This is a genomic window from Streptomyces sp. NPDC057743, from assembly GCF_042798755.1.
GTDB lineage: Bacteria > Actinomycetota > Actinomycetes > Streptomycetales > Streptomycetaceae > Streptomyces.
In genome coordinates this window covers 228,827-284,287 of sequence record NZ_JBHVJX010000007.1, presented here as the reverse complement: position 1 = coordinate 284,287, position 55,461 = coordinate 228,827, and the positions used below count along the sequence as shown (strand labels likewise).

The window sequence follows — 55,461 nt, the reverse complement described above, 5'->3', positions numbered from 1 at the left end:
GGCCGCCGACCCCGGGGCCGGTGCCCGCCGCGCCCGTTCGCCGCGCGAGACGCGAAAGAAGGCAGACCATGGCCCCATCGACGGCCGGTGCCATCACCTTGACCATCAACGGCGAGAAGCACACGCTGCCCGTCGACAACCGCACCACCCTGCTCGACGCACTGCGCGAGCGGCTCGACCTGACCGGCACCAAGAAGGGCTGCGACCAGGGGCAGTGCGGCGCCTGCACGGTGCTGCTCGACGGCCGCCGGGTGGTCTCCTGCCTCCAGCTCGCGGTGGCCGCCGAGGGGCGGGAGATCACCACCGTCGAGGGCCTGGCGGACGGGGACCAACTGCACCCGGTGCAGCAGGCGTTCCTCGATCTCGACGGCTTCCAGTGCGGCTACTGCACGCCGGGGCAGATCTGTTCCGCGGTGGCCGCGATCGAGGAGCACGCCGCGGGCTGGCCCAGCGCGGCCACCGCCGACGTCCGACCCGAGGCCGGCCCGGTGCCGCTGACGGCCGAGGAGATCCGGGAGCGGATGAGCGGCAACCTGTGCCGCTGCGGGGCGTATGTCTCGATCGTCCGGGCGGTGGCCCGGGCGGCGCAGGACCCGGCCCGCACGACGGGCGCGGTGGCGACGGACGTGGAGGGCGCGGCATGAGGGAGTTCGACTACCGACGGGCGTTCGACGTCGCGGGCGCGCTGGCGCTGCTCGGCGCCGAACCGGAGGCCCGCTACCTCGGCGGGGGCACCAACCTCGTCGATCTGATGAAGAGCGGGGTGGAGCGGCCCGCACTCCTGGTCGACGTGCGGGAGTTGCCGCTCGACGGGATCGCGGTCACCGACGACGGCGGACTGCGGATCGGCGCGACCGTCACCAACAGCGACCTGGCAGCCCACCCCGAAGTGCGGCGCCGCTACCCGGCGTTGGCCCAGGCGGTCCTGGCCGGCGCCTCCGGGCAGCTGCGCAACATGGCCACGGTGGGCGGCAACCTCCTCCAGCGCACCCGCTGCGGCTACTTCACCGACGTGACCAAGCCCTGCAACAAGCGGGCGCCCGGCAGCGGTTGCCCGGCCGTCGCCGGCGAGCACCGCAACCACGCCATCCTGGGGGCCACCTCCCACTGCGTGGCCGTCCACCCCTCGGACATGGGCGTGGCACTGGCCGCCTTCGACGCCGTGGTGCACTACGAAACGGCCGAGGGGCGTGGCGAGTTGGCGCTGGCGGACCTGTATCTCCCGGTGGCGGATGCCCCGCATCGGGAGACCGCGCTGCCGCCCGGGGCGCTGATCACCGCCGTCGCCCTGCCACCGGCACCGGTGGCCGCCGCCTCGCGGTACCGCAAGGTGCGCGAGCGGGCGTCGTTCGCCTTCGCCATCGGCTCGGTGGCCGCCGCCCTCGACGTCCACGACGGCACCGTCCGCGACGTCCGGCTGGCGTTCGGGGCGGTCGCGTCCCGACCGTGGCGGGCCCACGCGGCGGAGCGGGCGCTGCTCGGCGGGCCGGCGACCGCCGAGGCGTTCGCCGCCGCGGCCGACGCCGAACTGGCCGCCGCCGAGCCGCTGTCCGACAACGGATACAAGGTGACGCTGATCCGGAATCTCGTCGTAGCCGTGCTGACCGAGCTGGCCGAGGAGAGCCGGCGGACCGAGGAGGCCACCCGATGACCGTCACGACCACCACGAGCACCGCGGCGCGCGCGTCCGTCGGCACGTCGCACACCCGCGTGGAGGGCCGCGACAAGGTCACCGGCGCGGCCCGCTACGCCGGCGAGGTCCCCCTCGCCGGGCTCGCGCACGGCTGGCTGGTGGTGTCCACCATCGCCCGCGGCCGGATCCGCGCCCTCGACACCGCCGCCGTGCTGGCGATGCCCGGCGTACTGACCGTCCTCCACCACGGCAACGCCCAGCCCCTGGAGTCGGGTTACGTCGCCCCGATGGGCACGCCCGACCCGGCGCTCCAGGTCTTCCAGCACGACCGGGTGCCCTACGCCGGCTGGCCGGTCGCGCTGGTCGTCGCCGAGACCTCCGAACAGGCCCGGGAGGCCGCCGAGTCGCTGGTCGTCGAGTACGACGAGGAGCCGCACGACGTGACGTTCGCCGTCGGGCACCCGGCGACGTACGAGCCGGAGGGCAACGCGCGGTTCGCCACCGCGGCGACCAAGGGCGACCTGGCGAACGAGTTCGCCGCGTCCGCCGTCGTGTTGGACGCGGAGTACAGCACTCCGGAGGAACACCACCACCCGATGGAGCCGCACGCCGCGACCGCCTACTGGGAGAACGGGCGGCTGGAGGTCATCGACTCCAACCAGGGCAGCATGCATGTCGCCAAGGAGTTGGCGCTGCTGTTCTCGCTCGACCCGGCCGCGGTGCGGGTGCGTTCCGAGCACGTCGGCGGCGCCTTCGGGGCGAAGGGGTGCCGCCCGCACCAGGTGGCGGCGGCACTGGCCGCGACGGTCCTGCACCGCCCGGTCCGGGTCGTATTGACGCGACGTCAGATGTTCTCGCTGGTCGGCTACCGCAGCCCCACCGCGCAACGGGTCCGGCTCGGCGCCGATGCCGACGGGCGGCTGCGCGCCCTGCACCACGAGGGGTTGAACCAGACCTCCACGGTGCACGAGTTCGTCGAGCGGAGCGCGGACGTGGCCCGCGCGATGTACGACGCCGACGCGCACCACACCGTCAGCCGGGTGGTCCGGCTCGATGTGCCGACCCCGACCTGGATGCGGGCGCCCGGCGAGGCGCCCGGTTCGTTCGCGCTGGAGTGCGCGCTGGACGAGCTCGCCGAGAAGTGCGGTGTCGACCCGATCGCGCTGCGCGCCCGCAACGAGCCGGAGGTGGGCCCGATTTCCGGGCTGCCCTTCAGCAGCCGCCGGCTCCTGGCCTGCTTCGACGAGGGCGCCCGCCGGTTCGGCTGGGCGGAGCGCGACCCGCGTCCCGGGGTGCGTCGGGACGGTCGTTGGCTGCTCGGGACGGGCACCGCGGCCGCCTCGTTCCCCACCCTGGCCGGCCCGTCCACGGCGGCGGTGACGGCGGAGGCGGACGGCACCTTCACCGTGCGGATCACCGCGGCGGACATCGGCACCGGGGCGCGCACCGCGCTGACCCTGATCGCCGCGGACGCGCTGGAGGTGGCGCCGGAGCGGGTGGCGGTCCGGATCGGCGACAGCGACTTCGGTCCGGCGATGCTCGCCGGTGGCTCGGCCGGCACCCGTTCCTGGTCCTGGGCGGTCGAGCTCGCCGCCCGCGACCTGCGCGCCCAACTGGCCCTGGGCGGCAGCATTCCGCCGCAGGGGATCACGGTGCGCTCGGACACCACCGAGGCCCTGGGCGCGCTGCCGCCCCGTGAACGGCACGCGTTCGGCGCGCAGTTCGCCGAGGTCGCGGTGGACGTCGCCACCGGTGAGGTGCGGGTCCGACGGATGCTGGGCGTCTTCGCGGCCGGCCGGATCGTCAACCCGCTGACCGCGCGCAGCCAGTTGGTCGGCGGCATGATCTGGGGACTGTCCATGGCCCTGCACGAGGAGGCGTCCCGGGACGCGGCCTTCGGCAGCCACGTCGGCGCCGACCTGGCCGGCTACCACGTGGCGGCCAACGCCGACGTCCCGCTCGTCGAGGCGGACTGGGTGGACGACCCGGACGAGCAGGACCCGGTCGGCATCAAGGGCATCGGCGAGGTCGGCATCGTGGGCGCCGCGGCGGCGGTCGCCAACGCGGTCTGGCACGCGACCGGCGCCCGCCACCGGCACCTGCCGATCCGCCCGGACCGGGTACTGACGGCCGCCGCCCCACGCGGCTGATCCGACAACGGGCGCCACCCCTGCATGGGGTGGCGCCCGTTCTTCGACCTCCGCGACCGACCGCCCCCGGGATGGCGGTCAAGTCACCGTGGAACGCGTCGAGTTACCGCATCCGTTCAGCGCACGTGGACGGTCTTCACGTCGGTGTGGATGTCGGCGTACGGGTGGCCGCCGTGCGGCCCGTCGACGCCGTAGAGCACGCCGCGGAACTGAAGGTCGCCGCGCTTGTGGGCCTTGACCTTCACATCGACCTTGGCCTCGGCGCCGTCGATCTCCACGATCTTCCCGCACTTGACGGTCTTCCAGGCACCGTGGGCGCCCGCGCGCTGCTGGGCGCAGAACTGGCCGTACCGGAGCGCATCGCTGTCGCCCTGGCCCGTGACGTGCACGGCGCCGCCCACCTTGACGGTGCCGGGCGAGACGTTGAGCGTGGCGCTGCCCTTGGCGAACGCCGGGGTGACGGCCAGTACGACCGCGGCCGCACCCATGGCGCCGACGGCGGCGATGCGGCCGCCCCGGCGTCCGAGGGTCCCCCGCGCGACTCGTTCCTTCATCGTTTCCTCCCCTGTGTCGGAGGGGGCCTCCTGCCCCCTCCACCCCACAAGAGGGAGATTCGGCGCAAGGCGTTCCCTCCGAACACACCGCCCACAAAGGGAAGTTCCGGAAGGCCACCCTCCACCCTGTGGGGAGAACCCCACCCGCCTACGGAGGCCAGCAGCATGGCCCGTAGGGCGCGGCGCTTCCTACCGTGATTCCATGTCCACGCCCACGACGAGCGCCCCCAAGGGCCGCCCGCCCCGCCTTCCCCGCCGCGCCGCCGCCGCACTCCTCACCGCCGCCGTCCTCACGGGACTGGTGCCCACCCAGGCAACGGCCAGCGCCCCCACCCGACTCCAGCGGGACGCCGACGCCCTGCGCGCCACCGGCGTCACCGGCGTCTCCGTCCGCCTGGAGACGCCGCACGAGACCCGTACCGCCCGCAGCGGCACCGAAGACCTCCGCACCAAACGCCCCGTCCCGCAGAACGGATACGTCCGGATCGGCAGCAACACCAAGACGTTTGTGGCCACCGTGGTGCTCCAACTGGTCGGCGAGGGGCGGCTGTCGCTCGACGACACGGTGGATCGCTGGCTGCCGGGCCTGGTGCGCGGCCACGGCAACGACGGGCGCCGGATCACCGTGCGCCAACTGCTCCAGCACACCAGCGGACTGCCGGACTACATCGGCGAGGTCGCCCCGCACCCCAGCGCCGCCGAGTACCACCGCAACCGCCACACCCCGTACACCTCCGCGCAGCGCGTCGCCCTCGCCCTGCGCCACCCACCGTCCTTCAAGCCGGGCACCCGCTGGCAGTACTCCAACATCAACTACGTCCTCGCCGGCATGCTGATCCACGCGGTCACCGGCCACCCCTGGGAACACGAGGTACGCACCCGCATCCTCCGCCCCCTCCACCTGACCCACACCTACGCCCCGGGCGACGACCCCACCCTCCCCCGCCCACACGCCACCGACTACCAGCAGTTCACGCCCAACGGCCCGCTGATCGACACCACCCTCGCCTACCTCCCCTTCGACGGGGACGCCGACGGCTCGCTGATCAGCACCCCGGCGGACACCACCGCGTTCTACCGTGCGCTGCTCGGCGGCCGCCTGCTCGCCCCCGCCCAACTCGCCGAGATGCGCCGGACGGTGGCGGTGCCCGCCGACCCCGGCACCCCGCAGGGCGGCCGCTACGGACTCGGCCTGTCCTGGACCCCGTTGACCTGCGGCGGCGGCTACTGGGGCCACAGCGGCGACGGCTACGGGTACATGGTCTGGCCCGCCACCACCGCCGACGGCCGCAGCACCGTCACCGTCTCCCTGCACAGCCGCCCCGGCGACCCGGACACCGCGGCCCGCCAGATCCGCGCCACCACCGACCTCATCGACCATGCGCTGTGCGGTGTGCCACGGTCTGCGGACGGCGGACGGCGCGGCTGATTTCCGCGACGATCCGGGTATCTGTGCCGGTGCCCCCGCGCGCGGGGCCCGGGGCGTCGTGGAAGGGAGCGGTTGTGGCGGAGCGGACGACCTGTTGTGTGGTGGGCGGCGGGCCCGCCGGGATGGTGCTGGCACTGCTCCTGGCCCGGGCGGGGGTGGCGGTGACGGTCCTGGAAAAACACGGCGACTTCCTGCGCGACTTCCGCGGGGACACCGTGCACCCCTCCACCCTGGCGCTCCTGGACGAGCTGGGGCTGAGCGAACGGTTCGCCCGGCTGCCGCAACGCCGGGTGACCACCGTCCAACTGCCGCTCGGCCCGGACGGCTCGCTGACGACGGTCGGCAACATCGCCGCGCTGCCCGGCCCTTTCAACTACGTCGCCATGGTGCCGCAGTGGGACCTGCTCGACCTGCTGGTGGACGAGGCCCGGCGCGAGCCGTCGTTCGCCCTCCGGATGAGCACGGAGGCGACGTCGTTCCTGACGGAGCGCGGCCGGGTGGTGGGGGTGCGCTACCGCACCGCCGACGGCCGCACCGGCGACCTGCGGGCGACGCTGACGGTGGCCTGCGACGGCCGCGGCTCGCTCGCCCGCGCGCTGCCGGAGCTCGGGCTGCGCGCGTTCAACTGCCCGATGGATGCCTGGTGGTTCCGGCTGCCGCGGCGCGACGGCGATCCGCACGGCCTGGTGGGCGGCGCCGGCGACCGGCTGCTGGCCGCCCTGATCGACCGCGGGGACTACTGGCAGTGCGCGGCCCTGATCCCCAAGGGGACGGACGCCACCCGCCGCGCCGCCGGCCTGGAATCGTTCACCGCGAACTACGCCACCGCCGCCCCCTGGCTCGGGGACCGGGTGCGCGCGCTCGACTCCTGGGACGAGGTGAAGCTGCTGGACGTGCGGCTGGACCGGCTGCGGCGCTGGCACCGCCCGGGTCTGCTGTGCATCGGTGACGCGGCGCACGCGATGTCGCCGGTCTTCGGGATCGGCATCAACCTCGCGGTGGAGGACGCGGTGGCCGCCGCCCGGCACCTCGTCGGCCCACTGCGGGCTGGCACGGTGGGCCTGCGGGACGTCCGCGCCGTCCAGCGCCGCCGCTGGCCGACCGCGGCGCTGACGCAGGCGTTGCAGCGGTTCGCGCACTCCCGGATCATCGCGCCGGTGCTGGCGGGCCGGCCGCCGTTCAACGACCCCCGGCGGGCACAGCGGGTGGCCGAGCGGCTCACCACCTCGCGCTGGCTGAACCGGGTGCCGGCGTACTTCCTCGCCTACGGCGCGGTGCGCGAGCGCCCACCGGTCGAGTCGGTGAGATGAGCGGCGGCCCGGCACCTTCTGTGCCGGGCCGCCGCCTTCCTCAGCGCCTCACTCCGCCCTCACTCCGTCACCTCCGCCAACCGGAACGGGCCGGCGGAGCCCGGGGAGTACATCACCGGCAGGCTACGGCCCAACGGGACGATGACTATCGGCTCCTCCCGGTATTCGCGCAGGAAGTGTTCCAGCGGCTCCCACATCATGCTCCGGTATCCGGCCTCGGTCCGCTGGCGCTCGAAGGACAGGGTCAGCGCGGATTCCTCCACGGTGACGCTGATCGCGTCCACCTCCAGCCATTCCCCACCGATCCACGCTTCGAGTCGTACGTAAGACATGACGCCAAGGGTGCCCGGTCACGCACCGTATTGGCAATCAGCGACCTGTCGGGCCGGCCGGAAAAACCGCGCTAAAAGGCGGGCCCCGGAGGGGATCACACCCTCCGGGGCCTTCTTGGAGCTTTCCGGTTCCGGCGGTGCGCCCCTCCGTCCACCTGTGCGCGGGGGTCGCCGCTCGGCGCACGACCAGGGCATCGAGCGCCGTTCCCGCGCCCCGTATCCCGGCCGTCCGATACCGTCTACGCCTTACCCGTGCGGCCGTTGAGTTCCCACCCGGTAGTCCTCGGCGACCGTCTGGGGCTTGGCCTTCGCGTCCGGCGGAGCCGCGGCGGATTCCGAGGCGACCTGAGTCTTGGAATTCCGCCGCATTTCCTGAAGGCCCTTTTGAATTCCGTCCCGCAGCCATTTGCCGAGGGGGCGTTCCACGAGCCGGTGCACGGCATAGGAAAGCAGCAGCATGAAGACGACGATGCTGGGCAGCAGGACGAGCGCGGGCACCCGGTGGCGCAGCTGATCGATGAGAGTGAATCCGATGTACATGTGCAGCAGATACAGCGGATAGGTCAGCGATCCGGCGGTCACCAGCCAACGCCAGCGCACCTTGTTGAATACCCCGAGGGCGATGGCCGCCATGATGGCGAAGGCCAGGATCACGCCGACCCGCGCCGGCCAGCCGTGCGCCATGCTTGCCTTGGCTCCGACGTTCATGATCAGGCGGCCGCGGACGTAGTGCTGGGCCAGCAGGAATTCGACCGCGACAATCGCCCAGAGCAGCAGGGTCGGCTTGAAGCGGTGCATCAGGTAAAAGGCGATGCCGGCGATGAAGTACGGCGAGTACGGCGCGATCGCCCAGACCGACAGGAAGTTGCTGTCGGCCTTGAGCGCCACGACGCCGGCCACCGTCCACAGCCCGCAGAAGAGCACGCACCGGCGGTAGGTGACGCCGCGGTACACGACGAGGGCGAAGAGCAGGTAGAACTTCAGCTCCACGAAGAGCGACCAGTAGACGTCGTCCACGTCCGAAACACCCACGCCCTGCTGGAGCATGGTGAGGTTGGTCAGCACCGTTTCGAGGTTGTCCGCGCTCCGCACGTGCGGCCAGATCATCAGCACCGCCGCGGTGAGCAACACCCCGACCCAGTACGCGGGGTAGAGCCGGGAGACCCGGGATTTCACGAAGTCGCCGAGCGACCGCCCCCAGGTGCTCATGCAGATGACGAATCCGCTGATGAGGAAGAAGACTTCGACGCCGAGCCAGCCGAATTGGGAGAGGTGGTAGACGGTCGGTGAGAAGGTATGCGGATCCTTGCCCCAACCATCACGGAGGGTGATGTAGTGGTAGGCCAGCACCATCAGTGCCGCCACCAGGCGCAGCCCATCGAGGACATAGAGTCTGGATTGCCCCTGCCCCTTCCCTGGTACGGCCAGAGTTCCAGGTGCAGCGAAGGCCATCCTGCGGTTCCTCACAGTTCGTAGGGCAACGTTCCCCCTATCCCATCTCATAGGTGGGACACGGGAGGCAACTTCGTTTGAAATGATCGCAAAAATTTGATCCGCATCGCGCCAACACCGTTGCGTTAATCACGTTTCGGTGGATGCCCGCATGTCGTCGAACATTACGGGTCAATACGGATACCGGCACCGTCGATCGGATCTTCCCCGAGCCGCCGGAACTCCGACCGGAACTTCCGCTTCCGACGCCGCCCACCACCCCCGACGACACCGTCTCACTGCTCTTCAGCCTTCGGCTACCTTCCCGTTGCCCCGTATTCCTATGCTGCGCCATAAGGGTCCGGGGCATATTCCCCGAAGACCGCGGAAATCGACCGCGCGCCATCGGGCATTTCCGGACCGGTCCCAAACCCGCTCTTCCGCCGCTCCCGCCTCGCCTCCGAAGCGCCGTCGAACGCCACCGCGCGCCCTCACTCCTCGTGCACACCCCTCCGGCCCAGCACCGCCCGCGTCGCCCGCCGCGGGCGAGTAGGACGGAGTCGACGGCTCGCGCGGAGGAATGGTGCGGAATGCAGATCGTGGTCGACCTCAACAGGTGCCAGGGGTACGCGCAGTGCGTGTTCCTGGCGCCTCGGGTGTTCGAGCTGCACGGCGAGGAGGCGCTGCTCTACCACCCGGCGCCCGACGCCGAGCAGCGGGAGCGGGTGCGCCGCGCGGCGGCCGCCTGCCCGGTCCAGGCCATCCTCGTCGGCGAACAGGCCGGCGCCGAGGCCGACAAGGGGGCCGGGGCCGATGTCCGGTGAGCTCACAGAAGGCCGGATCGTCATCGTCGGCGCGTCCCTGGCCGGACTGCGGGCGGCCGAGGTGCTGCGGGCGGAGGGCTTCGCGGGCGAGCTGACCCTGATCGGGGACGAGCCGCACCCGCCCTACGACCGGCCACCGCTGTCGAAACAGGTGCTGCTGGGAAAGGTGCCGGCGGACTCGGTCGGGCTGCCGGCCCGCCACCCGGTGAACGCCCACTGGAAGCTGGGAGTCCGCGCCAGCGGCCTGGACCCGGACACCAAGGACGTGCTGCTGGCCGACGGCGAACGGGTCCCCTACGACCGGCTGTTGATCACCACCGGCACCCGGGCCCGGCCCTGGCCACACCCCGAAGAGGCCCGCCTGGACGGGGTGTTGACGGTCCGGACCATCGGCGACGCGGGCCGCCTCGCCGAGCGCCTGGACGCCGGCCCGCGTCGCGTGCTGGTCATCGGCGCCGGGTTCACCGGCTCGGAGATCGCCTCCGCCTGCCGGGAGCGCGGCCTGGAGGTGACGGTCGCCGAGCGCGGTCCGGCGCCGCTGGTCGGCGCGCTCGGCGGGACGCTGGGCGCGTTCGCCGCCCGGTTGCAGCGGGCGCACGGCGTCGATCTGCGCTGCGGAGTGACCGTCACCTCGCTCACCGGCAGCAACGGGAGGCTGACCGGCGCCGAACTCTCCGACGGCAGCCGGATCGAGGCCGACGTCGCGGTGGTCGCGCTGGGCGCCGTCCGCAACACCGAGTGGCTGGCGGACACCGGACTGGCCGCCGGTCCGCGCGGCGTGGCCTGCGACGCCGGGTGCCGGGCCTTCACCATGTACGGCATCGTCACCGACGACGTCTTCGTGGCCGGGGACGTGGCCCGTTTTCCGCACCCGCTCTTCGAGTACCAGATGTTGGCGCTGGAGCACTGGGGCAACGCGGTGGCACAGGCGGAGGTGGCCGCCCACAACATGGTCGCCCCCGGACCCCAGCGGCGCCCCCACCTGACCGTGCCGGCCTTCTGGTCCAGCCAGTTCGGCCTGAACATCAAGTCCGTCGGCGTGCCCACCTTCTCCGACCAGGTGACCGTCGCCCAGGGCTCGGTCGAGGACGGCCGACTGGTCGTGGCGTACGGGTACCGCGGCCGGATCACCGCCGCGGTCAGCGTCAACCGGTCCAAGTGGCTGGAGCACTACCAGCACCTGATCGAGACCGCGGCGCCGTTCCCCCCGGAGCCGGGCGCCGCCGACCGCCCCAAGTCCCCGATGGTCGTGCCCTCCGACGTCCCGGACCCCAAGGTGCTCTCGCACGGCCCGACCGTCGCCCTCACCGGCCATCTGCCGGACCGCCGCCTGGCCGTGGTGCGCCCGGCCGGCTGAACTACGGCCGACCGCCCCGCCACCCCTGCCCGCCCCGTCACGAGGAGAGCCCCGCGCATGTCCACGGAGACCCTGCTGGAGCGGATCAACGCCTATGCGAGCCGCCCCAACCCCTATCCGCTCTACGCCGAACTCCGCGAGCACGGCGTGGCACGGCAGAACGACGGCAGCTACCTGGTCGGCACCTACCACGAGATCGCCGCGCTGCTGCACGATCCCCGCATCAGCTCCGACGTGCGCCACCGCACCGACCCAAAGGAGGCGTTGGCCAGGTCGGGCGACCTGCCGCCGTCCTTCATCGGCGTCGACGACCCCGAGCACGACCGGCTGCGCCGGTTGACGATGCGCCCCTTCGGCCCGCCGCACTCGCCGGGCCGGGTGGACGCGCTGCACGCCGACATCGTCGCGATCGCCCGGGAGTTGGTCGAGGGCCTGCGCGACCGGGACCGGATCGACATCGTCGACGACGTCGCCTATCCCCTGCCGGTCACCGTCATCTGCCGGCTGCTGGGCGTCCCCCAGGAGGACATGCCCGAGATCCGCGGCTGGACCAACACCGTCATCGCCTCTCTGGACCGCTCCCCCGACGAGGACCCCGCGGAGAAGCGGAGCGCCGGCGTGGAGGCGCGGATGGCGATGGCGCAGTACCTGGGCGCGCTGGCCGAGCGGCGACGGGCCGACCCGACCGACGACATGATCTCGGCCCTGGTGCACGACGACGGTCCCCAAGGGCGGCTGACCCAGGCCGAGTTGATGACGACGCTGCCGCTGCTGACGATCGCCGGGCACGAGACGACCGTCAACCTCATCACCAACGGGATGCTCACGCTGCTGCGCCAGCCGGAGCAGCTGGCCCGGCTGCGCCGGGAGCCGCAGCTGATGCCGTCGGCGGTGGAGGAGCTGCTGCGCTACGAGCCACCGGTCCACATGCTGCCGCAGCGCACCCCGTTGACCGACATCGACGTGACGGGGGTGACCATCCCCAAGGGCGCACCGCTGTATCTGATGTTGGCCTCCGGCAACCGGGACCCGCTGCGCTTCGAGGACCCGGAGCGCTTCGTTCCGGACCGCCGGGACAACCAGCACTTCGGCTTCGGCAGCGGGGTCCACAGCTGCTTCGGCGCGCCGCTGGCCCGGGTGGAGACCCAGGTCGCGCTGGCCGCGCTGCTGCACCACCTGGTCGAGCCGCGCCTGGTCGAGGACCCGCCGCCCTACCGGCACAGCCCGATCCTGCGCGGGCCCCGGCACCTGCTGGTCACGCAGGGTGCCGGGGCGGCCGCGGGGGCTTGAGCGCCGGTCAGGATCCGGTGGCGGCGGGCTCCTCGGAGGGCTTGCCGCCGGCCGGCTTCTCTTCGAGCGTGAGCGTCAACTGGCCGTCGCTGACGTCGGCGAGGACGGTGTCACCGGGGTTGAGGGTGCCGTCCAGGAGCATGTTGGAGAGCCGGTTGTCGAGTTCGTTCTGGAGGGTGCGGCGCAGCGGGCGGGCCCCGTATTCGGGCTGGTAACCGCGGTTGGCCAGCCATTCCTTGGCGGACTCGGTGACGCCCAGACCGACCTGTTGGGCGTGCAGCCGGCGCCGGCTGCGCTCCAGCAGCAGGTCGACGATCTTGATGAGGTCGTCGCGGGTCAGCGCGTGGAAGACGATCACCTCGTCGATGCGGTTGAGGAACTCCGGCCGGAAGTGCGCCTGGAGGTCCTTCATCAGGTCGTCGCGGATCTCGTCGACGGATCCGTGGTGGGCCAGAATCCGTTGCGAGGCGATGTTGCTGGTCATGATGATGACGGTGTTGCGGAAGTCGATGGTGCGGCCCTGGGCGTCGGTGAGCCGCCCGTCGTCGAGGACCTGGAGCAGCAGGTTGAAGACGTCCGGGTGGGCCTTCTCGACCTCGTCGAAGAGGACGACGCTGTAGGGCTTGCGGCGGACGGCCTCGGTGAGTTGCCCGGCCTCCTCGTAGCCGACGTATCCGGGCGGGGAGCCGACGAGACGGGAGACGGTGTGCTTCTCCTGGAACTCGCTCATGTCGAAGCGGATCATCCGGTCCGGGTCGCCGAAGAGCAACTCCGCGAGGGCCTTGGCCAGTTCGGTCTTGCCGACGCCGGTGGGCCCGAGGAAGAGGAAGCTGCCGCTGGGCCGGTTCGGGTCGCTCATGCCGGCGCGGCTGCGGCGGACCGCCTGGGAGACCGCGGTGACCGCCTCGTCCTGGCCGATCACCCGCTCGTGCAGGGCGTCTTCGAGCTTCATCAGCCGGTCGCGTTCGGTCTCGGTGAGCTGGGCGACGGGGATGCCGGTGCGGGCGGAGAGCACCTCGGCGATGTCCTCGGCGGTGACGCTGGCGGCCTGTTCGCGCTCCTCGCCGATGTCGGCGAGCTCGCCCTCGGCCTGCCGGATGCGTTCCTTGAGGGCGGCGGCGCGTTCGTAGTCCTCGGTGCTGACCGCCTCGTCCTTCTCCCGGCGGAGCTTGGTCAGCCGGTCCTCGATCTCGGCGGCCGGGCCGGGGCCGTCGAGGCTGCGCAGCCCGACCCGGGCGCCGGCCTGGTCCATGAGGTCGATGGCCTTGTCGGGCAGGAAGCGGTCGGTGAGGTAGCGGTCGGAGAGGGTCGCCGCGGCGTCCAACGCCTCGTCGGTGAACCGCACTTGGTGATGGGCCTCGTAGGCGTCCCGCAGACCGCGCAGGATCTCGACGGTCTCGTCGACGCTCGGCTCGGGCACCATGACCGGCTGGAAGCGGCGTTCGAGCGCGGCGTCCTTCTCGACGTGCTTGCGGTACTCGTCGATGGTGGTGGCCCCGACGACGCTCAAGTCGCCGCGGGCCAGCGCGGGTTTGAGGATATTGCCGGCGTCCATGGCGCCCTCGCCGCCGCCTCCCGCCCCGACGACGGTGTGGAGCTCGTCGATGAAGAGGATGACGCCCTTGTCGGCTCCGGTGACCTCGTCGATGACCTTCTTCAGCCGTTCCTCGAACTCGCCCCGGTACTTGGAGCCGGCGACCATCCCGGCCAGGTCGAGGGAGACCACCCGTCGGTTCCGCAGCGCCTTGGGCACTTCCTCGGCGACGATGCGTTGGGCGAGCCCCTCGACGATCGCGGTCTTGCCGACGCCGGGGTCGCCGATGAGGACGGGGTTGTTCTTCGTCCGGCGGGAGAGCACCTCGACGGTCTGCTCGATCTCCTCGGCCCGGCCGACCACCGGGTCCAGCTTTCCGCTGCGCGCCTCGTCGGTGAGGTCCCGGCCGTATTCGTCCAGGGTGGGGGTGTCGCCGTGGCCACCCTGCGCGGGCTGCCGGTCGCCGCGGGTGGCGCCCTGCTCCCGCGCGCCCTCGGGGCCGAGGGCCTGGGTGAGGCCGGAGCGGGGGTCCTCCAGGAGCGCGGCGAGGATGTGCTCGGGGCCGATGTAGGAGGCGCCGGCGGCCTGCGAGCGGGCGTGCGCGGCGAGCAGGGCGCGCTTGGCGGCCGGGGTGAGCGCGGGCTCCCCGTTGCCGGTGCCGGCGGGTAGCTGTCGGGCGATGTCCTGGGCGAGTTGGTCGGGGTCGGCGTCGGCCTGCTCCAAGAGGTGCCGGGAGGCCGGCACTTGGGTAGCGGCCCACAGCAGATGGCCGGTGTCGAGGTCGGAACCGTCCTCGGCGGCGCGTTTGCCCGCCGTCGCCAGGAGTTCGTGTGCGGAGTCGCTGAGCAGGCGCCCGATGGGGACGCGTTGGACGGCCGGTGGGGAGGCCGCCGGGCTCATGCCGAAGAAGCGGTTGAAGAGGTCGGAGAACGGGTCGCTGGACCCGAAAGGCGAAGTCGTCACCATGACCACCCGTCCGGCGGGCAGCGCCACGGTGGTGTGCTGCCGGCCGTAGTCGATTGCCCGTACCCGGACAATTCTTCGCCGGGCGGTCCGGGGCGGCGACTGGAGGCGGGGTCCGCCACGGCAAATAGGGGTGCCGCCCGCCCCGCCGGGACTGTAACGTGCCCAGCCGTTGATCAGCACTTACCCGGGAAGGGCTTCGATGGTTTCGGAACTCGTCAGCATCTGGGCGGCCGGCTGGGTCGTCTCGCGCCGGCGCCCGCGCGCGGTCGAGCACCCCTGGGGCTACTACATCGACGTGGGCCGCCCCGACCAGATCGGCCGCCATGTACTGCCCGACCCCGACGCCTCCTCGGTGCGCGCTGCCGCCGCTTCCGTCACCGTCCCGCACACCTGGCTCAAGATGCCGGTGGAGTTGGCGACGGCGGAGCCCTGGCTCCCGGCGGGCTGGGTGGCGGACGAGGAGGAAACGGGGCACCTGATGGCCGCGGATCTGCGGGCCACCCGCCCGACGCCGCTCGACGGCTACCGCACGACCGTGGACCGCGCCGACGGCGTCACCTGCGTCCGGGTCTACGACACCGACGGCGGGCTGGCCGCCCGGGGACAGATGGCGGTCCTGGGCCCGGCCGGCGTCGTGGACCAGGTGGTGACCGAGGAGGCCCACCGCCGGCGCGGCCTGGGCGACTTCGTGATGCGCACGCTCGCCGACCACGCCGTGGCCGAGGGCGCACACCTGGGTGTCCTGGGTGCGACCGACGCGGGCCGCGCCCTGTACGAGACGCTCGGCTGGCGGCGGTGCGCGAGCCTGGCGGCCTGCATCTACCGCCCGTAGCCAGCCGCCGAGTCGGCCCCGCTCGACCGTCTTCCGGGCTCCGCTTGACCCTCACATCAGTGTGAGGGTTCGACGATGCGGATCAAGGAAACCGCCCACGACGGACCCGAGGTGAGCCCCATGGACAACCAGCTCTACGACTACAGCCCGATCACCGAACGCGCCCCGATCTCCTGGCCTGGCGGCGCCCGGATCGCCTTCTACGTCGGGGTGAACGTCGAGCACTACCAGGTCGACCGGCCCTCGACGAGCATCTTCCCCGGCACCACCGGCCTCGCCCCGGACCCGCTCAACTACGGCTGGCGCGACTACGGCCCGCGGGTGGGCATCTGGCGACTGATGGAGAGCCTGGACCGGCACGGCATCCGCGCCAGCGTGCTGCTCAACTCCGATGTCGGCGAACGCTATCCGCAGATCATCGAGGCCGGCCGGGCCCGCAACTGGGCCTGGCTCGCGCACGGCAAGAACAACTCCGTCCTCCAGGCGGACATGACCCCCGACGAGGAACGGGCCTATCTGACCGAGGTGGTCGACACCATCGAGCGGACCACCGGCCACCGCCCGCGCGGCTGGCTCGGTCCGGCCCTCACCGAGACCTTCCGCACCCCCGAGCTCCTCGCCGAACTGGGCCTGTCCTACGTGCTGGACTGGACCAACGACGACCAGCCCTACCGCCTCAACGTCCCCGGCATGTTCAGCGTCCCGTATCCCATCGAGCTCAACGACATCAGCCTGTTCGTCGGCAAGAGCCTCAGCGGCCCGGACTTCGTGCAGATCGTCAAGGACCAGCTGGACCAGCTCTACGCCGACGCGGCCGGCAGCGGCCGGGTGATGTCGCTGGCGCTGCATCCGTTCGTCATCGGCCAGCCGTTCCGTCACACGTACCTGGACCAGGCGCTGGAGCTCGTTGCCCAGCACCCCGGGGTGTGGCTGACCACCAGCGACGAGATCGCCGAGCACTACGCCCGGACCACCGCCGGGCAGCCGGCCTGACGGCGGCGCCCGGTACGCGGGCCGCCAACCGCTGTACCGGGCACCACCCCAACGCCACGTACCACCGCGCTCACCAGCCTCCCCTTCCGCCCGATTGATTACATTTGCCCCATGTATCAGTCGGAGGACACAGCGTCGGCCCCCGCCCCCGCGACCGCGGTACTGACCGGTTTGGGAGCCTGGCTGCCGCCGCACGAAGTCACCAACGACGATCTCTGCGCCCATCTGGACACCTCGGACGCCTGGATCCGCGAGCGGATCGGCATCGCCGTGCGCCGCCGCGCCGACCCGAAGACGGCCACCGGCGACCTCGCGGCCGAGGCCGGCGCCCGGGCCCTGCGGTCCGCCGGCGTGACCGGCGTGGACGCGGTGGTACTGGCCACCACCACGCCGGACCACCCGTGCCCGGCCACCGCCCCGGATGTCGCCGCCCGGCTCAAACTGGGCAACGTCGCCGCGTTCGACATCGCCGCCGGCTGCTCCGGCTTCCTGTACGCCACGACCGTGGCGGCCGGACTGATCCGCTCCGGGACGGCCGGGCGGGTGCTGGTCATCGGCGCCGAGACGATGTCCGCCATCATCGACCCCGACGACCGGTCGACCGCGCCGATCTTCGGGGACGGTGCGGGCGCCGCCGTCCTGGAGGCCGGCCGCCCCGGACAGGCCGGTTCCCTGGGCGAGGTGGTGTGGGGCAGCGACGGCGAACGCACCGAGGCCATCGTGATCCCGGTCGGCGGCGCGCGGAACCGCGACAGCCGGGACACCGCGCCGAAGGCCGAACGCCACGTCAGGATGCGCGGCAACGAGGTGCTCCGGCACGCCGTCCGCCGCATGACGGCCGCCGCCAACCAGGCTGCCGCGGCGGCGGGTTGGGCCCTTGAGGACGTCGATCGGCTGATCGTCCACCAGGCCAACGCCCGGATCAGCGCCGCCGTTTCCGAGGCGTTGGGCATCCCGCCCGAGCGGGTGCCGTCGAACATCGCGTCGGTGGGCAACACCGCCGCCGCCTCGGTCCCCCTGCTCCTGGCGGACGCCGCCGCCAACGGCGCCCTCCGCCCCGGCCACCGGGTGCTGCTGGTCGCCTTCGGCAGCGGCCTCGCCTGGGCCGCCACGACGCTCGTGTGGCCCGGCGGCCTCGAACCCGAGCGTTGACCGCGCGGCCCGCCCCCACCGGGGCACCGCCCCAACGCCCCGTCCCCGTAAGGAAGTGACCACCATGTACGACCAGTTGAAGGACCTCCTCGTCACCCGCGCCGGGCTGCCCGGCGAACCGATCGTCCCGGAAGCGTCGTTGGCCGCCGCCGGCATCGATTCCATGGCCGTCACCGTGCTGTCCATGGCGCTGGAGGACGTCATGGGCGTGGCGATCGACGAGGACGAGCTGTCCGCGGCACCGTCCGTCGCCGCGCTCGCCGAGCTCATCGCCGACCGCGCCGCCGCGGCCGTCCCGTCCCCGTAGCCGGGAGGCGCGCCATGGAAACCGTGGAGGCCGATGAACGCCTCGTCCCCCTGGCCCTGCGGGGCATGAACTACGCGTGCCGGATCCTCACCCCCCGGCGCCCCTACGGCACCGAACCGCTCGTTCTGATCGGCGGCGCCCTCCAGGACATGTACTCCTGGCCCCGCCTGGAGCGCCGGCTGTCCGCCCACACCACGCTGACGCTGATGGACCTGCCGGGCACCGGAAACGCCGACGATCTGGCCGCCTCCGCCGGCATCGAGTTCCTGGTCGAGGCCACGCTGCACGCCATCGACCGCCTCGGCGCGGACCAGGTCAACATCCTCGGCGCCTCCTTCGGCGCCCCCATCGCCTACCGCCTGGCCCAATCGCACCCGGGCCGCGTCGCGCGTCTGCTGCTCGCCGGGGCCACCCCCCGGCTCGGGCCGCGGCTGACCGCGATGGTCCACCGGGGCCTCGCCTTGGCCGGGAGCACGGGCTCCTCGCCGGCCGACGAAACCGCCCGCCGCGACTACGCCCGCACCATCGTCGACATCCTCGTCAACGACGCCACCCGGCACGAGGTCGCCCAGGGCCCGGCCGCCGCCCGGCTCCTGGAACGCGAGTTGATGCGGGACTCCCAGAGTGCCGCGCTCCGCTACGCGGCCTGCCTTGAGCACCTCTTGGACATCGACCTCTGCCCACCCGGCGGCATTTCCGGCCTCCCCGCGCTCGTCTTCACCGGCGAACACGACTGCACCAGCACCCCGGCGGAGAACGAGGCCGTCGCCGCCACCATCGAGGACTGCACCTTCCTCCTCCTCCGCGACGCCGACCACATGGCCCACCTGGAGCGCGAGGCCGAATACGCCGACCTGGTCACCCGCTTCCTCCGCGACCAACCGGTACACGGGCTGCCGTATTGCCTGCCCAGCGGGCAGTTGCAGGGGCAGTAGGGACGGTTCCGTTGGGCGCCGCGCCCCGCCGGTCGTTGCCGCGTGCGGTGCCTCGGGGCGGATCGGCGGCGGGCCAGGGCGTCGTCAACCCTGCGGATCGGGAGCCAGCAGGCCGGCCAGCACCCGCCGGACGACGCGCTCGAAATGGGCCCCGCTGCCGGCGGCGTGGCCGGCGGCGCCGGGGAGCGCCCCGCCGGTCGGGCCGTTCGCCGCGCCGGTGGTCAACGCCCGTGCCAGCAACGGGTGCGCGCCGCGTCGGGCGGCCGTGTCCAGGTAGGCGGCCTGCGCCGCCTGGCGGCCCGTAGGGGATCGGCGGGCGCGGAGTTCCGCCCCGGACAACATGGCGACCAGGGCGTTCAGCACGCCCACCGCCTCCAGTTTGGCCGGCCCGGTCAGCCCCGCCACCGGCTCCAGCGCGCGCAGCGCGAACTCCAGGTAGTCCAGCGCCCTCGGTCCCGCCCGTAGGGCCTCCGGTGCCACCTCCAGCAGCCAGGGATGGCGCAGTTGGACCCGCTGCGTCCGGGCGGCGAGCGCCACCAGGTCCGTCATCGGGTCTCCCGTAAGCGCCACGTCGAGATCGACCTCCCCGGTGGCGGCGTCGACCATCAGGTCCACCAGGTCGTCCCGGCCGGCGACGTACCGGTAGAGCGAGGCGGGCCCGGTGCCCAGCTCCCGGGCGACCTGCCGGACGGAGACGGCGGCCAGTCCGCCCGCGTCGGCGAGCCCGATCGCGGCCTCGGTGAGCTGCTCGCGGCTCCGCTCGGGCGCGGGTCCGCGCGCACCCCGCGCGGGCCGCTCCCACACCAGCACCATCTCTTCCGCATCCGTCCCCGGGTCCCGCTTGCCGGCCAACTCGCCTCACCTGCCCCTTTGTTCATCCGTCCGGTCAGTGGTAAGCATAGCTCCATAACCGCGAACGGTGTTCGCAGTATTCGCCGCAGCGGCGCCGGACGGAAGGACCGCACACCGCCATGAACGGGAAACGAGACGACGCAATGCGGAACGAAGGGGCTCTCCAGGAGGGAGGCGAGGGCTCGGGCTCGGCTACCTGGAGCGCGACCCGGTGGGCCACCAACGGGGAAGTCCGGCTGGCCTACGACCAGTTGACGCCCCGCCACCCCGAAGGAGAGCCGCTGCTCCTGGTGACCGGACTGGGCGCCTCCAGGCGATGGTTCCCCACCGGCCTGGCCGAAGTACTGGCCGCCCGGGGCTTCGACCTCGCCCGGTACGACCAACGGGACGGGGGCGAATCCACCCACCTGCCGCCCACCGCCACCACCAACCCCCTCTCCTCCCTCCTCCGCAGGCGCGGCGACGCCTACACCGCCGAGGACATGGCCGACGACGCCGTCGCGGTGCTGGACGCGCTGGGCTGGGACTCCGCGCACCTCTTCGGCATGTCGCTCGGCGGCGCGGTCGCCCAACGCGTCGCGCTGCGCCACCCCCGACGCGTCCGCACGCTGACCTCCGTGTCGGCCGTCCCCGGGGACATCGCCGGACCGGCCACCCTGCGCCACGTCCGGCTCCGCACCCTCGCCCGGCTCAGCCGCATGCGGTACCCCAGCACCCCCGGTGGCCACATCGAGGCCGGCGTGGCACTCGCCCGCCTCCTCGGCTCCCCCGCCCGCCCCTTCGACGAGCGGGCCGTCCGGGCCCAACTCGCCGACGCCCCCGACCCCGGTATCCTCGACGCCCGTAGCCAGAGCCGGCAGATCGGCGCCCAGTGGCACGGCCCGACCATCGACCGCATCACCGCGCCGACCCTCGTCCTGCACGGCCTGGACGACCCCCTCATCAAGCCGTCGGCGGGCCTGGCGGTCGCCGCACGCATACCGGGCGCCCGCTTCGTCCCACTCCCCGAAACGGGCCACGAGTTGCCACCACACGTGTGGCACGACATCGCCCACCACGTACGCCGGCTCGCCGACGGCTGACGCACACCGCCCACGAGCCGCCGCCCCAACTGGTCGGCGCCCGCCGCCAGTAGGGCGCCGGGGCGGCGGTTGCGCCGGACGCAGCAGCGCCCGTTTGACGGGGCAGACGGGACCACCGACGTTGGGGGCGGGGCCGAAGCCGTCGGACGGCCGACGGGCAACCGGGAGAGGCGGATCACGATCGTGCAGAGCATGCCGGCCGACGGCGCACCACGGCAGTTCACCCGCGACAAGAAGGTCTACTTCCACCACTGCGACCCCGCCGGAGTCGTCTTCTTCGCGCAGTACCTGGTCTTCCTGAACGAGATCGTCCAGGAGTGGTTCGAGGCCGGCCTGACCGTCGACTACCCCGAACTCCTCCTGGAGCGGCGCATCGGCATGCCGACCGCCCGCGTCGAATGCGACTTCCTGGCCCCGAGCACCCTGGGTGACACGCTGCGCTTCACCCTGTCCGTGGAGCGGACCGGCAAGAGCTCGTTCCACCTCCTACTGGTCGGCACGGGCCCGGACCCCTCGGACGTACGGGTGCGCATCAAGGCCGCGCTGGTGTGCACCTCTCTCGACACCCACCGGGCGGTCCCCCTCCCCGACGACGTCCGCACCGCGCTCCAGGAGTGGCCGGCAACGAAGCTGAGCATCTGACGGGCGCGCCACTTCCACGGAGACATACGGGCGCCCACCGGTCCCGCCGTCCCAGTAGCCGACGCACTCTTGCGGGCGCACACCAGGCGCTGTGGACTTCCCCGGTGACGACGACTCGCACCCTGTACGTGATCGCCTGCGCCGCCCCGCCGGTCCGCCGCATCGACGTGCCCGTCCGCGCCGCCCAGAGCGCCGGCTGGGACGTCTGCGTGGTGCTGACGCCCGCCGCGTATCGGTGGGCATCCGAGGACACCGACGGCGCGGTCGAGGCCCTGACCGACCTCACCGGGCACCCGGTCCGCCACCAGTACAAGCTGCCGAGCCAGCCGGACGTACTGCCGCCGCCGGACACCCTGTTGGCCGCCGGCATCACCGTGCCGCTCGGGGCGACGGCTTCACACCGCACCCGCCGAAGGCCGGGAATCCCGACGCCTACCCCTGGCAGGCCGCCCTGGACGCGCTGCCTTCCTAGGGCCCCTCCAACCCTGACCCTGGGGACACTGCCTAGCGCACCCCTCACCCGACGCGTCCCGCTTCGCCCGTCTTGCCGCCGCCCTTGTCCGCCCGTATGCACCTTGACGCCACCAACGGGCGGGCATCCTCAGGGAAGCGTGCTCTACTGCCGCAGCACGACCCCCCACCCTTCCGCTGCACGAAGGAGACTGCGCACATGCCGCATCGCCGGACAACAGCTGACACTTCCCCCACTCCCCCAACTGCCGCCTCGGGCCGCCCGGCACCGAGCCGTAGATGGGTACTGGCCGGGCTGGCCGCGGCGGCCCCGGCGATCCTCACGGCTTGCGGCGGCCACAAGGAGGCCGCAGCCGCCATCGCTCCGCACGGGCCCGGGAAGGCCGCGCCCGGGGACTCCACCGTCATCATGATCATCAGGCACGGCGAGAAGCCCGACAAGCACCACCCCGGCATCGACGAACACGGCCACGAGGACCACAAGTCGCTCACCCAGCGCGGCTGGGACCGGGCCAACGGGCTGCCCAAGCTCTTCGACCCGCCGGCAGGAAAGCCCCTCCCGGCCGGCCTCCAGCGCCCGCGGACCCTCTACGCCGCCACCGACCAGGGCCCGAACGCCGGCGCCCACCGGATGCGACAGACCGTCACCCCGCTCGCCCATCACATGGGCCTCAAACTCAACCTGGATTACGCGGAGTCCGAGGAGAGCAACCTCGCGAAGGCCGCCCTCGCCGCCACCGGCCCGGTGCTGATTTGCTGGGAGCACAGCCGCATCCCTGACATCGTCGACGCGCTCGGCGCCTCGGACACCGGCGTCCCGCACAAGTGGCCCGACCGCTTCGATCTGGTCTGGGTCTTCACCCACGCCAAGGGCTCCTGGGCCTTCCACCAGGTCAACCAGCACCTGCTGCCTGGCGACGCCTGACGGGACACCCCGGAGTACCGCTCGCAGCCGTCCCATACCGAGGGTTGGCACCCCTTCTGCTGATCAACCCAGGGTGGGAGCCCACCTTTCCACCCGCGCTCCGATGCCCCAGCACCCCACCGACTGATGCAATGTCCTCAGAACGCCAGCCAGTAAGGCTTGTTGAGGAGGTGACAGCGGCAAGACAGCGGGGTCTTCCCCGCACACAGGGCACATGATCACGGGGAGCGCAGCATGTCGGACAAGGTGTCACACCCATTCTTCGCACGGCTCTATCCACGCATCAGCGCCTATGCGGATGCCCACGGTTCGCTCGAACACCGACGGGAGTTGCTCGCGGGCGCCCGGGGCAGAGTGGTCGAGATCGGTGCGGGGATCGGCTCCAACTTCCGGCACTATCCGGCGGAGGTGGAGCGGGTCTTCGCGGTGGAGCCCGAGCCCAGACTGCGGGGCCTCGCCGCACGGGCCGCGGCCACGGCGCGGATACCGGTCGAGGTGCTGCCGGGTCGAGCGGAGCGCCTACCGCTCGACGACGCAAGCGTCGACGTGGTGGTGGCCTCACTCGTCCTGTGCACCATCGCGGACGTCCCCGCCGCGCTCGCCGAGGCCCTGCGGGTCCTGAAGCCGACCGGCGAACTGCGCTTCTACGAGCACGTCCGGGCGCAAGACCCTCGCGTCTACCGGCGGCAGCGCATACTCAATCCGCTCTGGCGGCTGGCCGGAGGGGGATGCAACGTCACACGGGACACGGAAGCCGCCATCCGGAGGGCGGGTTTCACGATCGAGACCGTGCGGCGGTTCGAGTTCCGCCCCGACAGCAGGGCGTATCCGGCATCCCCCTCGATCATCGGGACCGCCCGCCCGAGCGGCGCCTCCGGCTGACGAGCGGCAGCCGCAACGGGGAGGTGCGGAGGGGCTGTTGGGCTCCTCTGGTCTGCCTCACAGGCCAGAGGAGCGAGTCAAGCCACCGGGCCGGCCTCAGCGCCCTCGAACAGCGGCGGGCGCGGGCCGGGAAGGGAGGACGGGCCGGGCTGGGGGGGGCACGGGGCGGGCGGGGGGAGGGGCGGGGGGCAGGGGGCAGGGGCGGGGCAGGGGGCAGGGCCGATCACGGGGCGCGGTTCGGACATGGCGCGCTCGAAGCCAGGGCCGGCTGGAAGTCCTCGATGCCAGATGCCAGATGCCCGATACCGGTCCCCGATACCGAGCCCAGACACCGGTCCCGCTACAGGTCCCCGGAACGGAACCTCGACACGACCCCGGCCCCGACCCCGCCCCCAAGAACGGGGCTCCGATACGCCCCCCGACCCCAAGAACAGGGCTCCGACACGCCCCCGCCCCCCAGCCCCGTCCTCACCCCAGTGCCCGGTCCAGGTTGAATGCTGCGCTGATCAGGGCCAAGTGGGTAAAGGCTTGGGGGAAGTTGCCGATCTGTTCGCCGGTGCGGCCGATTTCTTCGGCGTAGAGGCCGAGGTGGTTGGCGTAGGTGAGCATCTTCTCGAAGGCGAGGCGGGCCTCGTCGAGGCGGCCGGCGCGGGAGAGCGCCTCGACGTACCAGAACGAGCAGATGGAGAAGGTGCCTTCCTCGCCGCGGAGGCCGTCGGGGCTGTTCTTGGGGTCGTAGCGGTAGACCAGGGAGTCGGAGACGAGTTCGTCGCCGAGGGCGTCCAGGGTGGAGAGCCACTTCGGGTCGGTCGGCGAGATGAACTTGGCGAGCGGCATCATCAGGACGGCGGCGTCCAGGACGTCGGCGCCCTCGTGTTGGACGAACGCCCCGCGCTCGGCGGACCAACCGCGCTGCATGATGCGCCGGTAGATCGCGTCGCGCTCCTTCCCCCAGCGGATCATGTCGGCGGGTAGACCGCGGTGGCGGGCGATGCGCATGGCGCGTTCGATGGCCACCCAGCACATCAGCTGCGAGTAGAGGAAGTTCTGGATCTTGCCGCGGGTCTCCCAGATCCCCTCGTCCGGCTGGTCCCAGTTGTCGCACACCCAGTTGACCAGGCTGCAGACGGTGTCCCAGTGGTCGCTGGAGAGCGGCTGGCCCCACTTGTCGTAGAGGTAGAGGGAGTCGATCAGGGCGCCGTAGATGTCGAGTTGGAGCTGGTTGACGGCGTTGTTGCCGATGCGGACCGGGGCGGACCCCAAGTGGCCTTCGAGGTGCGGGAGTTCCAGTTCAGGGAGTTCGCTGCGGCCGTCGATGCCGTACATGATCTGGAGCGGGCCGTGGGCGCAGTCCTTCAGGCAGATCTTCGAGGAGAGGAAGTGCACGAACGACTCCGCTTCGTCGGTGAAGCCGAGGCGGAGCAGGGCGTAGATGCAGAAGGCGGCGTCCCGGACCCAGGCGTAGCGGTAGTCCCAGTTGCGCTCGCCGCCGATCTGTTCGGGCAGGCTGGTGGTGGGGGCGGCGACGATGGCGCCGGTCGGTGCGTAGGTGAGGAGTTTGAGGGTGAGGGCGGAGCGGTGCACCATCTCCCGCCAGCGTCCGCGGTAGCGGGAGTGGGCGAGCCAGCCGCGCCAGTAGCGCACGGTGGCACCGAAGAGTTGCTCGGCCTCACGGACGGCGCAGAAGCGGGGTTCGACGCCGTCGCCGATCCGGTCGAGGGCGAAGACGGCGGCCTCGCCCTCGGCGAGGGTGAACGAGGCGTGGGCGTCCGGTCCGTCGATGTCGACGGGGACGCTGGAGGTGAGCGCGAGGGAGAGTTCCGATGAGTCGAAGACGGTCAGGCCCTGGTGGTGGCCGGTGACGGTGTGCGTCTGCCGCCCGTAGTCGAAGCGGGGCGCCACGCGGACGTGGAACGGCAGGGAGCCGCGGACGCAGAGCACGCGTCGGATCAGCCGGTGCCGGTCGGCCTCGCGGGAGTCGCCGACGATGGGCATGAAGTCCTGGACTTCGGCGACGCCGTTGTCCGCGAAGAAGCGGGTGATGAGGATGTTGGTGTCGGGGAAGTAGAACTGCTTGGTGCGGGCCGGTACGTCGGGGGCGAGGGCGAAGGCCCCGCCGCGGTCGGCGTCGAGGAGCGCGGCGAAGACGCTGGGGGCGTCGAAGCGGGTACAGCAGTACCAGTCGATGGTGCCGTTGGTGCCGACGAGGGCGGCGGTGCGCATGTCGCCGATCAGGCCGTGTTCGGCGATGGGGACATAGCGCGGGGCATCGGCCCTGCTGGGGCGGAGGCTCGTGGTGGGTGTCGTCAGGAGCCCCGTGGGCGTCGTCATCTGGCCTCCCCTGCGCTGGGGGAACGAGCAGGAGCAGTGGATTCAGGCTACCTCCGGGCGGGTCGGCGTCGCCCGTCCACGGCTGCCGCCGGTCCGTGGGCGGTGCGGAGCCATGGCCAGGACGTAAGAGAGCCGCAAATTCCGTCGCCGGCCGGGTCGGTGTGGGTGGGCGAGGGCCTAGATTCGGTGCTGGCCGGGAGGCGGCCGTGGACGGCGGACGCGCAGGTCGGCGGCGGTCCGTGGACCCCATGCCGATGCTGTCGAACCTGCGCGCCCTGGCTGTGTGCGCCTGGGTACCGGGACGGGCGTCTCCTGGCTCCTTCTTCCGTATCCGCCGCTCCAGAAAGCCTGCGCGCATGCCTGCTGCCCCGTCCCGCGTCCCCGTCCCCTCGCCGACGGCTCCGGAGCACGCCATGGGGGACGTCCCCGTGCGTGGCGCTGGTGGGTCCGGAGGCGGTTCGGGTGGTCACCATCGAGGTCAGCGGCGGCGACGGGCGCCGGCCGGGTTGTTCGATCCGCGGGTGTTGCTGACGGCGTTGCCGGAGGCTATGCGGAAGCTGCATCCGCGGGCGCTGGCCAGGAATCCGGTGTTGTTCGTGGTGGCCTGTGGTTCGCTGCTGACGACGCTGTCCGCGGTGTTGTATCCGTCGGTGTTCAGCTGGGTGATCAGCGGGTGGCTGTGGCTGACGGTGGTGTTCGCGCAGCTCGCGGAGGCGGTCGCCGAGGGGCGGGGCCGGGCGCAGGCGGCGTCGTTGCGCCGGGCCCGGACGGATCTCATGGCGCGGCGGTTGCGGGACAACTGGCGGGTGGGGGTGCATCTGGAGAGTGCGGTCACCGAGACGGTGCCGGCGTCGGATCTGCGGCCGTTCGACTTCGTGGTGATCGAGGCGGGCGAGGCGGTGCCGGCGGACGGTGAGGTGGTCGACGGGGTGGCCAGCGTCGACGAGTCGGCGGTGACCGGGGAGTCGGCGCCGGTGTTGCGGGCGGCGGGTGGTGACCGGTCCGGGGTGACGGGCGGTACGACGGTGTTGTCGGACCGGATCGTGGTGCGGGTGACCTCGCGGTCCGGGCATTCCTTCCTGGATCGGATGATCGCGCTGGTGGAGGGTGCGGCGCGGCAGCGGACGCCCAACGAGATCGCGCTGCACATCCTGTTGGCCGCGCTGACCATCGTGTTCATCCTGGTGGTGGTGACGCTCCAGCCGATGGCGTCGTACGCGGGTGCGGCGCAGCAGACGGCGGTGTTGGTGGCGCTGCTGGTCACGTTGATCCCGACGACGATCGGGGCGCTGTTGTCGGCGATCGGCATCGCGGGAATGGACCGGTTGGTGCAGCGGAACGTGGTGGCGATGTCGGGTCGTGCGGTGGAGGCGGCGGGGGATATCAACACCCTGTTGCTCGACAAGACCGGGACGATCACACTGGGTCACCGGGAGGCGGTGGCGTTCGTGCCGATGCCGGGGGGTGATGAGCTGGCGCTCGCGGATGCCGCGCAGTTGTCGTCGTTGGCGGACGAGACGCCGGAGGGGCGTTCGGTGGTGGCGCTGGCGCGGGAGAAGTACGGGTTGGAGGCGCCGACGGAGGGGGAGCTGGCGTTTGTGCGGTATGTGGCGTTCAGCGCGCGGACGCGGATGAGCGGGGTGGACCTGCGTTGGGCGGACGGTTCGGAAGCTGCGGACGGGTCCGGGTCGGGTGGTCGGTATCCGGGTGAGGTGGTGATCCGCAAGGGGGCGTCCGCGCAGATCATCGAGTGGATGGGGCAGTTGGGGGGTGAAGTGCCCGCGGAGGCGCGGTTGTTCAGCGATGCGATCAGCGCGGCCGGGGGGACGCCGTTGCTGGTGGCGATGGAAGACCGGCGGGGGCCGCGGGTGTTGGGGGTGGTGCATCTGAAGGACGTGGTCAAGGAGGGGATTCGGGAGCGGTTCTCCGAGCTGCGGCGGATGGGCATCCGGACGGTGATGGTCACCGGTGACAATCCGTTGACGGCGCGGGCGATCGCGCACGAGGCGGGGGTGGATGACTATCTGGCGGAGGCCACTCCGGAGGAGAAGCTGGGGTTGATCGTCCGGGAGCAGGCGGGCGGGCGGCTGGTGGCGATGACCGGTGACGGGACGAACGACGCACCGGCGTTGGCGCAGGCGGACGTCGGGGTGGCGATGAACACCGGCACTTCCGCCGCGAAGGAGGCCGGGAACATGGTGGATCTCGACTCCAACCCGACGAAGCTGATCGAGATCGTGGAGGTGGGCAAGCAACTGCTCATCACGCGCGGGGCGTTGACGACGTTTTCGATCACCAACGATGTGGCGAAGTACTTCGCGATCATTCCGGCGATGTTCGCGGGGGTGTATCCGGGGTTGTCGACGCTGAACGTGATGGAGCTGCACAGTCCGACGTCGGCGATCACGTCGGCGATCATCTTCAATGCGCTGGTGATCGTGGCGCTGATTCCGCTGGCGTTGCGCGGGGTGCGGTATCGGCCGGCGTCCGCACACGACCTGCTCCGTCGGAACCTGGCGTTCTTCGGCCTGGGCGGCCTGGTGGCGCCGTTCCTCGGGATCAAGCTGATCGATCTGTTGATCTCGGGGATTCCGGGGCTGGGTTGAGGCGCGGGCCGGGTCAGCCGACGTGGACGCGGGGGCGTCGGCTGCGGTCCGGTTCGGCCTCGCGGAGCACTTCCCGGGTGACGGGGGCGACTTCGCCCTGGCCGAAGAGGAAGTAGCGCAGGAATTGGGCGAGGGGGTTGCCCTCGGTCCATTCGAAGTAGATGTGCGGGCGTTGTCCGGTGGTGTCGCGGATGTGGAGGAGGAGGGCGGCCAGCGCGTTGGAGACGGCGGCGCTCTCCAGTTTGAGGACGCGGTAACGGTCGTGCACGACATGGCCGTTGACGTGCAGTTCGCTCTCGAATTCGGAGGGGTCGCCGATGGTGACCTCGACGAACACCAGGTCGTCTTCGGCGGGGATGTCGTTGTCGGCGCGGATCTGTTGGGCCTTGTTGCGGTATTCGGTGAGGTCGCCGCGGTGGGGTTCGTTGGCGATGAGGCGGATGCGGCGTTGGGCGATGTCGCGGACGAAGCGTTGGGCGGTGTCGTCCAGGACGACGGCGGTGACGCGGAGTTCGAAGGCGCGGGCGAGGCGTGAGGTGAAGGAGAGCAGGATGATGCCGGCGATGAAGCAGGCGCCGATCTTTACGCCGTCGGGACGTTCGATGATGTTGGTGATGGTGGTGTAGAGGAACACCACGGAGATCACGGCGAATCCGATGGCCCAGCGGTTCTGTTGGGCGCGGTGGGCGGCGATGGTGACGGCGATCGCGGCGGAGCTGATGAGGACCAGGACGCCGGTGGCGTAGGCGCCGCCCTGGGCGTCGACGTCGGCGTCGAAGAGCCAGGTGACCAGGAAGGCGACGGCGGTGAAGACCAGCACCATGGGGCGGACGGCGCGGGCCCAGTGGGGCGCCATGCCGTAGCGCGGGAGGTACTGCGGCATCAGGTTGAGCAGCCCGGCCATCGCGGAGGCGCCGGCGAACCAGAGGATGGCGATGGTGGAGATGTCGTAGACGGTGCCGAAGGCGGGGCCGAGGTATTGGTGCGCGAGGTAGGCGAGGGCGCGGCCGTTGGCCGGTCCGCCGGGGCGGAAGGCGGGGGCGGGGATGAGGAGGGTGGTGACGAAGCTGGTGATGATGAGGAAGATGCTCATGATGACGGCGGCGGTGGTCAGCAGCTTCTTGGCGCCCCGGATCCGACCGGTGGGGCGGGCCTCGGTGTCGTCGGGGTCGCCCTCGATGTGCGGCATGACGGCGACGCCGGTCTCGAACCCCGAGAGGCCGAGGGCCAGTTTGGGGAAGACCAGGAGGGCCACCGCGATCATGGCCGGAATGCTGCCGTGTTGGACGGTCAGCACATGGGTCCAGTCGGTGATGACGTGCTCGGCGGTGACGACGTGCCAGACGCCGGTGACGGCGACGACGGCGTTGAGCACGAGGTAGATGCCGACGAGGACGACGGCCACCCCGATCGCCTCCAGGAACCCCTTGAGGAAGACCGCGCCGAGCAGGGCGATGAGGACCAGCGTGACGATCATCTGGCGGCCTTGCAGGGCGCTGTGGACGTGAGGGTTCTCGACGAGGTGGGTGGCGGCGTCGGCGGCGGACAGGGTGATGGTGATGAGGAAGTCGGTGGCGGCGAAGCCCAGCAGGGTGAGGACGAACAGCTTGCCCTTCCAGAAGGACAGCAGGCGTTCGAGCATCGCGATGGAGCCCTGGCCGTGCGGGCTTTCGGTGGCGACCCGACGGTAGACGGGGAGCGCGCCGGCGAGGGTGACGACAACCAGGACGAGGGTGGCGATGGGTGAGAGGAGGCCGGCGGCGAGCGCGGCGATGCCCGGTTGGTAGCCGAGGGTGGAGAAGTAGTCGACGCCGGTCAGACACATCACGCGCCACCAGCGCTGGCCCCGGTGGGCGGGTTGTTCGGCGGGGGCGCGGTGCGCGGCGCCGAGGTCGGCGAGGCCCTGGAGCATCCAGGCGCGCAGGCGTTGCCGCGCACTGGGCGTGGCACCGGCAGGGGCGGAGGCGGCCATCGTGTGCTCCCGTCGTACACCGAAAGGATCCGGCCATCGTTAGGCGGCGGGGTCAGCGTACGCATTTCCGGGGGCGGGGCCGTGGCGTTCGGAGACTGGCGGGGGTCGTGTCTCGGGAGTGACGAATGAGTCGGCCGGGTTTCAACGGGGTTGGGCCGGCGTCCCGTTGGAGGGGGAGGGGCGTTCAAACGCCGCCGGGCCCAAGACCACCAATTCGGTGGAAAGCACGGGCTCTTCGCCCCGGTGCGGCGGGGGGTGCCTGAGGATCGCTGGAGGAGGAGGGGTCCTGACCGATCGGGATGCGGGAGGCGGAATGGCACGGTCATGGCTGCGGGGCGGGGTGGCGGCGGTCGCGGTGCTGGGGGCGGTACTGATCGGAGTGCCGCCGGCGCCGGCGACGGCGGCGGAGCGGGCGGCGCTACAGACCCGCATCGTCGGCGGCAGGGACGCCGATGTGCGGGACGCGCCCTGGCAGGTGTCGGTGCGCACCCGCGGGGGCCACGTCTGCGGCGGTTCGATCATCCGCGCCGATGCGGTGGTGACGGCGGCGCACTGCACGGCGGGGATCCCGGCGGGCTCGCTGAGCGTCCGGGCGGGCAGCAGCGTGCGGGACACCGGCGGGCAGGTGGTGCGGGTGGCGCGGGTGCTCCGGCATCCGAAGTTCGACGCCGCGACGATCGACTACGACGTGGCGGTGTTGGAGTTGGCGTCGCCGCTGGCGCTCGGGGACGAGGTACGGGCCATCCCGTTGGCGGCGGAGGGCAAGGAGCCCGCCGAGGGCACCCCGGCGACCGTCACCGGCTGGGGCGCGACGCGGGACGGCGGCGCTCTGCCCGAGCACCTGCGGCGGGTCGATGTGCCCAAGCTGTCCGACGCGTACTGCAAGGGGGCCTACGGACCGGCCACGATCACGCCGCGGATGACCTGCTACGGCTATGTCGCGGGCCGCAAGGACGCGTGCCAGGGGGACAGCGGCGGGCCGTTGGTGGTGGACGGGCGACTGGCGGGGATCGCGTCCTGGGGGACGGGGTGTGCCGCGGCGGGGCATCCGGGGGTCTATACGAAGGTCAGCGATCCGGCGATCCACGCCTATATCGCGGGCTCCTAGGCCCTGTCCGATGGGGCATGGCCGGGCGCCTATGCTGGCGCGATGTTCGCTCCCGAGGGTCCCACGTTGCGTGAGCTCGCCGTGCAGGCGCTGTCGTCGGTGGAGCGGGGCTACGACCTGCTCGCGCCGAAGTTCGACCGCACGCCGTTCCGGACGCCGGATGCGGTGTTGCGGCCGGTGCTACGGGAGTTGCGGGGAATGGGGCCGTTCGCCAACGGGCTGGACCTGTGCTGCGGTACGGGTGCGGGCATGGCGGTGCTGGGGCAGGTGTGCCGGGAGCGGGTGACCGGCGTCGACGTCAGCGCGGGGATGTTGGCGGTGGGGCGGGCCCGCGGACCGGAGGGCGAGCCGGCGGCGGATGCGGGCGGTGGGGGCGGGCCGCGGTGGCAGTGGGTGCGGGCGGATGCGCGGGCGCTGCCGTTTCGGCCGGTCTTCGATGTGGTGGTGAGCTTCGGGGCGTTCGGGCACTTCCTGCCGCGGGAGCGACCGGGACTGTTCGGGCAGGTGGCCGGGGTGCTGCGGCCCGGTGGGCGGTTCGTGTTCCCGGTGCTGGCACCGGCCCGGCCGGGGTCGCCGGCGTACTGGACGCTGTTGGGTTTCGATGCGGCGATGCGGGTGCGCAATGCGCTGTGGCGGCCGCAGTTCGTGATGTACTACCGCGGCTTCCGGCTCTCCGAGGTGCGGGCGGAGCTGGCGCGGGCCGGGTTCGCGGTGGAGTGGCGCGCATTGCCTGAACTGGGTCGGCGCGCGGACGGGGGCCCCCGCGGGCGGCTGGTGGTCGCGACGCGCCTGGGCGCGCCGGCGGACTGAACGGTCCGGTACGAACGCGACGCGCGCACGTTCATTTGTGACCGTTGCGTGCCGCAACGTTGGCCAACTCCCGTGCTGGGTAGGCTTGTTCCCATGCCGCACCACAACGCCTCGCCGTTGCCGGAGTTCGCCACCCATGAACCACGCCACCCGGTCACGTCTGCGTCGTTGAGTCCTTCGTGATTTCCTATCCGGACCCCGTGACCGCCGGTGCGGTCACCTGTGACCTGTGCCATTACCGACGTCCCGCCGCCGGCGCGCCCCCCGTTGCGGTGCGGCCACCGGACGGCCCGCAGCGGCAGGTGCGGCTGTGCGCGCCGTGCCGCGAGGACCGTCCGGGCCGCCGGCGTCGCGAGCTGATCGAGGAGGACTTCAGCTGGCAGGCGATGTCCCGCCAGGCCCACGATCTCGCGGACGCCTACGCCGCCGGCCGGTGGCTGCCCTACGAGGACGAGCACCGCTGGGCGTTGGGCCTGTCCCGGACGTACTGGACCCGGCCCGCGTTGGAGGCCGCGCTGCGCGACCCCAACCCGTACCTCCGGGCCGGGCGCCTGGTCCGCGTGGTGGAGCCGCTCCCCCGCATCCTGGCCGTCGTCGGGCCCGGTGACCGCTCCCTGCGGCCGGTCCAGGCACTGCTGGACACCCTCGCGGTGTGGTCCACCCGGTCCTGACGCGCTGCCTGGCCGCGCGGCACGGACCGCGGTCCGGCGCCCGCACCGGCCGCGGCCGAGACGCGTCCGCCATGCGGCGGACCGGCCCTTGGGCCTGGGTGCGCCGCGCACCGGCCCCCGCACCGGCTTGCGACGATGGGCGACCCCACCCCGTCCGTCCCCCACCGTACGGAGCCGCCATGTCCGCCAGCACCGCTCTGCTCGTCGACGCGTTCGGTCGGATTCGCGAGGTCGTCGAGGAGGTGGTCGACGGGCTGGGGCCCGAGGAGCTCGGCAGCCGTCCCGACGGGCGGGGCAACTCCCTTGCCTGGCTGGTCTGGCACCTCACGCGGGTGCAGGACGACCACGTCGCGGGCGCGGCCGGTACCGAGCAGGTCTGGACCGCGGACGAGTGGTGCGCGGCGTTCGGTCTGCCGTTCGCCGAGGACGACACCGGCTACGGGCACTCCCGCCGGGACGTGGCGAAGGTGCGGGGCCTGACCGCCGAGTTGCTGACGGGGTATCACGCGGCGGTGCACGAGGGCACGGTGCGCTTCCTGCGCACGCTCGCGGTGAAGGACCTCGACCGGATCGTCGACCGGGGCTGGACCCCGCCGGTCACCCTGGGCGTCCGCCTGGTGAGCGTGGTCGCGGACGATCTCCAACACGCCGGCCAGGCGGCCTATGTGCGGGGCCTGTTGGGGAAGTGAGCCCCGACCGCGGGCGGACCCGCGGTCGGGGTCCGATCACTGCCGGGGCGGCAGGCGGTGCAACTCCACGTCGGTCAGCCGGCCGTCGGTGATCAGCGCGGTCAGGTAGGTGCAGTGCGGCTGCCGCCGACGGTCCGTCGGCGAACCGGGGTTGAGCAGCCGCAGGCCGGTGTCCGCCGTGGTGTCCCAGGGGATGTGACTGTGCCCGAAGACCAACACGTCGAGGTCGGGGAAGCGTTCGGCGCAACGGCGCTCCCGGCCCTCGGCGGGGCCGGTCTCGTGCACCACGCCCAGCCGCAGCCCGTCCAGTTCGGCGCGGGCCACCTCCGGCAGGCGGGCCCGCACGGCCGGGCCGTCGTTGTTGCCGTACACCCCGATCAGGCGGCGGGCGCGGGCCTGGAACAGGTCCACGGTGGCGGCGTCGGTCCAGTCACCGGCGTGCACCACCACGTCGGCGCAGGCCACCGCGTCGAGCAGCTGCGGCGGAACGGCCTTGGCGCGCCGGGGCAGATGGGTGTCCGAGATGAGCAGCAGGTGCAGCGGCACCGGGTCAGCGCTCCTGGGAGGTGGGGCGGACGGTGATCTCGTTGATGACGACCCGGGCGGGCTGGGTGACCATGAAGGTGATCGCGCGGGCGATGTCCTCGGCGTCCAGCCAGGTGTCGCGCGGCAGGCCGTGGGCGGCCGCCGCCTGGCTGCCGAGGGTCATCTCCGTGGCGGTCATGCCCGGTTCGACCAGTCCGACGCGCACGCCGCGGCCGGTCACCTCCTGGCGCAGGGCCTCGCTGAAGCTGCACACCGCGTGCTTGGTGGCGGAGTAGACGCTGTTGTCCTTGCGCGGCACCCGGCCGGCGACCGAGCTGACGGTCACCAGGTCCGCGGTGCCGCGCGGCGCCGACGCCACGGCCCGGAGCAGGTGCGGGAGCGCGGCGTGCGACATGCGCAGCACCGCCTTGAGGTTGAGGTCGACCATCCGGTCCCAGTCCTCGGGGTCGCTGTCGGTCACCGCGCCGCGGGCGCCGTAGCCGGCGTTGTTCACCAGGACGTCGAGGCGGCCGAAGTGCTCCACGGTGCGGCGGACCGTCTGCGCGGCCTGCGCGCCGTCGGTGAGGTCGGCGGCCAGGGTGAGGGTCGGGGCGGTGCCCTGCGCATCGAGGGTCGCGGCCAGTTCGGCCAGCCGCTCGGCGCGGCGGGCGACGAGGGCGAGGGCGCACCCCTCGCGCGCCAGGGCGTGTGCGGTGGCGGCGCCGATGCCGCTGGAGGCGCCGGTCACCAGCGCGACGGTGCCGGCCAAGGGGCGGCGGTCGGTGGGGGCGGTGGCGCGGTCCGCGGGCGTCGGGGTGTCGGTGCTGCCGGTGGACATGATGGCGTGGTGCTCCTCGTCGTCGGTGGCTCTCCCCCGTTCCGGTCCCGGGAGACCTACCCCGCCGGGAAACCGATGCAGCATCACGGCAGGCGCGTGGCCGGCGCGTTGGCCCGTGCCGGCGACCGGGCAGTTCGGGGCGGGGGCGGTGCGAGTGCCCCAACAGCGGGTATCACCCTGGTGCATCCGCTTCTCATGCTCCTTGGAGCCGCTCATGAAGCACACCCATCCCCTGCCCGGGGACATCGGGCTCACCCAGATATCCGGTGCCACCGGCCAGTTGATCCGCTTCGGCCAGTGGATCAACGGAGACGGCTTCGCCGACTACGAACACGCCTTCCTGGTCCTGCCCGAGGACCGGCTGTTGGAGGCCGAGCCGGGCGGCGCCCGCATCCGGCCGCTCAGCGAATACCAGGGCACCGACGTCCGCTACGTGTGCCCCAAGCGCCTCACCGAGCAGCAGCGCGAACGGATCTGCTCGGCGGCCGACCACTACGTGGGCGTGCCCTACAGCTTCCTCGACTACCTCGCGATCGCAACCCACCGCATCCACCTGACCGTTCCGGGGCTGCGCCGCTACGTGGCCAGCACCCACCACATGATCTGCTCCCAACTCGTGGACAAGTGCTACCAAGACGGCGGCGTCCAGCTCTTCTCGGACGGCCGCTGGCCGGGCTACGTCACGCCGATGGCGCTCTACAAGCTGTTGGCCGGCTGAAACCGGCGGCATCGGCGGGCGGTTGGGGCGCTCCTCGGGCCTGGCCCGGCGTGCGGGCGTGCCGGGCGGACCGGCACGCCCGCGGGTCGCTCAGGTGCCGGCCTTGTGGCCGTAGACGTACACGGCGGTGCCGTAGTGCAGCAACGACCAGTACTTCTTGGCGTCGTTGGGGCGCATGTTGATGCAGCCGTGCGAGCCCGGGGCGGACCAGACGCTGCCGCCGATGGCGTGGAACGCCTCGCCGCCGTCGAAGAACTGGCTGTATGGCATGGCCGAGTGGTAGATCGTCGACACGTGGTGCAGGTGCCGCCAGTAGACGTGCGACAGGCCGGTGCGGGTCGCCCCGCCCTTGCGTCCGGTGCGGACCGGCACCGGCCCGTAGACCAGGCGGCTGCCGTCCTGGACCCAGCTGAGCTGGCGGGTCAGGTCGACGCAGGCGATCCGCCCTTTGTTGGTGGGGCACTTGTGGGCGCTGTTGGGGTGGCGACCGGCCGCCCGCTGCTTGGCCACGAGCTCCATCACGTTCCAGGTGACGGGGCCGGCGTAGCCGTAGTTGGGGGTGATGCCGTGGCTGTTCTGGAAGGCGCGGATGGCGCGGCAGTCGGAGGGGGACTGCCGGCCGTCGACCCGGAGTCCGAGGAACCGCTCGGCCTGCTTCTGGTACGGGCCGCGCAGTCCGTAACAGCCCGACCGGTCGGCGGCCTGGGCGGGGGAGCTCAGGGCCACCGTCAGCGGGAGGGCGAGGGAGGTGAGGGCGAGCGCAGCGCCCGTTCGCCGGCCGAGGGCGCCGACCGCGGGTCTGCTCAGTCGTAAGGGTATGCGTCGCTTCATATCCGGTAGGACTCCCGACCTCGCGAGCCGGTTGCGGAGGGCGGCGGGACGTAGCGCCTTATGCGCCACAAAATCGGGTGGGGCGGCGCCGGTTGATTGTGGTTGATGGTGATTAGTGGCGCGTGCTGGTGGGTGCGGGGCGGTCGCATCGGTCACACCGCGCGGAGTTGGCGCCTCCGCAACCGCCCATGATGTGCGACAGCGCTGCGGATCGGCGGATACGACGGGATCGGCGCGCGTATCTGACGAGAATGTCTTGAACGGCCGCTAGAGGGTTGATGGTTGGCTCGTCGGCGCGCCGGTTCACCCCTCCCCCGCGCGTCCGGTGCCGTGCTCCGTTGAGTTCCGGAAGCCGAACAGGGCGTAGACGACCAGGCCGAGGGCGAGCCAGAGCGCGAAGCGGAGCCAGGTCAGCCGGTCCAGGTGGGCGATCAGCCAGAGCGAGCAGGCGACCCCGACGGCCGGGACCAGGGGGACCCATGGGGTGCGGAAGGCGCGCGGCAGGTCGGGGCGGGTCCGGCGGAGCACCACCACGGCGATCGCCACGACGATGAAGGCGGTGAGGATGCCGATGTTCGTCAGGTCGGCGGCCTCGCGGATCGGCAGGAGGCCGGCGATCAGGGCCGCGCCGATGCCGACCGGCCAGATCACCCTGGTGGGGACGTGTCGGCGCGGGTGGTTGCGGGCGAAGTAGCGCGGCAGCAGCCCGTCGCGGCTCATCGCGAACCAGACCCGGGTCACCGCCAGCATGTTGGCGAACGCGGAGGTGGTGATGCCGACGACGGCACCGACGGCGACCACCGTGCCCAGCCCGGCCAGGCCCACCGACGCCAGCGCGCCGGAGAACGGGCTCCGGACGTCGATGTCCCGGTAGTTCTGCATGCCGAGCAGGACGACGCAGACCGCCAGGTAGATCACGGCGGCGATGCCGAGCGAGAGGACGATCGCTTTCGGCAGCACCCGCTTCGCCTCGGCACTCTCCTCCGCCGCCGCGCTCATCGCGTCATAGCCGTAGACCGCGAAGAAGGCGGTGGCCGCGCCGGTGAACACGCCACCGATCCCGTACGGCAGGAACGGGTGGTAGTTGTCCGCGGAGAGGTGGCAGGCGCCGGCGGCGACCACTACGGCCACGATGCCCAACTTCACGGCCACCAGGGCGGTTTCGAAGCGGGCGGACTGTTGGGTTCCGCGGGACAGGACGAAGGCCAGCAGCAGGCAGAGCAGAGCGGCGAAGAGGTCGAACCGGTGACCCGGGCCGGTGCCGGGTGCGCCCAGCATCCAGGCGGGGGCGTCGATGCCGAACCGCGTCAGGAGGTAGGAGAAGTAGCCGGACACCGCGATGGCCACGACGGCGACGATGGCGGTGTACTCCAGCAGCAGGTCCCAGCCGATGATCCAGCCGACGATCTCGCCGAGGGCGGCGTAGGAGTAGGTGTAGGCCGATCCGGCCTTGGGGATGGCGCCGGCGAATTCGGCGTAGCAGAGCGCGGCCGCGGCGCTGGCGACGATCGCGAGGAGGAAGGAGAGCAACACGCCCGGCCCGGCGTCCTGGTGGGCCACCACGCCGGCGAGCGAGAACACGCCGGCGCCGACCAGGCCGCCGAGGCTGAGGGCGACCAACTGCCACAGTCCCATGGTGCGGCGCAGGCCGCCCGCGGTCTCCGCCTCGGAGGCGTCGACCGGCTTGCGGCGGAAGACTCCGGCGCGGGAGAAGAGCGCCCTGGTGGGGGCCGTGGTCCCGGGCGGTGGCACGGGAGTTGAGCGGGGCATGGCAGCCCTCCGGTGGGTGCGTGCGACGGTCGGGGCCGGGCGCACGGGTGCGGTGGGCGGCCCGGCGCCCGGGGTGCGACGGCGTCAGAGCACGAGCCCGTGCGGGAACGGGTCGCGGGGGTCGAGCACATAGGTGGCGGTGCCGGTGATCCAGGCCCGGCCGGTGATCTCGGGTACGACGGCGGGGAGTCCGCCCACCTCGCCGGTGCCCACCAGCCGCCCGGTGAACCTGGTGCCGATGAAGGACTCGTTGACGAAGTCGGTGTGCAGCGGGAGTTCGCCGCGGGCGTGCAGCTGCGCCATCCGCGCCGAGGTGCCGGTGCCGCACGGCGAGCGGTCGAACCAACCGGGGTGGATCGCCATCGCATTGCGGGAGTGGCGGGCGGTGGAACCGGGCGCGAGGAACTGCACGTGCTTGCAGCCGGTGACGAGCGGGTCGACCGGGTGCACGGGCCGGTTCTGCTCGTTCACCGCGCGCAGCAGGGCCAGACCGGCGGCCAGGATCTCCTCCTTGCGGGAGCGGTCGAACGGCAGCCCGGTCCGGGCCAGTTCGACGATGGCGTAGAAGTTCCCGCCGTACGCCATGTCGTAGCGGATCTCGCCGAGGCCCGGGACGGTCACCGTGGCGTCCTGCTCGACCGCGAACGCGTCCACGTTGCGCAGCGTGACGTGTTCGGCGACGCCGTCGCGCACCGCGACCCGGGCCTGCACCAGCCCGGCGGGGGTGTCCAGGCGGACCGTGGTCTCCGGCTCGGTCACCGGCACCAGGCCCTGCTCCACCAACACGGTGGCGACCCCGATGGTGCCATGGCCGCACATCGGCAGGAATCCGCTGACCTCGATGTAGAGCACGCCCCAGTCGGCGTCCGGGCGGGTCGGGGGTTGCAGGATGGCCCCGCTCATCGCGGGGTGGCCGCGGGGTTCGTCGACCAGGAAGCGGCGCAGCGGGTCCAGGTGCGCCATCGCATAGCGGCGGCGCTCGGCCATGGTGGCGCCCGGGATGGGATCGACGCCGCCGGTGACGACGCGGGTGGGCATGCCCTCGGTGTGCGAGTCGACCGCGGAGATCGAACGGACCGTGCGGGGGGCGCTACCGCCCTCGGGCCGGGCGGTGCCCATCAGCCCGCCTGCTTCGCGAGCGCGGCGATGGCGCGCGCCATGTCGGCCTCGACCTGGGCGCGTTGGTCCGGGGTGAGCGGGCCGCGCGGGGGCCGGCAGGGCCCGCCGAACCGGCCGACGCGCTCCATGCCCAGCTTGATCGCCTGGACGAACTCGGTGCGCGAGTCCCAGCGGAACGCGGCCACCAACGGCTCGTAGAGCGCCCGGGCCTCGGCCAGTCGCCCGTTCACGGCCAGTTCGTACAGGCGGGCCGACTCGGCCGGGAAGACGTTGGGGAATCCGGCGAACCAGCCGGTGGCGCCCATCAACAGGCTCTCCACCACCACATCGTCGGCGCCCGCGATCACCGCCAGGCCGGGCACGCGTTCCCTGATCTCCAACACCCGCCGGACATCGCCGGAGAACTCCTTCACCGCCACGATGTTGTCGATGTCGGCGATCTCGGCGAGCAGGTCCGGGGTCAGATCGACCTTGGTGTCATGCGGGTTGTTGTAGACCATCACCGGCAGGCCGACCGCGGCCACCGCCTCGAAGTGGGCCAGGACCTCGCCGCGGTTGGCCCGGTACATCGTCGGCGGCAGGCACAACAGCCCGTCGGCGCCGTCCTCGGCGGCCGCCTCCGCCCAGTGCCTGGCCTGGTGGGCGCCGGCGCCGTGCACCCCCACCACCACCGTGCCAACGTCGCCCACCGCCTGGATCGCGGTACGGGCCACGGCGCGCCGCTCCTCGTCGGTCAACGCCGTGTACTCGCCCAACGAGCCGTTGGGGCAGACCCCGTGACAACCGTTGTCGACCAGCCAGCGGCAGTGTTCGGCGTAGCGGTCGTAGTCCACCGCCAGGTCGGCGGGCGCCGCGGGGTCCTCGGAATACGGCAACGCGGTGGCAACGATCACTCCGCCGAGGCCACGGGGCTGTTGGGTGCCTGTGCTCATCACTCGCTCTCCTTGGTGGGCGTTTCGGTGGGAGTTTCGGTGGGCGTTTCCGTGCGGGTTGCGGTGGGAGGTGTGGTGGGGCTTTGGGTGCGGGTTGGGGGCGCTTGGGAGGGGTGGTGGAGTTGCGGTTGTGGTGGGGCGGCCAGTTCGCCGAGGCGGATGGGGTGGGCGAGGGGACGGTGGTGCGGGGTGGCCGGAGACAGGCCCGCTACCGGTCGGTCGGCGGTGGGGGCATTGCCTAGGCGGGCGGTCAGCTCCGCCACGGTGGGGCCGCAGATCCGGGCCTGGCAGGGGCCGAGGCCGGCTCGGGTCGCCAACTTGGTGACCCGGGCGGCCGCGCCCGCCGGACTGGTGGCGGCCTGCCGCAGCGTGTCGTAATCGGTCTCCTCGCACCGGCAGATGACCGTCCCCGGGCTCAACCACCCGTACCAGGCCGGGCCGATCGGGTGCGCCCGGGCCAACCGCGCGGCGAACGCGCGGCCCCGGTCGCGGGCGCGGCGCACGGCGCGCAGGGCGGGCACACCCGGATCGCCGCCGGCCGCCAACCAGCCCGCGAGTGTCCCCTCGGCCCGCGCCGCCGGCGCGCCCGCGATCCCGGTGATCTCACCCGCGGCGAACACCCCTGGGGCGGAGGTGCGTTGGTCGTCGTCGACGGTTACGGCTGCGGCTGCGAACTGGTCCACCTCCCTATCCCGGTCCCCAGCCGTATCCGTATCCGTATCCGTCGGAAATCCAGACACCACGTCCCGCAGGGCGCATCCCGCGGCCAACGGCAGCTCCAGCTGCGGGCTGAAGCCATGGCTGACGCACAGCGCGTCCACCGCCGTGCTGCGCTCGCTGCCCGGCACCACCGACCAGTCCGCCCGCAACCGCGCGGTGACCACCTCCTCCACCCGCCCCTCACCGCGCGCCTCGACCACCGTCCGACCACACCGGTACGGCACCCGGTGACGGGCCAAGTCGCTGACGTACGAGAGGAGTTCGCCGGCCTTGGCGATCTGCGCGGCCAGCTCCCAGGCGCGCCGTGACCACCCACGGGCCAAGGTGGTCGAGGTGTTGGCCTCCAGCACCTCCAGGACCCCCGCCCCGGCCGCCAGCAGGCTGGCGGCCACCGGAAGGAGGAACGGACCGGCGCCGGCGACCACCACCCGGTCCCCCACCACCACCCGCTCACCCTTGGCCAGCGCCTGTGCGGCGCCCGCCGTGAACACTCCGGGCAACTCCCAACCAGGGACCGGCAGTACGCGATCGTGGGCGCCGACGGCCAGCACCAGCGCGTCGGGGTCGACCACGCGCCGGGCGCGCCCGCCGCCGTCGGCCGGACCGGAGAGCAGGTGCACGCGCGGCGGCACTGGCTCCCCTGTCCGGTCCCGGCGCTCCAGTGCCCACACCACGGTTTCCGGGCACCAGGCGCACCGCGGGTGTTCCAGCACCCGTCGCCGTAGACGGTCGAACGCCCGCCAACCGTGCTGGAGTTGATCGGGACGGGCGGCGGCATAGGCATCGGGGAGCATCCGGTGGTACTGCCCGCCGGGGTTCTCCGCCGAGTCGACCAACGTCACCCGACCTCCGGCCCGCAACGCCGCCTCCGCCGCCGCCAGCCCGGCGGGCCCCGCCCCCACAACGACCACATCGACCCGACGCAACGTCATCCTCCGTCCGTTGCAGGGAAATTGGCTCCCTCGGCCGCCCTGCGCTGAGTGGTGATCACATCCCCGTCCCGGGCGCGGCGGCGGCAGGCGCGCACATCACGCTCGTCGCCCACGGTCACCAGGCAGTCGAAGCAGACGCCGATGCCGCAGAACACCCCGCGCGGGGCGCCCGACGGCCCCCGGCGCCAGGCCAGTCGGCCGGCCGCGAGCAGCACCCCCGCGATGGTCTGGCCGGCAATACCGTCCAGGAGCTCGTCGTCCACGGTGATCCGCAGCGGCACCTCCCGCCGGCCAACGGCGTCCGCGTGCACCGGGATACGCCTCGGGCTCATTCCGCCCCCTCCTCGCCGTTTCGGCGCGCCGCCGCTTGCCCCGGGTGGCGTTCCGCGCCCAGTACGGCCGGCCGGTCCACCCGGAACGGCACGGCGTCAATCTCCGTCGGCTGACCCAAGATCAGATTCCGCAGTAGTCGCGCCGTGCCCAGCGACAGTCCGATCCCGGCGCCCTCGTGGCCACCGGCGTGCCACAGTCCGGCCAGTCGCGGGTCCGCGCCGATGACCGGCAGGTGGTCGGGGACGTACGGGCGGAAGCCGCCGTACGCACGCATCACCGGAACGTCGGCCAGGCACGGGAACAGGCGCAGCGCCTTGGCGGCGATGGCCGACAGCACCTCGGGGCGCAGCCGGTCGTCGAAGCCGACGCGGCGGCGCGAGGAACCCAACAGAACGCTGCCGGCGCGGGTGGCCTCCACCACCGCCGAGGTCTGCAGCTCCTCGGCACTGCTGCCGACCGCGCCCACGTAGTCGGCGTCGTAGACCTTGTGGAAGACCATGGGCGGCAGCGGCGTGGTGACCAGCACGTCGCCGCGCCGGGGGCGGACGTCCACCGGTGCGCCCAGGCGGGCGGACAGCTCACCGGACCACGGGCCGGCCGCGTTGACGAACAGGTCCGCCTCGATCGGACCGGTGGAGGTGCGTACGCCCGTGAGTGTGCCGGTGAACGCATCGCCGCGGGTGACGGCTCCGAGCACCTCGCATCCCGTCCGCAGCCGCGCGCCCGCGTCGAGCGCGTCGGTGAGCAACGCGGCGGCTGCGGCGGCCGGTTGGACCTGGGCGTCGTCGGGGTAGTGCAGTGCCGCGGTGTGGTCGCGGGTGGCGAACGGTTCGGCCTCGGCGAGCGCCTGGGCGTCGAGGGGTTCGGTGCGCACGCCGGCGGCGCGTTGGGCGGCCGCGAAGCGGGACAGTTCCCGGGCTCCGGCGTCGGTGGTGGCGATGACGATGCCGCCCTTGGGGTCCCACTCCGCCGAACGGGCCGCGTGCGGGCGGCGGTTGGCGATGTCGGTGAGCGCCTCGGGCCAGAGTCTCCGGGACAGCTGGGCCAACTCCAGTTCGGGGCCCGGCTCTTTGTCGGAGAGGAGGATGTTCCCCTCGCCGTGTGCGGTGGTGGCCGCGGCCGCGCCGCCACGGTCGACGACGAGGACGTCGAGCCCGGCCAGGGCCAACTCCCGGGCACACGCGGCACCGATGATGCCGGCCCCGAGCACCACCACCCGTGCGCCGCGCACTCCGTGCGTAACCTGCGTTCCGTACGTAGTCTGCGTACCGTGCGTTCCGTGCGTCCTGCTCATCGAACCCACTCCGTTCGGTAGAACGAACGGTGAACGGTGGGGAGGTTATGGCGCTACGGAGGGTGTGTCAACGGTCACGACAGCCGAGCGCCGTATCCGAGAGGTGCAGCCGCTGGTCAGCCCGGTACTGCAACAGCAACACGGAGTGCACGGGGCCCGCGAGCGCCGTGTAGCTGTGCGGGAGCGTCGCGTCGAAGCCCACGTAATCTCCCGGTCCGAGCTCCACCTCGCGCCCGTCCACCCGCACGCCGAGCCGGCCCGCCTGGACGACGGTGTGCTCGGCACCGACATGACCGAGCGAGTCCTGCCGGCGCCCGGCCCTGACCCGCTGGTCGTAGACCTCGAAGACGGCGTCGCCCGACTCGATCCGCCGCAGCGGCCTCAGGTCGACGCCCTCACCACTCAACACCTCGACCTCCGCGGCCCGCACCACCGTCAAACCGCCGGCGGGGCGGGCGTCCAGCAGGTCCGAGATGGGCACCTCCAGAACCCGCGAAAGGCTGAACACCGTCTCGATGGTGGGGTTTCCCGTGCCGGACTCCAACTGCGAAAGCGTCGCCTTGCCGATCTTCGACCGCCGAGAGAGCTCGGACAGCGACAATCCCTGACGGGTCCTCAACCGCCGCAGGTTCGCCGCCAACATCCCCCTGATCGACCCCTCGGGCCGCTCGGACCTCCTGGCCCCCTCAGCGCTCTCGGAGTTGTCCCCTGCGCAACTCCCCGTGGAACTCCGCGACTTCCCGGAAGCATTCACACCCGTCCCCTCCCCTTCTCTCCCTCGCCCGCCGACCCGCCCGTCACCCCATCCACCCGTTCGTTCGTTATAACGTACGCGGACTCGTCGATCAGGAGTTGTCGATGAGGATCGCGGCCATGGCCTGGGCGCGCTCCGCCGCCACTTCGACCGACTGCATGGAGTTCGCGATGCAGGCGCCCTCGTGCAGGATGAGCAGCTGACTGGCCAGGGCCTTCGGGTCGGCGGCGCCGGCCTCGGTGGCGAGATCCGCCAAGTACCCCATCTGCCAGGCTTTTTGCTCGCGCGCGACGCTCTGTCCGGGGTGGTCGGCCGGCAGCTCGACATGGGCGTTGACGAAGGCGCAGCCACGCGGGTTGCGCTCGCGCATCCAGTCACGCAGGGCGGCGAAGGTGGCCAGCAGCCTGTCCTTCGGGGACCCGCCCCGCTCCTCGACGTACCGCACGAGCATGGTGCGCCACAGCTCGTCCCGGGCACGGAGATAGGCCAGGATCAGGTCGTCCTTCGAACCGAAGCGGTCGTAGAGGGTCTTCTTGGTGACCCCCGCCTCCTCGGCGATCGCCTCCACGCCGATGGCGCGGATTCCCCGCTCGTAGAAGAGCCTTGAGGCGGTGTCGAGAATCCGCAGGCCGGCTGGGGTCAGGTGCGGTATCCCGTGCTGTTTCCCACCTCGGCCAGTCGTCCCACTGTCGCCAGTCATGCGTTGACGGTACACCGAGCGGTATGGTTACGTCAGTAGCTATACCGGTAAGTATACTCGTGGGGTTTGAGCGGAGTCGGACCGTGGCTCCCTTCATGTCGTTTTCCGTAGAAGGAGGTCCTCCGTGGAGCCTGTAATCATCGGCGCGGGCGGCGAGTTGCTGCGGGGGAACCTCGCCGCTGCCGGTCGCGATCTCCATCGCCGCGGCTGGCTGCCGGGCAGCTCGGGGCACCTCTCGGCGCGGAGCGGCGAGGCCGTTCTGCTCACCGTCGACGGCGTGGACCGGTCCACGCTGACCCGCGACGACATCGTCCTGGTCGAGCCCGGCGAGGGGCTTCCCCTGCTGGGTGAGGTCGAGTGGCCGCCGGCCGACGCCTGCCTCCACCTGGCCCTCTACCGTTGGCTGCCTGACTGCGGGGCGATCATCCAGGCCACGCCGCCGCACGCCACCGAGTTGGCGACGGCGGCACGGGCGGCCGGCGAGATCGACCAAGCGGCCCTCGATGCACCGGAGTTGAAGACGGAGACGGCCAGCGAACCGGGGACCGATGACGACCTCGACTCGGCCGCCCCGGCCACCCTTCCCGTCGTCGCCACCTGGCCCGACGTGCCGCACACCGCCGAGGTCGTGGCGAACCACCTCGCCAGACATGCCAAGGACGCCCCGCCCGCCCTGCTCATCGCCGGGTACGGGGTGTTGGCCTGGGGCAGGGACCTGGAGGCTGCCCGGGCACGACTGGCGCGCGTCGAGGATCTCTGCCGAATGACCCGGCTTTCCGGGGGCCACTCCGGCCACTCAACTTCCCTGCACCCCAGCGAAGTTGAGTTCGAGTCCTGCCCGTGAACGGCGCTGGGTCCGCATTGCGGGCCTCGAAACCGTCCCCCACATGCGGATTCGCCGCAACGGCCGGATGTGTGCCGCTCGACCGGCGCATGCGCGGCGCGTCCCGACCGCCCACTGACATGTAACGGTCCCGCGTCAAAGCGCCCCGGGAACGCTCCCCTTGGCGCGCCGCTGTGGTGCACTGGAGAGACGTGGGTTCTTCTCATGTACGGGGGAGCGATGACGAGTTCGAGTGCGTGCTCCGGATGCGGCCGGGACAATCCACCCGGTGCGGCGTACTGCGCCGACTGCGGGACGGCCGTGGGTTCGTCGCCGCCCGGCGCACCCTCCTCGTCCCCTCCCCCACAGTCACCGCCGTCGCTGGCCAAGTCCACCTGGCAGCAGGCCGCCAGTCCGAGCCCAGGCTCCACGAGTCCCGCCCCGCAGCGCCGCCCCGCCGCCCGTTCGGCCGCGTCGTCCGCCACCCCCGCCAAGTCCACCTGGCAGCAGGCCGGCGGCGCCGGAAGCAGTGGTACCAAGCCCCTGTGGCAGAAGACCGCCGCCACCACCAGTCCCGCCGACCGCCGCGCCACCGGGCCGCGTTGGGGCAACAGCAAGGATCTGACCCGGTATCTGTGCGCCGCCAGTTACCTGGACCGCGCGTTCGCCAGGGCGCTCATCAAGGAGATCGCCGCGGAACCCCATCTGGGCGTGGCGGCCGCCCCCGCCTGCGACCTCAACGTCGTGCTCCGGCACGCCTATCTCGCCGATGCGCGCCGGCACAGCCGGGACCTCGTACTGGCCGGCCTGCTCCTGTTCGCCCTGGTGGCCGCCCGGCCCGTCGTGATCCTGCTGGTGCTCTTCCTCGCCTGGATGACGGCGCTCGCCTTCGAACTGTCCACCCGCTACGGCCGGTTCCTCCAAAACCTCCGCCCGGACCGGTTCGATCCCCAGGCGGCCCCGCAGCCCGTCAACCCCAGCGTCGCCGCCCGCCTCGGCCAGATCGACGGCTACGCCACCGGGAACGTCACCACATACAGCGGCTACGCGCCCTTCCTCGGCTACGGGTCCGAACTCGACTCCTGGTCCCTGTCGTTCGACGTCACCACCTCCAGCCGCCCGGGCGCCGCCCCACAGAACTTCGACGTGACGGACCTCTACGACCACATCGCCAACCGGGTCGGCACGCTGGCCCTGCCGTGCCTGGAGATCGAGGAGCGGGTGTTCGTCGACGGCCTCGCCGTCCTTGAGGACAAGCGGTTCCTCCCGAACCCGCTCGGCCGCCCCGTCGCCCGCGTCTCCCCGCGCCTCATGGCCGACCTGAAGCGCAACCCGGAAGAGGGTGCCCGGCCGTATCTGATCATCCATTCCACCGGCTGGCGCGGCGAGTTGGTGACCTCGCTCTTCCTCCGCTTCTTCCGTTCGGAGACCAACCTCTCCGTCGAGGCCGTGCAGACCGTGCTGGGCCCGCTGCACGACCGCTACCGCCTGATCGACACCCTGATGCCCCGCCCGACCGTGGCCGAACTGACCAACCTGATCAGCCAGACAATGGTCCGCGCCCCCTTCCTCCTGGTCCCCTCGGTGTTCCGCGCGGTCGTGGGGTTCTTCCCCGACTACGGGATGCGGTGGCGCGTCAAGCAACAGGACAAGCTGATCACGCGGCTGCGCAGGTTCGACTACGGGGCGCGGCAGAGCGTGCGCCAGAAGGCGTCGGCCGGCCAGTACCGCCGCTACTTCCAAAAGGCCGACAACGGCATGGTGTTGAAGACGGTGGAAAAGCGGGTCCTGGACGCGCTGGTGGAGTTCGCCGAGGCGCGGGACATCGACGTCAGCGAGTTGATTCAGCGTCAGGAGGTCATCGTGAACAACGGGATCATCGCGACCGAGGGCGCGAAGGTGGAGTCGAACGCCGTCGCCTCCGGTGAGAAGTCCCGGATCTCGATCGACATGCTCAAGAAGACGTTCTCGATGGTGACGGACTGAGGGCGACGGGCTGAGGGAAGCGAGCGGAGCCGGCCCGCCTAAACGGCCGGTCCGCGCCAGGCAGTTTCGTAGGTGAGGCGTCCGCGCGAGGGCAGGGAGACGGCAGAGACATGCAGCGGAAGAACAACGGTGGAATCGTTGCCGGTGGCGGCGCGAACGTCGTGGGGAACGCCGTCGCCAGCGGCGAGAACTCCAAGGCCGAGGTCCATCACGTCAGTACGGGGTCGGATGGCGGCGGCGACGGACGGGCGCGGTCGCCGCAGGAGATCGGCGAGCTCCTGGCCCAACTCATCGACCAGCTAAGGGAGTCCGACCACCCGGAGCGCGACGATCTGGTCGAGGCCGCGCAGGACGCCCGCGAGGAACTCGCCTCGGAAGCGCCGCGCCGGGGCAAGCTGAAGTTCTTCGCCAGGTCGCTGGTGGATGCCGTACCGCGGTTCACCGCCCTGGCCTCGTTGGCGGTGACGATCGAGCAAGCGATCCACGGGCTGTAGACCATGCCGTCCTGCATCCACTGCGGCGCCCCCTACCCCGCCGGCGCGGCGTCCGCCTGCCCTCGCTGCGGCACGCCGCGGACGCGGGGCGCAAGCGGCACCTGGGGCGCCCATGCGACAGGGGGCACCGCCCAACACCCCACCCGATCCCCCGCGCCCGGCTATATCCGGGTCGGATCGACGATGCTCCCCCGGTGGCTCCCGTGGCTGCTGTTGGCCCTGTTCCTCGTCGGTGGCGGCGTCGAATTCCTCATCCTCCGATCCGGCTCCGACCGCCCCTCCCCTGCCCCCACATACCCCTCGCCGAGCACCGCACCGCCCGGCGCCCCCGGTCTCGACCCGACCCCCACCGACACCCCGTACAGCACCCCGGGCGCCCCTTCCCTCTCCTCGTCACCCTCGCCCCCGCCCGCACCCTCACCCTCCGCCGACACCCCCAGCGGGATCGTCGAAAGGTTCTACGAGGAGATCAACTCCCGTGATTTCGCCGCGGCTTGGGAGCTCGGCGGCAAGAACATCGGCGGCGCCACCTACAGCGACTGGGTCGCGGGCTACGGCACCACCCGCCAGATCACCGTGAGCGCCGTCGACCGTACGAGCAACAGCACGAGCGACAGTACGAGCGCCGGAGAGGTCAGTGCGGTGGTACGTGCACTCCAGAACGACGGCTCGGTGAAGGTCTATTCGGGGACGTATACCGTTTCCGACGGCGCCATCGTCGACGCCCATCTGACCGGCGGACAGTGACGGCGGTCGGCCAACCACCCATCACCGTAGTCCTGTTGCCTCCCCGCCCGCCCCGTTCCGCGCTGTCGTCCCTGCGGGCGAGCGCTCAGCCCCGCTCCTCGCGTCCGGCCGGTGGCTGGTGGAGGTACTGGAGGCGGGTCTGAGCCGTGTAGACGTGGCGGGGGTCGAGCGCGGGCAGTTGGCGGAGCAGGTTGATCAGCTCGGGGCCGGTCTCGATCGCCTGGTCGGTGTCGGTGATCTGGTTCCAGCAATAGTGCGCGCCGCGGGCCGCGTTGAGGACCTCGGCGGTGTCCGGCGGCTGATGGGCCAGCCGGGTGCGGGCGGCCGCCACCCACAGCTGGGTGGCGAGTGGCCAACGCCCCGCGATACGGGCGAGGTCGGCCCGGATCTCGGCCCATTGCGTGGCCTGTGGCGAGTTGTACCCGTAGCGCTGGAGGGCCTGTTGTTCCCAGGACGCGGCCATGTCGGCGGCCTGGTCGTGGCGGCCGGCCTGGGCGGCCTGCCAGATGAGCGGCCGGGGGTCGGGGGCGCTCGCGGTGGCAGGCGCGGGAGCGGGGTCTGGCGCGGGTGATGTTGGTGGGGTGGCCGGCGTCGGCGTCGGTGTCGGTTCCGCTTCCGGGGGTGTGGGCGGGGTGGCCGTGGGGTGGTACGGAAGTTCCGGGCGGGGTACGGGGGTTGGCTGGTGCGGCGCCGGGGTCTGGTACGGGTTCGGAGCGGGGTCTTGGTGCTGCGGGGCCGCCGGGGGTGCGCCGGCCTCCAGGGGGGTGGGGGTGTAGACCGGGCCGGCGGCGGGCGTGGGGTGGGGCGTGGACGTCGGCGGGAGCGGCGTCGGCGGCGGCGTCTGGGTGGGGAACGGGCTCGGCGCGGCCGGCTGCTGCGGCGGCAACTGCTGTGGGTCGTACGCGGGTTGGCCCGCCCCGTAGCCCGGGGTCGCGGGAAGTGGCGGGAAGTGGTCGAGGGCCGGCGGGGCGGGCGCGGGTTCCCGGCGGCGGAGGGCGGCGCGGTCGCCGGACAGCAGTCGCTTGATCGGTGCCTTCGGGCGGGTCTTCGCGGGGGCGCCGGACGGACACGGGGGCGCGAGTTGCGGGGTGTTGGGCAGGACGAGAGTGCCGGGCGGTATCGCGGCGGCGGCCACGGTGAGCGCGTGCAGCCGGGCGTTCTGGGGGCGTTCGGGCTCGTTGCGCAGCACGTCGATCAGATGCTGGGTGTAGACGCTGATGCCGTCGGCCGTGCCGGCGAGGCCGGGCGGGGTGACGACGCCGTACACCTCGGCGTTGATCTCGGGCAGCCCGCCGCGCTCCTTGAGCACCGCCCAGGCGCCCTTGTCGGCGGCCGTGTCGAGCAGCACGGTGGTGGGGGCGCGGCGCTGGCGCAGCTCGTTGCGCAGCCACTCCCAGGGGAGGGCGGTGTAGCGCGTGGTGGCGGCCGTCGTGCCGGCGGAGGCGAGGTGGAGCCGGTGGTGCTTGCGGTCGACGGTCAACTGGCCGGCGAGGTAGATGAGGAGGGGGCCGGACGCCGCGGCGGCGGTCCGCAACCTGATGAGCAGGGTGTTCTGATCGCGCGCGCCGTCGAGGTGGACGAGGTCGGCCGGCAGGGTGCTGCCGAGCAGCACGGACACGGGAACGGCGGTCAGCGCCGCCAGGTTGGCGCTGGGTATGACCTGGACAGTGCGTCGGTGCGTGGCCCTGGCCCCCGCGATCAGCAGCACATGGCCGCGCTGTTCCTCCCCGCTGGTCTGCATGGATGCACCCTACTCATGCGGGGGCCCGGACGACGGGTCGGCTGTCGGTTCTTTGCCGGGTCGGGGCGCATCGGACATTTCCGTACCGCATCACCCGAAAGTCCCGCCTTGCGCCCCTTCTTGGCGTCCGCGACCGGCAGTTCAGAGGGCGCGCGCCCTCCCGATCACGGCAGTCACGCCACCTCGATCACAGGAAGCGGGCCATCCCGACCGACGCGGGCCGCCTCGGGGGTCTTGACGCTCAGCCCCGAGGCGACCCGCAGCCGGAGGTAGGTCTCGACGGTGGGTGTCTCTGCGACGAGCCGGTAATGGTTAGTTGAGGCATTCACCCGCTACAGCGTAGTGGGCGGGGGTACGGGTACCGGCGAGCGGCCAGCCCGTCGCCGCGGAACGGGCCTCCCTCGGCACGATCGTCCGGCGGCCGCGTAGCACCCCGCCCCGTGGAGCCGGCGGCCGGGCTCCCCATCCCGCGCCCGGCACCGTGGAGGAAGATGGCTGCATAGAGCACACATACGCGAGAGGTCCATTTCGCCATGCCCCACATCACCGTCGACTACTCCGCACAGCTCGCCGGCGTCTTCGACCGGCGGGCCTTCGTGCGGGAACTGCACCCCATGGTGCTGGCGGAAACCGGCTCGGCGGGCGTGTGCAAGACGTTCTTCCGTGCGGCCGCGGACACCTACGTCGGCGACGGGGAGGCGGGGCAGCCGGCCTTCGTGCACGTGGACGTGGGGCTACTGCCGGGACGCCCCAACGAGCTGAAGGGCCGACTGTCGCAGGACGTGCTCGCCCTGCTCGGCAAGCACCTGCCCGAGCACGGCGCGCACGACGTGGTGACGTCGGTGGAGGTCCGCGACCTGGCCGACTCGTACCGCCTGGCACCGTCGCGCGGCTAAGGCCGGTCCGGCCGCGACGCGACAGACATGCCTGGCGCCGCCGTCGCAAGCGTCAGGCGCGCGGCCGTGCGTGCGCGACGGCCGCCGTGGCCAGGCCGGTGATCACAGGGTGGGGGCGGGTGCCGTCGCCGTGGAGTTCGGGTTGGAAGAGGGTGGCGAGGAAGAAGGGGTGGTCGGGTAGTTCGGCGATGCGGACCTCGCCGGAGTCGTCGGTGCCGGTGAAGGTCAGTCCGTGTCGGCGCAGCAGGTCCAAGTGGCGTGGATTGGGGGCGTAGTTGCAGTGGTAGCGGGCCTGGGTGCGGTCGGCGCCGAGGAGTTGGGCGGCCCGGGAGCCGGTGGTGACGTGCACGGTGCCCTCGTGGCCGACCAGTGAGCAGGCCAACGGGATGACCAGCGCGTCCTCGTCGGCGAGGCCGGGGGTGTTCTCGGCGTGGCCGGCGCGCTCCAGGCCGCAGACGTTGCGGGCGAACTCCAACAGGGCGTGTTGGAAACCGCCGCAGGTGCCCAGGAAGGGGATGCCGCGCTCGCGGGCCGAGCGGATCGCGGACAGCACGCCGGCCTCGCTGCGGTAGGGGCTGCCGGGCAGGACCCAGATCGCGTCGAAGCCGGTCAGGTCCTCCGCCGCGTCCTGGGTGGGAATCCAGTAGGCGTCCAGGTCCAACCCGTCGCGGGTGCGCAGGGCTTCGAGGAGGGCGGGGATGCGGGCGTGCGAGCGGACGGCCTCGGAGCGGTCGCCGACGAGGGCGAGGCGCGCGCCGGGCGCGCTCGGTGCGATGTCGTTCATGCAGGTCATCCTGGTGCGCGCGACAGGATCAGGTCCAACGATGATTCCTGCACGGCGGATAAGCGTTGCTGATGCGCATGGAATACTGCGCCCCATGGACCCGCATCTGTTGCGCACCTTCGTCGCGGTCCTCGACCACCGCTCCTTCTCCGGCGCCGCCGCCGCGCTCGGCTTCACCCAGTCCGCGGTCTCCCAACACATCGCCGCCCTGGAGGCCGACTTGGGCAACCGGCTGGTCGAGCGGCGGCCGGTGGCGCCCACGCCGGCCGGCGTGCGGTTGTTGGAACACGCCCCCGCGCTGCTGCTGCGCCTGGACGCCGCCCGCGCCGACCTCGCGCGCCTGCACCAGGCCCGGCCCACCCGGCTGGCCCTGGCCTGTTCGCCTGCCGCGCTCGGCCCCGCCGTGGCCCGGGCGCTCGCCGCGCTGCGCACCGACCGTGCCGCACTGGACCTGGAGGTTCGAGTCCTCGGCCGGGACGCGGTGTTGGCGGAGGTGGTCACCGGACGCGCCGACCTCGGCCTCGTCGACGGCGCCGCCGCCCCCAGTGACCCGCTCCCGATGCCCGACCTCGGCCCCACCACCACCCTCGCGGCGGCCGAGGAGCGCCTGGCCGTGCTCCTTCCGCACGGCCATCCGCTGGCCCCGCGCCGTTCCGTACGGCTGACCAACCTGTCCCAGGCACATTGGATCGACGCCCCGGACACCGCCGTTCCGCTCGACCGGTTGCGCGCCGTCTGCCGCACCGAGGGCTTCGGTCCCAGGCTCCGCCACCGCGGGACCGATCTGCACGGCCTCGCCGCACTGGTTGCCGCCGGCCATGGTCTTGCCGCGCTGCCCTGGTCGACGGCGACCGCGCTCCCCGGTGTCACTGCCGTACCGGTCGCCGAACCGCGCCTGGTACACCGCACCGAACTCGTCCACCCCGTCCATCCCTCCGCCCCCGCAAGGCAGTTGGCCGACCTGATCACCGGTCAGGCAGCAGGCGGCGGGTGACGGGGCGCGCCGCGGTCGTTCTCGCGGGGTGCGCGTCGCCCAACGAGGCGATGGGCAGCGCCCGTTGCGCCCTCGCACCGCTCCTCGACGCACCGCGTCGGCGGGCCGTGGCGCACAGTCGGCACCTGAGCTGGGGCAACCGCACACCCTGGACGTACACCTCGCACGCCTGAGCCCCTTACGGACCAGGTCAACTGGTGCGCGGGCGGCTCCACCTCGCAACGCCGACCGCGCCAGGCGACCGATTCAGGCACCCAACACCCCTCCGACCAGCGGAAATCGGACTCGGGGCGGCCTTTCCCAGGCGTGCGTCGGACCTATGCCCTGAGCACCTCCGGCAGTCAGGATCGGCTTGTTCGGGCAAAACAGCAGGTCCTTCCGTGCATTCACTTCTTCGCTACAGGGCCGTCCCCTCTCCCGTGTTGCGGTCGTTGGGCGTATGGTGACTGGAATCTCATTCCCCCGTGAGGTTAGGAAGCACATGACTGACTCCGTTCTCCACCAGACGATCCAGAATCTCGAAGGCGTACTGCCGCAGCTCGAAGAGCAGGAACGCGCACTGCGCAACCAACTCGACGCCGTGGCACACCGGGTGACCTCCACCCGCAACGCCCTGGAGGGTCTGCGCGTACTGACCGGCGACGCGCACACCGACAGGCAGCCGGCTGCCGTCGCCGCAGCGACCGGCGAACTGCCGTCCGCCGCAGCGTCGGAGGAGTCCGGCAAGGGCCAGGCCGTGGCCAGCGTCGAGGCCGACCCGACGCCGGAAGCCGCGCCCGAAGCGGCCGTTGAGGCGGACGGCGCTGCCTCCGTCCCCCAGCCGCGCGCCGCCACCTCGACGCGCACCAAGCGCCGTACGGCGAAGAAGACCGCCGGGAAGAAGACCGCGGCGGCCAGGCCCAAGGCGAAGAAGGCCGCCACCAAGCGGGCCGCGGCCGATCCGCAGGCGGCGACCAAGGACGCCGGCAACAGCCTGTTGGACTCCGCCCTGGAGATCCTGAAGAACGCCGGCACGCCGATGCGTCCGCGGGACATCAACGCGGCGCTGGGCCGGGAGGCCACGCCGGGCCAGATCGAGTCCGTGCGCAACACCCTGGACCGCGCGGTGAAGAAGACGGAACTGGTCACGCGCCCGGGACGGGGCACCTACGCGGCGGCCTGAGCCACCTCCGGACACGCTGTGGGTGCGGGCCCGTCCTCGATCCTCGACGGGCCCGCACGGCTGCCTTGCGGTGGCCAACTGGACTGAGACGTAACGGGATTGGGCGCAGCGCAGGCCGCCCACATGGCACGACCGGCGTGCCGACAGCGCTAGGGTCCGTCCGGCACGATGGACGGTCGTGCAGTCACCACCGGCGTGGGGGGGGTTGGGGGGGGGGTTAAGAGGGACAGGGAGAGCACAGGCCGCCCGGCGGGGGGCGTGAGCCGGGCCGGGGCCCACGGGGGGGCGGTGGGGGGGT

51 protein-coding genes are annotated in these 55,461 nt (G+C 72.1%); 30 read left to right on the top strand and 21 right to left on the bottom strand.

Going from position 1 to position 55,461, the window contains the following annotated elements:
- Window positions 1-68: 68 nt before the first annotated feature.
- The 3 genes from ACFVFQ_RS11045 to ACFVFQ_RS11035 are packed head-to-tail and all read left to right on the top strand — an operon-like array spanning window position 69 to window position 3,783.
- Entirely contained in the window at window positions 69-644 is a 576-nt protein-coding gene (locus ACFVFQ_RS11045) for a (2Fe-2S)-binding protein (protein ID WP_383412324.1), read from the top strand.
- Window positions 641-1,651 (top strand): FAD binding domain-containing protein, encoded by a 1,011-nt coding sequence (locus ACFVFQ_RS11040; RefSeq protein WP_383412321.1) that lies wholly within the window; start codon window positions 641-643, stop codon window positions 1,649-1,651. The genes ACFVFQ_RS11045 and ACFVFQ_RS11040 overlap by 4 nt, the downstream gene beginning before the upstream one ends.
- On the top strand, window positions 1,648-3,783 hold the full coding sequence (locus ACFVFQ_RS11035) for a xanthine dehydrogenase family protein molybdopterin-binding subunit (RefSeq protein ID WP_383412317.1): 2,136 nt from the start codon (window positions 1,648-1,650) through the stop codon (window positions 3,781-3,783). The genes ACFVFQ_RS11040 and ACFVFQ_RS11035 overlap by 4 nt, the downstream gene beginning before the upstream one ends.
- 116 nt (window positions 3,784-3,899) lie before the next feature.
- Here the strand turns inward: ACFVFQ_RS11035 and ACFVFQ_RS11030 are convergent, their stop codons facing one another.
- Window positions 3,900-4,337 carry a hypothetical protein gene (locus ACFVFQ_RS11030; RefSeq protein WP_383412314.1) on the bottom strand — a complete coding sequence of 146 codons (438 nt, stop codon included), beginning with the start codon at window positions 4,335-4,337 and terminating at the stop codon, window positions 3,900-3,902.
- A 202-nt stretch (window positions 4,338-4,539) separates the two neighbouring features.
- Between ACFVFQ_RS11030 and ACFVFQ_RS11025 the strand changes: the two genes are divergently transcribed.
- On the top strand, window positions 4,540-5,766 hold the full coding sequence (locus ACFVFQ_RS11025) for a serine hydrolase domain-containing protein (protein WP_383412312.1): 1,227 nt from the start codon (window positions 4,540-4,542) through the stop codon (window positions 5,764-5,766).
- 74 nt (window positions 5,767-5,840) lie between these two features.
- Window positions 5,841-7,076, top strand: coding sequence for an FAD-dependent oxidoreductase (locus ACFVFQ_RS11020; protein ID WP_383412309.1), 1,236 nt, complete (start codon window positions 5,841-5,843; stop codon window positions 7,074-7,076).
- A 59-nt stretch (window positions 7,077-7,135) separates the two neighbouring features.
- Here the strand turns inward: ACFVFQ_RS11020 and ACFVFQ_RS11015 are convergent, their stop codons facing one another.
- A complete protein-coding gene (locus ACFVFQ_RS11015) occupies window positions 7,136-7,408 on the bottom strand; it encodes a hypothetical protein (protein WP_383412307.1) in 273 nt (90 codons plus the stop codon).
- A 246-nt stretch (window positions 7,409-7,654) separates the two neighbouring features.
- Window positions 7,655-8,860: an acyltransferase family protein gene (locus ACFVFQ_RS11010; protein ID WP_383412302.1), complete on the bottom strand. Its 1,206-nt coding sequence runs from the start codon at window positions 8,858-8,860 to the stop codon at window positions 7,655-7,657.
- 569 nt (window positions 8,861-9,429) lie between these two features.
- Here ACFVFQ_RS11010 and ACFVFQ_RS11005 point away from each other — a divergent pair.
- Genes ACFVFQ_RS11005 through ACFVFQ_RS10995 form a run of 3 tightly spaced genes read left to right on the top strand, consistent with a single transcriptional unit; the run spans window position 9,430 to window position 12,310 of the window.
- A complete protein-coding gene (locus ACFVFQ_RS11005) occupies window positions 9,430-9,663 on the top strand; it encodes a ferredoxin (RefSeq protein WP_383412299.1) in 234 nt (77 codons plus the stop codon).
- On the top strand, window positions 9,653-11,020 hold the full coding sequence (locus ACFVFQ_RS11000) for an NAD(P)/FAD-dependent oxidoreductase (protein WP_383412295.1): 1,368 nt from the start codon (window positions 9,653-9,655) through the stop codon (window positions 11,018-11,020). The genes ACFVFQ_RS11005 and ACFVFQ_RS11000 overlap by 11 nt, the downstream gene beginning before the upstream one ends.
- Before the next feature lie 57 nt (window positions 11,021-11,077).
- The gene (locus ACFVFQ_RS10995; protein WP_383412292.1) at window positions 11,078-12,310 is read left to right on the top strand and encodes a cytochrome P450; all 1,233 of its coding nucleotides are present in this window, start codon (window positions 11,078-11,080) and stop codon (window positions 12,308-12,310) included.
- 7 nt (window positions 12,311-12,317) lie between these two features.
- On the opposite strand, the gene ACFVFQ_RS10990 is transcribed toward ACFVFQ_RS10995, so the two are convergent.
- Window positions 12,318-14,807, bottom strand: coding sequence for an ATP-dependent Clp protease ATP-binding subunit (locus ACFVFQ_RS10990; protein WP_383412383.1), 2,490 nt, complete (start codon window positions 14,805-14,807; stop codon window positions 12,318-12,320).
- Window positions 14,808-15,009: 202 nt separating this feature from the next.
- Between ACFVFQ_RS10990 and ACFVFQ_RS10985 the strand changes: the two genes are divergently transcribed.
- From ACFVFQ_RS10985 to ACFVFQ_RS10965, 5 genes are all read left to right on the top strand, one after another.
- The gene (locus tag ACFVFQ_RS10985) at window positions 15,010-15,642 is read left to right on the top strand and encodes a GNAT family N-acetyltransferase (RefSeq protein WP_383412289.1); all 633 of its coding nucleotides are present in this window, start codon (window positions 15,010-15,012) and stop codon (window positions 15,640-15,642) included.
- A gap of 75 nt (window positions 15,643-15,717) precedes the next feature.
- Entirely contained in the window at window positions 15,718-16,635 is a 918-nt protein-coding gene (locus ACFVFQ_RS10980) for a polysaccharide deacetylase family protein (RefSeq protein ID WP_383412286.1), read from the top strand.
- Window positions 16,636-16,746: 111 nt separating this feature from the next.
- A complete protein-coding gene (locus ACFVFQ_RS10975) occupies window positions 16,747-17,787 on the top strand; it encodes a beta-ketoacyl-ACP synthase III (RefSeq protein WP_383412283.1) in 1,041 nt (346 codons plus the stop codon).
- 64 nt (window positions 17,788-17,851) lie between these two features.
- Window positions 17,852-18,094: an acyl carrier protein gene (locus ACFVFQ_RS10970; RefSeq protein ID WP_383412280.1), complete on the top strand. Its 243-nt coding sequence runs from the start codon at window positions 17,852-17,854 to the stop codon at window positions 18,092-18,094.
- Between the two features lie 14 nt (window positions 18,095-18,108).
- On the top strand, window positions 18,109-19,029 hold the full coding sequence (locus ACFVFQ_RS10965) for an alpha/beta fold hydrolase (protein ID WP_383412277.1): 921 nt from the start codon (window positions 18,109-18,111) through the stop codon (window positions 19,027-19,029).
- An 84-nt stretch (window positions 19,030-19,113) separates the two neighbouring features.
- On the opposite strand, the gene ACFVFQ_RS10960 is transcribed toward ACFVFQ_RS10965, so the two are convergent.
- Window positions 19,114-19,842, bottom strand: coding sequence for a TetR/AcrR family transcriptional regulator (locus tag ACFVFQ_RS10960; RefSeq protein WP_383412380.1), 729 nt, complete (start codon window positions 19,840-19,842; stop codon window positions 19,114-19,116).
- A 182-nt stretch (window positions 19,843-20,024) separates the two neighbouring features.
- On the opposite strand from ACFVFQ_RS10960, the gene ACFVFQ_RS10955 reads away from it, so the two are divergent.
- The 4 genes from ACFVFQ_RS10955 (at window position 20,025) to ACFVFQ_RS10940 (ending at window position 23,883) form a co-directional block, all read left to right on the top strand.
- Window positions 20,025-20,963 (top strand): alpha/beta fold hydrolase, encoded by a 939-nt coding sequence (locus ACFVFQ_RS10955; protein WP_383412274.1) that lies wholly within the window; start codon window positions 20,025-20,027, stop codon window positions 20,961-20,963.
- A gap of 192 nt (window positions 20,964-21,155) precedes the next feature.
- Window positions 21,156-21,605 (top strand): acyl-CoA thioesterase, encoded by a 450-nt coding sequence (locus ACFVFQ_RS10950; protein WP_383412376.1) that lies wholly within the window; start codon window positions 21,156-21,158, stop codon window positions 21,603-21,605.
- Between the two features lie 880 nt (window positions 21,606-22,485).
- A complete protein-coding gene (locus ACFVFQ_RS10945) occupies window positions 22,486-23,001 on the top strand; it encodes a hypothetical protein (RefSeq protein WP_383412271.1) in 516 nt (171 codons plus the stop codon).
- Between the two features lie 234 nt (window positions 23,002-23,235).
- The gene (locus ACFVFQ_RS10940) at window positions 23,236-23,883 is read left to right on the top strand and encodes a class I SAM-dependent methyltransferase (protein WP_383412268.1); all 648 of its coding nucleotides are present in this window, start codon (window positions 23,236-23,238) and stop codon (window positions 23,881-23,883) included.
- 468 nt (window positions 23,884-24,351) lie between these two features.
- Here ACFVFQ_RS10940 and ACFVFQ_RS10935 read toward each other — a convergent pair whose 3' ends face one another.
- Window positions 24,352-26,214: a glycoside hydrolase family 15 protein gene (locus ACFVFQ_RS10935; RefSeq protein ID WP_383412265.1), complete on the bottom strand. Its 1,863-nt coding sequence runs from the start codon at window positions 26,212-26,214 to the stop codon at window positions 24,352-24,354.
- 413 nt (window positions 26,215-26,627) lie between these two features.
- On the opposite strand from ACFVFQ_RS10935, the gene kdpB reads away from it, so the two are divergent.
- On the top strand, window positions 26,628-28,820 hold the full coding sequence (gene kdpB, locus ACFVFQ_RS10930) for a potassium-transporting ATPase subunit KdpB (RefSeq protein WP_383412373.1): 2,193 nt from the start codon (window positions 26,628-26,630) through the stop codon (window positions 28,818-28,820).
- Between the two features lie 13 nt (window positions 28,821-28,833).
- Here the strand turns inward: kdpB and ACFVFQ_RS10925 are convergent, their stop codons facing one another.
- Window positions 28,834-30,792, bottom strand: a complete 1,959-nt coding sequence (locus tag ACFVFQ_RS10925; RefSeq protein ID WP_383412262.1) for an amino acid transporter — start codon at window positions 30,790-30,792, stop codon at window positions 28,834-28,836.
- Window positions 30,793-31,105: 313 nt separating this feature from the next.
- Between ACFVFQ_RS10925 and ACFVFQ_RS10920 the strand changes: the two genes are divergently transcribed.
- The 4 genes from ACFVFQ_RS10920 (at window position 31,106) to ACFVFQ_RS10905 (ending at window position 34,070) form a co-directional block, all read left to right on the top strand.
- Window positions 31,106-31,900 carry a serine protease gene (locus tag ACFVFQ_RS10920; RefSeq protein WP_383412259.1) on the top strand — a complete coding sequence of 265 codons (795 nt, stop codon included), beginning with the start codon at window positions 31,106-31,108 and terminating at the stop codon, window positions 31,898-31,900.
- 42 nt (window positions 31,901-31,942) lie between these two features.
- Window positions 31,943-32,710, top strand: coding sequence for a class I SAM-dependent methyltransferase (locus tag ACFVFQ_RS10915; RefSeq protein ID WP_383412256.1), 768 nt, complete (start codon window positions 31,943-31,945; stop codon window positions 32,708-32,710).
- Window positions 32,711-32,910: 200 nt separating this feature from the next.
- Entirely contained in the window at window positions 32,911-33,381 is a 471-nt protein-coding gene (locus tag ACFVFQ_RS10910; protein WP_383412253.1) for a hypothetical protein, read from the top strand.
- Window positions 33,382-33,560: 179 nt separating this feature from the next.
- Window positions 33,561-34,070: a DUF664 domain-containing protein gene (locus ACFVFQ_RS10905; RefSeq protein ID WP_383412250.1), complete on the top strand. Its 510-nt coding sequence runs from the start codon at window positions 33,561-33,563 to the stop codon at window positions 34,068-34,070.
- Between the two features lie 36 nt (window positions 34,071-34,106).
- On the opposite strand, the gene ACFVFQ_RS10900 is transcribed toward ACFVFQ_RS10905, so the two are convergent.
- On the bottom strand, window positions 34,107-34,610 hold the full coding sequence (locus ACFVFQ_RS10900) for a metallophosphoesterase family protein (RefSeq protein WP_383412371.1): 504 nt from the start codon (window positions 34,608-34,610) through the stop codon (window positions 34,107-34,109).
- Between the two features lie 10 nt (window positions 34,611-34,620).
- A complete protein-coding gene (locus ACFVFQ_RS10895) occupies window positions 34,621-35,433 on the bottom strand; it encodes an SDR family oxidoreductase (protein WP_383412248.1) in 813 nt (270 codons plus the stop codon).
- A gap of 214 nt (window positions 35,434-35,647) precedes the next feature.
- Between ACFVFQ_RS10895 and ACFVFQ_RS10890 the strand changes: the two genes are divergently transcribed.
- Window positions 35,648-36,151: a hypothetical protein gene (locus ACFVFQ_RS10890; RefSeq protein ID WP_383412245.1), complete on the top strand. Its 504-nt coding sequence runs from the start codon at window positions 35,648-35,650 to the stop codon at window positions 36,149-36,151.
- Between the two features lie 90 nt (window positions 36,152-36,241).
- On the opposite strand, the gene ACFVFQ_RS10885 is transcribed toward ACFVFQ_RS10890, so the two are convergent.
- The 9 genes from ACFVFQ_RS10885 to ACFVFQ_RS10845 all read right to left on the bottom strand — a co-directional run bounded on the left by ACFVFQ_RS10885 (window position 36,242) and on the right by ACFVFQ_RS10845 (window position 45,536).
- Complete coding sequence (locus ACFVFQ_RS10885; RefSeq protein WP_383412243.1) at window positions 36,242-36,982, bottom strand: L,D-transpeptidase family protein; 741 nt, start codon at window positions 36,980-36,982, stop codon at window positions 36,242-36,244.
- A 303-nt stretch (window positions 36,983-37,285) separates the two neighbouring features.
- Window positions 37,286-38,752, bottom strand: coding sequence for an amino acid permease (locus ACFVFQ_RS10880; protein WP_383412240.1), 1,467 nt, complete (start codon window positions 38,750-38,752; stop codon window positions 37,286-37,288).
- Between the two features lie 84 nt (window positions 38,753-38,836).
- Window positions 38,837-39,871, bottom strand: a complete 1,035-nt coding sequence (locus tag ACFVFQ_RS10875) for a proline racemase family protein (RefSeq protein ID WP_383412237.1) — start codon at window positions 39,869-39,871, stop codon at window positions 38,837-38,839.
- Window positions 39,871-40,803 (bottom strand): dihydrodipicolinate synthase family protein, encoded by a 933-nt coding sequence (locus ACFVFQ_RS10870; RefSeq protein ID WP_383412234.1) that lies wholly within the window; start codon window positions 40,801-40,803, stop codon window positions 39,871-39,873. The genes ACFVFQ_RS10875 and ACFVFQ_RS10870 overlap by 1 nt, the downstream gene beginning before the upstream one ends.
- Window positions 40,803-42,455 carry an FAD-dependent oxidoreductase gene (locus ACFVFQ_RS10865; RefSeq protein ID WP_383412231.1) on the bottom strand — a complete coding sequence of 551 codons (1,653 nt, stop codon included), beginning with the start codon at window positions 42,453-42,455 and terminating at the stop codon, window positions 40,803-40,805. Before ACFVFQ_RS10865 ends, ACFVFQ_RS10870 begins: the two co-directional genes overlap by 1 nt.
- Window positions 42,452-42,787, bottom strand: a complete 336-nt coding sequence (locus tag ACFVFQ_RS10860) for a (2Fe-2S)-binding protein (protein WP_383412228.1) — start codon at window positions 42,785-42,787, stop codon at window positions 42,452-42,454. The genes ACFVFQ_RS10865 and ACFVFQ_RS10860 overlap by 4 nt, the downstream gene beginning before the upstream one ends.
- Complete coding sequence (locus ACFVFQ_RS10855; protein ID WP_383412225.1) at window positions 42,784-44,019, bottom strand: NAD(P)/FAD-dependent oxidoreductase; 1,236 nt, start codon at window positions 44,017-44,019, stop codon at window positions 42,784-42,786. The genes ACFVFQ_RS10860 and ACFVFQ_RS10855 overlap by 4 nt, the downstream gene beginning before the upstream one ends.
- Window positions 44,020-44,149: 130 nt before the next feature.
- Window positions 44,150-44,725 (bottom strand): helix-turn-helix domain-containing protein, encoded by a 576-nt coding sequence (locus tag ACFVFQ_RS10850; RefSeq protein WP_383412222.1) that lies wholly within the window; start codon window positions 44,723-44,725, stop codon window positions 44,150-44,152.
- Window positions 44,726-44,927: 202 nt separating this feature from the next.
- Complete coding sequence (locus tag ACFVFQ_RS10845) at window positions 44,928-45,536, bottom strand: TetR/AcrR family transcriptional regulator (RefSeq protein ID WP_383412220.1); 609 nt, start codon at window positions 45,534-45,536, stop codon at window positions 44,928-44,930.
- A 124-nt stretch (window positions 45,537-45,660) separates the two neighbouring features.
- On the opposite strand from ACFVFQ_RS10845, the gene ACFVFQ_RS10840 reads away from it, so the two are divergent.
- From ACFVFQ_RS10840 to ACFVFQ_RS10825, 4 genes are all read left to right on the top strand, one after another.
- Complete coding sequence (locus ACFVFQ_RS10840) at window positions 45,661-46,380, top strand: class II aldolase/adducin family protein (protein ID WP_383412217.1); 720 nt, start codon at window positions 45,661-45,663, stop codon at window positions 46,378-46,380.
- Between the two features lie 219 nt (window positions 46,381-46,599).
- Window positions 46,600-48,345 (top strand): zinc ribbon domain-containing protein, encoded by a 1,746-nt coding sequence (locus ACFVFQ_RS10835; RefSeq protein WP_383412214.1) that lies wholly within the window; start codon window positions 46,600-46,602, stop codon window positions 48,343-48,345.
- Between the two features lie 110 nt (window positions 48,346-48,455).
- Window positions 48,456-48,839 (top strand): hypothetical protein, encoded by a 384-nt coding sequence (locus ACFVFQ_RS10830; RefSeq protein WP_383412206.1) that lies wholly within the window; start codon window positions 48,456-48,458, stop codon window positions 48,837-48,839.
- 183 nt (window positions 48,840-49,022) lie between these two features.
- Window positions 49,023-49,586, top strand: a complete 564-nt coding sequence (locus ACFVFQ_RS10825) for a hypothetical protein (protein WP_383412203.1) — start codon at window positions 49,023-49,025, stop codon at window positions 49,584-49,586.
- A gap of 85 nt (window positions 49,587-49,671) precedes the next feature.
- Here ACFVFQ_RS10825 and ACFVFQ_RS10820 read toward each other — a convergent pair whose 3' ends face one another.
- Entirely contained in the window at window positions 49,672-51,327 is a 1,656-nt protein-coding gene (locus tag ACFVFQ_RS10820; protein ID WP_383412199.1) for a hypothetical protein, read from the bottom strand.
- 173 nt (window positions 51,328-51,500) lie between these two features.
- Window positions 51,501-51,656 (bottom strand): hypothetical protein, encoded by a 156-nt coding sequence (locus ACFVFQ_RS10815; protein WP_383412196.1) that lies wholly within the window; start codon window positions 51,654-51,656, stop codon window positions 51,501-51,503.
- 204 nt (window positions 51,657-51,860) lie between these two features.
- Here ACFVFQ_RS10815 and ACFVFQ_RS10810 point away from each other — a divergent pair, with 204 nt between their 5' ends.
- The gene (locus ACFVFQ_RS10810; protein WP_383412193.1) at window positions 51,861-52,223 is read left to right on the top strand and encodes a 5-carboxymethyl-2-hydroxymuconate Delta-isomerase; all 363 of its coding nucleotides are present in this window, start codon (window positions 51,861-51,863) and stop codon (window positions 52,221-52,223) included.
- 52 nt (window positions 52,224-52,275) lie between these two features.
- Here ACFVFQ_RS10810 and ACFVFQ_RS10805 read toward each other — a convergent pair whose 3' ends face one another.
- The gene (locus ACFVFQ_RS10805) at window positions 52,276-53,007 is read right to left on the bottom strand and encodes a hypothetical protein (RefSeq protein WP_383412190.1); all 732 of its coding nucleotides are present in this window, start codon (window positions 53,005-53,007) and stop codon (window positions 52,276-52,278) included.
- A gap of 94 nt (window positions 53,008-53,101) precedes the next feature.
- Between ACFVFQ_RS10805 and ACFVFQ_RS10800 the strand changes: the two genes are divergently transcribed.
- Together ACFVFQ_RS10800 and ACFVFQ_RS10795 are read left to right on the top strand one after the other, a co-directional pair.
- A complete protein-coding gene (locus ACFVFQ_RS10800) occupies window positions 53,102-54,001 on the top strand; it encodes a LysR family transcriptional regulator (RefSeq protein WP_383412187.1) in 900 nt (299 codons plus the stop codon).
- Between the two features lie 481 nt (window positions 54,002-54,482).
- Window positions 54,483-55,163: a hypothetical protein gene (locus ACFVFQ_RS10795; protein WP_383412184.1), complete on the top strand. Its 681-nt coding sequence runs from the start codon at window positions 54,483-54,485 to the stop codon at window positions 55,161-55,163.
- Window positions 55,164-55,461: the final 298 nt, after the last annotated feature.

Excerpts from the sequence above, each read along its gene's own strand:
- ACFVFQ_RS11045 (WP_383412324.1), top strand. The coding sequence starts at position 69 with ATGGCCCCATCGACGGCCGGTGCCATCACCTTGACCATCAACGGCGAG.
- ACFVFQ_RS11040 (WP_383412321.1), top strand. The coding sequence starts at position 641 with ATGAGGGAGTTCGACTACCGACGGGCGTTCGACGTCGCGGGCGCGCTG.
- ACFVFQ_RS11035 (WP_383412317.1), top strand. The coding sequence starts at position 1,648 with ATGACCGTCACGACCACCACGAGCACCGCGGCGCGCGCGTCCGTCGGC.
- ACFVFQ_RS11030 (WP_383412314.1), bottom strand. The coding sequence starts at position 4,337 with ATGAAGGAACGAGTCGCGCGGGGGACCCTCGGACGCCGGGGCGGCCGC.
- ACFVFQ_RS11025 (WP_383412312.1), top strand. The coding sequence starts at position 4,540 with ATGTCCACGCCCACGACGAGCGCCCCCAAGGGCCGCCCGCCCCGCCTT.
- ACFVFQ_RS11015 (WP_383412307.1), bottom strand. The coding sequence starts at position 7,408 with ATGTCTTACGTACGACTCGAAGCGTGGATCGGTGGGGAATGGCTGGAG.
- ACFVFQ_RS11010 (WP_383412302.1), bottom strand. The coding sequence starts at position 8,860 with ATGGCCTTCGCTGCACCTGGAACTCTGGCCGTACCAGGGAAGGGGCAG.
- ACFVFQ_RS11005 (WP_383412299.1), top strand. The coding sequence starts at position 9,430 with ATGCAGATCGTGGTCGACCTCAACAGGTGCCAGGGGTACGCGCAGTGC.
- ACFVFQ_RS11000 (WP_383412295.1), top strand. The coding sequence starts at position 9,653 with ATGTCCGGTGAGCTCACAGAAGGCCGGATCGTCATCGTCGGCGCGTCC.
- ACFVFQ_RS10995 (WP_383412292.1), top strand. The coding sequence starts at position 11,078 with ATGTCCACGGAGACCCTGCTGGAGCGGATCAACGCCTATGCGAGCCGC.
- ACFVFQ_RS10985 (WP_383412289.1), top strand. The coding sequence starts at position 15,010 with ATGGTTTCGGAACTCGTCAGCATCTGGGCGGCCGGCTGGGTCGTCTCG.
- ACFVFQ_RS10980 (WP_383412286.1), top strand. The coding sequence starts at position 15,718 with ATGCGGATCAAGGAAACCGCCCACGACGGACCCGAGGTGAGCCCCATG.
- ACFVFQ_RS10975 (WP_383412283.1), top strand. The coding sequence starts at position 16,747 with ATGTATCAGTCGGAGGACACAGCGTCGGCCCCCGCCCCCGCGACCGCG.
- ACFVFQ_RS10970 (WP_383412280.1), top strand. The coding sequence starts at position 17,852 with ATGTACGACCAGTTGAAGGACCTCCTCGTCACCCGCGCCGGGCTGCCC.
- ACFVFQ_RS10965 (WP_383412277.1), top strand. The coding sequence starts at position 18,109 with ATGGAAACCGTGGAGGCCGATGAACGCCTCGTCCCCCTGGCCCTGCGG.
- ACFVFQ_RS10960 (WP_383412380.1), bottom strand. The coding sequence starts at position 19,842 with ATGGTGCTGGTGTGGGAGCGGCCCGCGCGGGGTGCGCGCGGACCCGCG.
- ACFVFQ_RS10955 (WP_383412274.1), top strand. The coding sequence starts at position 20,025 with ATGCGGAACGAAGGGGCTCTCCAGGAGGGAGGCGAGGGCTCGGGCTCG.
- ACFVFQ_RS10950 (WP_383412376.1), top strand. The coding sequence starts at position 21,156 with ATGCCGGCCGACGGCGCACCACGGCAGTTCACCCGCGACAAGAAGGTC.
- ACFVFQ_RS10945 (WP_383412271.1), top strand. The coding sequence starts at position 22,486 with ATGATCATCAGGCACGGCGAGAAGCCCGACAAGCACCACCCCGGCATC.
- ACFVFQ_RS10940 (WP_383412268.1), top strand. The coding sequence starts at position 23,236 with ATGTCGGACAAGGTGTCACACCCATTCTTCGCACGGCTCTATCCACGC.
- ACFVFQ_RS10935 (WP_383412265.1), bottom strand. The coding sequence starts at position 26,214 with ATGACGACGCCCACGGGGCTCCTGACGACACCCACCACGAGCCTCCGC.
- kdpB (WP_383412373.1), top strand. The coding sequence starts at position 26,628 with ATGGGGGACGTCCCCGTGCGTGGCGCTGGTGGGTCCGGAGGCGGTTCG.
- ACFVFQ_RS10925 (WP_383412262.1), bottom strand. The coding sequence starts at position 30,792 with ATGGCCGCCTCCGCCCCTGCCGGTGCCACGCCCAGTGCGCGGCAACGC.
- ACFVFQ_RS10920 (WP_383412259.1), top strand. The coding sequence starts at position 31,106 with ATGGCACGGTCATGGCTGCGGGGCGGGGTGGCGGCGGTCGCGGTGCTG.
- ACFVFQ_RS10915 (WP_383412256.1), top strand. The coding sequence starts at position 31,943 with ATGTTCGCTCCCGAGGGTCCCACGTTGCGTGAGCTCGCCGTGCAGGCG.
- ACFVFQ_RS10905 (WP_383412250.1), top strand. The coding sequence starts at position 33,561 with ATGTCCGCCAGCACCGCTCTGCTCGTCGACGCGTTCGGTCGGATTCGC.
- ACFVFQ_RS10895 (WP_383412248.1), bottom strand. The coding sequence starts at position 35,433 with ATGTCCACCGGCAGCACCGACACCCCGACGCCCGCGGACCGCGCCACC.
- ACFVFQ_RS10890 (WP_383412245.1), top strand. The coding sequence starts at position 35,648 with ATGAAGCACACCCATCCCCTGCCCGGGGACATCGGGCTCACCCAGATA.
- ACFVFQ_RS10885 (WP_383412243.1), bottom strand. The coding sequence starts at position 36,982 with ATGAAGCGACGCATACCCTTACGACTGAGCAGACCCGCGGTCGGCGCC.
- ACFVFQ_RS10880 (WP_383412240.1), bottom strand. The coding sequence starts at position 38,752 with ATGCCCCGCTCAACTCCCGTGCCACCGCCCGGGACCACGGCCCCCACC.
- ACFVFQ_RS10875 (WP_383412237.1), bottom strand. The coding sequence starts at position 39,871 with ATGGGCACCGCCCGGCCCGAGGGCGGTAGCGCCCCCCGCACGGTCCGT.
- ACFVFQ_RS10870 (WP_383412234.1), bottom strand. The coding sequence starts at position 40,803 with ATGAGCACAGGCACCCAACAGCCCCGTGGCCTCGGCGGAGTGATCGTT.
- ACFVFQ_RS10865 (WP_383412231.1), bottom strand. The coding sequence starts at position 42,455 with ATGACGTTGCGTCGGGTCGATGTGGTCGTTGTGGGGGCGGGGCCCGCC.
- ACFVFQ_RS10860 (WP_383412228.1), bottom strand. The coding sequence starts at position 42,787 with ATGAGCCCGAGGCGTATCCCGGTGCACGCGGACGCCGTTGGCCGGCGG.
- ACFVFQ_RS10850 (WP_383412222.1), bottom strand. The coding sequence starts at position 44,725 with ATGTTGGCGGCGAACCTGCGGCGGTTGAGGACCCGTCAGGGATTGTCG.
- ACFVFQ_RS10845 (WP_383412220.1), bottom strand. The coding sequence starts at position 45,536 with ATGACTGGCGACAGTGGGACGACTGGCCGAGGTGGGAAACAGCACGGG.
- ACFVFQ_RS10835 (WP_383412214.1), top strand. The coding sequence starts at position 46,600 with ATGACGAGTTCGAGTGCGTGCTCCGGATGCGGCCGGGACAATCCACCC.
- ACFVFQ_RS10830 (WP_383412206.1), top strand. The coding sequence starts at position 48,456 with ATGCAGCGGAAGAACAACGGTGGAATCGTTGCCGGTGGCGGCGCGAAC.
- ACFVFQ_RS10825 (WP_383412203.1), top strand. The coding sequence starts at position 49,023 with ATGCTCCCCCGGTGGCTCCCGTGGCTGCTGTTGGCCCTGTTCCTCGTC.
- ACFVFQ_RS10820 (WP_383412199.1), bottom strand. The coding sequence starts at position 51,327 with ATGCAGACCAGCGGGGAGGAACAGCGCGGCCATGTGCTGCTGATCGCG.
- ACFVFQ_RS10810 (WP_383412193.1), top strand. The coding sequence starts at position 51,861 with ATGCCCCACATCACCGTCGACTACTCCGCACAGCTCGCCGGCGTCTTC.
- ACFVFQ_RS10805 (WP_383412190.1), bottom strand. The coding sequence starts at position 53,007 with ATGAACGACATCGCACCGAGCGCGCCCGGCGCGCGCCTCGCCCTCGTC.
- ACFVFQ_RS10800 (WP_383412187.1), top strand. The coding sequence starts at position 53,102 with ATGGACCCGCATCTGTTGCGCACCTTCGTCGCGGTCCTCGACCACCGC.
- ACFVFQ_RS10795 (WP_383412184.1), top strand. The coding sequence starts at position 54,483 with ATGACTGACTCCGTTCTCCACCAGACGATCCAGAATCTCGAAGGCGTA.